The organism is Rhizobium sp. 10PS4, assembly GCF_032464805.1.
In the GTDB taxonomy this organism is placed as follows: domain Bacteria; phylum Pseudomonadota; class Alphaproteobacteria; order Rhizobiales; family Rhizobiaceae; genus Rhizobium; species Rhizobium laguerreae.
This window is the reverse complement of record NZ_JAWDIW010000010.1, coordinates 228,544-285,244: the sequence shown is the minus strand read 5'-3', so window position 1 is coordinate 285,244 and position 56,701 is coordinate 228,544. Positions and strand designations below refer to the sequence as shown.

Genomic DNA, 56,701 nt, shown 5'->3' with positions numbered 1-56,701 from the left:
AAGACGAAACCGTCGTCGTCGAATCCCTTCAGGAGAACCATGCGGACATTGGGAAGACCATCCTCATCGACCGTTGCCAGCGCCACCGCATTGGGGTCATTGGGCTCGGAAGCCTCGGCTTCTTTCAGCCATTCGGCAAAGAGCTTGAAGGGCTCGCCACTTTCGGTAAAGTCACCGCTTGTTAACTCGTTTGCCGACATATTGGTTCAAATGCCCCGGATTATTCAAAACTCGCCCAGCTTTTGATAACTGGACAGGATGCAGGGTGGAAGTCATAGCAAAGTCATCTCGCCATACAAAGGGCCTGCGGCGACGCAGCAGTGTGTTCTTCGTCACCGGCGTCGCGATATTGTCGCTGTCCGGCTGCGTCGGCGGCGGCATGGATTTCCTGAGTGAAGCCAAGGTCGACCGGTCGGTGGCAACCGGCACCGTGTCGCAGACGCCGCCGAGCACCGATACGCTTTCCGACGAAATGACCGTGCGCAACGCCGTAACCTCGGCCGATGTGCAAAGGCTCGAGGGCCAGCCGCTTCCCTGGGCGAACGCATCGACCGGCAGTGCCGGCGTCATCGATACGATCGTCGAGAACAATGAGTCCGGCCAGGTCTGCCGCCAGTTCCGCACCACCCGCCATTCCTATGTCGGCATTGCCAAATTCTACGGCAAGACCTGCCTCGTCGGCGGCGGCAACTGGCAGCTTCTGAGCTTTCAGCCGGAAAGCTGATCTTCCTAAGGTCGTTCAAATATTACAGCGTCCTTTGCGCGTCGAAAAGACGCGGGGGCGCCCTCCCCAACAGGTTAACGCGTGACCGCTTTCTGCCGAATGCTTAGCAAAGAGCTAACCATTTACCGCGAAACACCGCACATCTCTTCACAGAAATAACAGGTGATTAGCAACTCGGCCCGCAGGATCGGCGTTGAGAGTGGCTGTTCCTGCCTTTGCGGCGGGTGACGCCACACACGTTTTATTGGACGGGGATGCCGGGCAAGGACGAGGCTTGCCGCATCGCAACACCGGCGGTTTTGACATGCGCGATCCTTACAAAATTCTGGGCGTCAAGCGCGACGCGGCAGCAGACGAGATCAAGGCGGCCTGGCGCAACATGGCCAAATCAGCCCATCCCGACCACAATCAGGACGACCCGACGGCGACGGCCCGGTTCGCCGAGATCGGCCGCGCCTATGAAACCCTGAAGGACCCGCGCAAACGCAGCCTATTCGACAATGCGGTGCGGATGGCTGAAGCCAAGAAGCACGAACAGACGATCATGCAGCAGCGCCAGGCCGCCCGCGAGGCGGCCGTGCGCGCCAAGGCGGCGCAGGCCAATGCCGAGCGCGTGATGGAAGAGCTGGCGCGCGCCGCCCAGAAGGCGGCGGCCGACGGCAACAGGCAACAGGCAGGCGCTACCGAGGCCGCCGACGAGATGGTGGATCGCATTTTTGGCGCCCAGGCCCGCGCGGCCGGCGGCGGCCAGGCGCAGGGTCGCGCTCAGCAGACGCAATATCAGCAGGCCCAAAATCAGCAGACACAAAACGCTCAGGGCGATGCCGGCAGGCGCGTGGATGGCGATGCCGCCGAGGCCGACACCAAGGGCGACGAGGAAGCGAGCGACGCTGGGGCCAATGCCGCCGCCAACCTGTCGCTGCCGCTCAGCATCCTGACGAACCTGGTGCGCCGTTTCACCGGTGCCAAGGATACCGGCCTCGAGAAAGCACCGGACGAGGTGACGACGGCGACGGTCACGATCGACGACGTGTTGAAGAGCAGCTGGATCACCGCATCGTTGCCGGAGGGCCGCGAAATCGGCTTCGCATTGCCGGCAGGCACGACCGACGGTCACGAGATCAGGCTCAAGGGACAGGGCTTCAAGCTGCCTGGCATGCAGCGCGGCGACGCCGTCATCAACATTCGCATCGCACCCGATCCGCGCTTTACGGTCGACGGTTTCGATCTGCACGCCGTGCTGCCGCTCAGCATCGAAAATGCCGTGCTCGGCACTGAGGCGCGTATCGAAGGACCGAGCGGGCCGCTGAACGTGACGATCCCCGCATGGTCCGGCTCGGACAAGACGATTAGAATTCCCGGCCAGGGATTGCCTCGCGAAGAGGGCGGCAGAGGCGATCTGGTCGTCGAGTTGCGCATTATCTTGTGGGAAAAACCCGACGACAAAATCACCGATCTCATGCGGAGCATGCGCGAAGGCCTGTTCCTATGAAATTTTTATGACATTCGCACCCTTTATTACGATCCCTAACAGTTGATGATCCAGGCCAAGCTTGAACCGATTAACGGCCTATGCCATAGGCAGGATCGATCAGAATCCTAGGGAGCGAAATATGGCTCAAGCATCCGGCCTCATGGCAGGCAAACGCGGCGTCATCATGGGTGTCGCCAACAATCGTTCGATTGCGTGGGGTATTGCCAAGGCCATTCATGCGCAGGGCGGAGAAGTCGCGTTCACCTATCAGGGCGATGCGCTGAAGAAGCGCGTCGAGCCGCTCGCTGCCGAAATCGGCGCGACGCTCGTCGGCCACTGTGACGTCGCCGATGAAGCCACCATCGATGAGGTTTTCGAGAACGTCGAAAAGCTGTGGGGCAAGATCGATTTCCTCGTGCATGCGATCGGCTTTTCCGACAAGGACGAGCTGACCGGCCGCTACGTCGATACCTCGGCCGACAATTTCGCCAAGACGATGCAGATCTCCGTCTATTCCTTCACCTCGGTCGCACGCCGCGCCGAGAAGCTGATGACGGATGGCGGCGCCATGCTGACGCTGACCTATTACGGCGCCGAAAAAGTGATGCCGAACTATAACGTCATGGGTGTCGCCAAGGCCGCGCTCGAAGCGAGCGTCAAATATCTCGCAGTCGACCTCGGGCCGCAGAACATCCGCGTCAACGCGGTTTCGGCCGGACCGATCAAGACGCTTGCCGCCTCGGGCATCGGCGATTTCCGCTACATTCTGAAGTGGAACGAATATAACGCGCCGCTGCGCCGCACCGTCACCATCGAGGAAGTCGGCGATGTCGGCCTCTACCTCCTGTCGGACCTGTCGCGCTCCGTCACCGGCGAAGTGCACCATGCCGACAGCGGCTATCATGTCATCGGCATGAAGGCGGTCGACGCGCCCGACATTTCCGTCGTCAAGGACTGATTTCTCCATATGGATGCGAGACCGTGCTTATCTACGTGATCAGACACGGCCAGACCGCCTGGAATGCCGAGCGCCGCCTGCAGGGTCAGAAGGATATCCCGATGAATGCCACGGGCCTGGAACAGGCCCGGCAGAACGGCATCGCGCTTGCAGGGATTCTCGGCGACACGATCGACCAGTTCGATTTCGTCGCAAGCCCGCTCCAGCGCACACGCGCCACGATGGAAATCATGCGCACCGCCATGGGCCTGCCGCCGCTGGCCTATCGCACCGATCCGAGGCTGGTGGAAATTTCCTTTGGCGACTGGGAGGGCTCGACGATCAAGGAGCTGAAGGCGACGCAGCGCGAGCGGGTGGCGGAACGCAACGCCTCGAAATGGGATTTCATCCCGCCTGGCGATGACGCGGAAAGCTATGAAATCCTCTCCTGGCGCACAGGCTCTTGGCTAAACTCCGTCGATCGTCCGACGGTCTGCGTCACCCATGGTGGCGTCATCCGCACGCTGTTCCAGACGATCGCCGACCTGCCGAAAAGCAGCGCTGCGGAAGGTGCGATCCCGCAGGACCGGATCGCCAGGATCGAAACCAATGAGCGGACGATCGTCTGGCTGTAGGCATTGCCAGCCTGCCATGCGCTCAGTAGGTCGGATTGGGGATGCGAACGAGCTGTTCCGCCATGATGTGGACGGGGATTTCCGGCAGGCTCGAGGTGAAGCCGTTCAGCTCGAAAAGGTCGGTTATAACAGCGACGACTTTGGGCTCGAGGGTTTCGAAAGTATCGGCCTCGACGGCCAGCCCTTCGATATCGTCGTTACTGGCAACCCAAACACCAGCCTCTTCATCCCAATCCGCGCGCACTATGATCGAGGCGTGCTTCATCCGGTCATTCTCCAGAGAACTGCCTATTTAACGATATCGAGATCGTTGATGACGCGCTTGCCGTCGACCTCGGTATAGAAGACGATCACCTTCACGCCGGCTTCGAGGCCGTCGAAATTGAATTCCTCGGGCGCCTGATAGGTTTTGCCGTCATCGAGCGTCAGCACGAGGTTGGCCGTGTCGACCTTCTTGATCGTCGCTTCGACATCGGCGCTCTCGGCAAAACCGCTCATCGGTGACAGGAAGCTTGCTGTTGCCAAAAGCGTGGCGACGACGAAACGCATGGCGACAATCCTTTTAAGACGCTGCACGAGAACATGACTGGTCACAGATAAGCTCCTGAATATGGCGAAAATTGCCCTTAAGAATGGCTTTTCCCGCCCAATTGATGAATAGGATTTTAAATGTAATCAAGATGGTGCGTTAATCCGCGGTTTTCCCTTCCCGCGATCTCTCGGCATCGCCGGCGGGCAATCGTAAATTAACCCGCGCGCCCTACAGTTGCTCGTCAACATGGGGGTTTCATTTTGTTATCCAGGCTCAGCGACAGCAAGCAGTTGCGGCGCGTGTTGAAGAATAGCCGCGTCTCGTTTCTGGTTTCGTCGCTTGTCGCCCTGGTCGTCATCGTGGTCGGCTTCGGGCTCGACCAGGCCAATACTGCGTCTCATGTTCGCGAACTTCATATCCGCACCGAAAACGAGACGAACCTAATCCGCGCCCGCGTCATGGCCGAGATCAATATGGACCTCAGCGTCGTGCGCGACCTGACGAACCTGATCTCCGTCAGCACGGCAAACGGAGAGGAGATGGAACGCCAGATCAACTGGCTGCTGATCCAGAACCCGTCTTTCATTCATATCGCCATCGCACCTGATTTCATCATCCGTGACATTCACCCCGCGCAATCCGGCAACGAGCGGATCGGCCGCGACGTGCGCGAGGCTCTCTTCTTTCGTCAGGCGATGACCGGTGCGGCCGGCGACCAGTCGGCGCGCTTCTACGGCCCGATCAGCATTGACAGCCGCGACGCCTTTGCCATCTTCTTTCCGGTTTTCGTCAGGGAGAACGGCGAACGGCGGCTCTGGGGGGCGGTCGAAGTCGCCATCGACCAGACGATGTTCTACCAGGCGACCGGGCTGATGCCGGCGCGCGACCGCGAGAACCGGGAACGCTATCCGCATCTCGGCCATCTTTCGATCGCTATCCGCGATATCGGCGCGGCGGCCGCGACCAATGCTGCTCTGCCGGCGCCGTTCTTCGGTTCGTCCGATATCGATGACAAGCATCCGATGCGTCAGAAGATCGGCTTTGCCGGCGGCAAGTGGGAGCTTTCCGCGGTCCCGAACAGCGGCTGGAACGCGATACCCGAAAACCGCACCGAGCTGCGCCTGATCATCCTTGCCGCGGGCTTCATCATCATCGTGCCGATCTTCTTCGCGACCCTTCTGCTCGGCGAGCGCAATCGCAATATTACCGCGCTGGAAACGCGCGAGGCAAAACTGCTGGAATTGTCGCAGCGGCTCAATCTGGCGCTGGAATCCTCGAATATCGGCATTTGGGAGCTGCAGGATGATTCGAGCAGCCTGCTCTGGGACACGCGCGCCGCGGCCCTGCACGGCAAGCCGGCTGAGGAAGGAAGCTGGGCGCTCGACGAGTGGCTGGCGGCGGTCCTGCCCGAGGACCGCGACGTCGCCGAAGTGCATTTCTTCAGCTGCAGCATTGCCGGTGCTGCCTGCACGGCGCAATACCGCATCGTGCTCGCCGACGGCCGGATCCGCCACCTGCGCTCGGTCGGCGCCTTCTATACGGATGCCGGCGGCGTCAGCAAGACGATCGGCATCGTCTGGGACGTGACCGCCGATGCGGAGATCACCGACACGCTGCGCAAGGCCAAGGATACGAGCGAGGTCAAGAATGCCGAGCTGGAGCTGGCGCTTGAAGAGCTGTCGAGCCGCGAGGGGCAGCTCGCCGAGCTTTCCAGCCGGCTCGACCTGGCGCTCAATTCCTATCAGTGCGGCATATGGGAAGCCCGGCCCGGCCTCGGCGGCTCGATCTGGAACGAGCGGATGCACGAACTCTACGGCCTCACCCCGCGCAACGGCTTCATGACCGAGGAGACCTGGCTTGGCTGCATCCACCCCGAGGACCGGGCTCTCGCGCTCGAAAGCGCGCGTCACTTCAAGCAAAACGGCGATACACACACACTCGTCTGCCGCGTGCTCGTCGACGACGGCTCGGTGCGCTATGTACGCTCGGTCGGCAAGGTCCACCAGACGGGGACCGGCGAGATGAAGATCATGGGCATCGCCTTCGACGCCACCGAAGACGTGCTGATGACGATCCGGCTGAAAGCGGCCAAGGACGAGGCAGTCGCCAAGAATATCGAGCTCGAGCTTGTCAAGAACAGGATCGAGCACAATTCGCTGCACGACCCGCTGACCGCCCTCGCCAACCGCCGCAAGCTCGACATCGCGCTCGAAAATCTCACCCAGGACGGCCGCCGGGAGCGGCAGAAATTCTCGATCCTGCATATCGATCTCGACCGCTTCAAGGACATTAACGACACGCTCGGCCATGCCGCCGGCGATGCGATGCTGGTGCACGCCTCGAAGGTGCTCGCCAAGAATGTCCGCGGCAGCGACATCGTCGCGCGCATCGGCGGCGACGAATTCGTCATCCTTGCCCTCGATGTCGACGACAAGGAGATGGCGCAGCTTTCGACGCGGATCATCGAGGAAATGCGCCTGCCGATCGATTTCCAGGGTTTTTCCTGCCGCTGCGGCGTGTCGATCGGTATTGCGCTCGCCAACGGCATCCATGTCGATGCGCGCAAGGTGCTGATTAATGCCGATATCGCGCTCTACCGCGCCAAGAGCACGGGCCGCAACCGCTTCGAATTCTTCAATCACAATCTCCAGGCCGATATCATCAACACCAAGCGCACGGCCGACGAGATTCTCGCCGGCATCGAGAATGGCGAATTCACCGCCTGGTATCAGCCGCAATTCTGCGCACGGACAATGGAGCTGACCGGCGTCGAGGCGCTGGTGCGCTGGAAGCACCCCTCCAAGGGGTGGCTCGCCCCCGACAAATTCCTTCGCATCGCCGACGAGATCAATGTCGTACAGATGCTCGACCGGATCGTGCTGGAAACGGCGCTGCGCGACAAGGTGCGCTGGACGGCGCGCGGCATTGTGGTGCCCAAAGTCTCGGTCAATGTTTCGGCGCGGCGGCTGCATGACGGCAGCCTGTTGGAATCGCTCGCCGACCTGAATATCCGTCCGGGTGAGATCTCCTTCGAACTGGTGGAATCGATCTTCCTCGACGAGAGCGAGGACGTCGTCTCGCAGAATCTCGAGCGCATCAAGGCGCTCGGCATCGATATCGAGATCGACGATTTCGGCACCGGCCATACCTCGATCGTCAGCCTGTTGAAGCTGAAGCCGAAGCGGCTGAAAATCGACCGCCAGCTGGTGCAGCCGATCGTCAATGCCTCGCAGGAGCGGGCGCTGGTCAGCTCGATCATCGAGATCGCCCGCTCGCTCGGCGTCGAGACCGTGGCCGAAGGGGTGGAGACGGCAGCCCATGCCGCACTGCTGCGCGATCTCGGCTGCGATATCCTGCAGGGTTATGCCTTCTCGCGGCCGCTCTCCTTCGACGATTTCACCAACGAAGCCACAGGAGCGGGGTGGCGGCTGGCGTCCTGATCGCTGCCTGCCGATGCCCTCGCCCTGCCCCTCCCCGCCTGTGCGAAGAGAGTGGCGGCAATATGGGCCGCCCGTCCCCGGCAGCGAACGGAAACAGCATTTCCTGAGCTGCCGGTTTGGCGCAAAGAAAGGCTTTTGCCTCGGCGGCTTTTTGGCCTATGAGTGTCGCGCCTTTTCAAGCAATGGCGCGGCCGGCTTTGGCGCGCCACCGTGGGAACACATGTCGCACAATACATTCGGTCACCTCTTCCGCGTAACCACCTGGGGCGAAAGCCATGGTCCGGCGCTCGGCTGCGTCGTCGACGGCTGCCCTCCGGGGCTCAGCTTCAAGCTCGAGGACCTGCAGGTCTGGCTCGACAAGCGCAAGCCCGGCCAATCCCGCTTCGTGACGCAGCGGCGCGAGGACGACCTGGTGAAGGTACTATCAGGCGTCATGCTCGACGCCGACGGCGAGACGATGACGACCACCGGCACGCCGATCTCGATGCTGATCGAAAACACAGACCAGCGCTCCAAGGATTACGGCGAGATCGCCCGGCAATATCGCCCCGGCCACGCCGATTATACCTATGACCTCAAATACGGCATTCGCGACTATCGCGGCGGCGGCCGCTCCTCGGCGCGCGAGACTGCCGCCCGGGTTGCCGCCGGCGGCATCGCCCGCCTTGTCGTGCCTGGCGTCACCGTGCGCGGCGCGCTGGTGCAGATCGGCAAACACAAGATCGACCGCCGCAACTGGGACTGGGACCAGGTCGGGCAGAACCCGTTCTTCTCGCCCGATGCCGCGATCGTCCCGGTCTGGGAGGAATATCTCGACGGCATCCGCAAGAACGGCTCCTCGATCGGCGCGGTCATCGAAGTGATCGCCGAAGGTGTGCCGGCCGGCCTCGGCGCGCCGATCTATGCCAAGCTCGACCAGGATATCGCCTCGCTGCTGATGTCGATCAACGCCGTCAAGGGCGTCGAGATCGGCAATGGTTTTGCCGCCGCCGAAACCTCAGGCGAAGACAATGCCGACGAGATGCGCATGGGGAATGACGGTACGCCGATCTTCCTTTCCAACAATGCCGGCGGTATTCTCGGCGGCATCTCCACCGGGCAGCCGGTGGTGGCGCGTTTTGCCGTCAAGCCTACCTCCTCGATCCTGACCGAGCGCCAGTCGATCGATGCGGAGGGCAAGAACGTCGATATCCGTACCAAGGGCCGGCACGACCCCTGCGTCGGCATCCGCGCCGTGCCGATCGGCGAGGCGATGGTCGCCTGCGCGATCGCCGACCATTATCTTCGCGACCGCGGCCAGACCGGCCGTCTGAAATAGGAGCCCTCGCCCCATGTCTTATGACCAGAAGCGCGTCGTCGACGCCATCCGGGCCTTCGAGGCCGGCGAGATCGTCGTCGTCATGGACGACAATGACCGCGAGAACGAAGGCGACCTGATCGTTGCCGCCGTGCATTGCACGCCGGAGAAGATGGCCTTCATCGTGCGCCACACCTCCGGCATCGTCTGTGCGCCGATGCCGAAGGAAGAGGCCAAGCGCCTCAACCTCAACGCCATGGTGGCGGAAAACGATTCGGCGCATACGACGGCCTTCACCGTATCGGTCGATTTCAAGCACGGCACGACGACCGGTATCTCCGCCGACGACCGGACGCTGACGGTGCGCAACCTCGCCAATCCGAATGTCGGCGCTTCCGATTTCGTCCGTCCGGGCCATATCTTCCCGCTGGTTTCCCGCGAAGGCGGCGTGCTGATGCGCTCCGGCCATACGGAAGCGGCCGTCGACCTCTGCAAGCTCGCCGGCCTGCCGCTGATCGGCGTCATCTCCGAGCTCGTCAACGACGACGGCACGGTGACGCGCGGGCCGCAAGTGGTCGACTTTGCCGAACAACACGGGCTGAAGCTCGTCTCCGTCGCCGATCTCATCGCCTACCGCCAGCGCAAGGAAACGCTGATCGAACTCGGCACCAGTTTCGACATCGAGACGCCGTTCGGCAAGGCCAAGGCCCATACCTATTCCCTGCCCTGGGATCCGATGCAGCATCTCGCCGTCGTCTTCGGCGACATCCGCGACGGCGTCGACATTCCGGTGCGCCTGCATCCGGAGAATGTCGCCGAGGATCTGTTCGGCAAGAACAGCCCGGTCGATTTTTACATGCAGAAGATTGCCGAGCAGGGCCGCGGCGTCATCGTCTATCTGCGCGAAGGCTCCGTCGGCGTCGGCCATACCGACAATGGCCGCAAGGCTCGCAACCAGGGCCGCGAAGCCCATGTGGAAGCCCAGACCCGCGACAGCGAATGGCTGGAAATCGGCCTCGGCGCCCAGATCCTCAAGGACCTTGGGGTGAGCTCGATCAAGCTGCTGACCAGCCGCGAGCGCCACTATGTCGGCCTCGAAGGTTTCGGCATCAAGATCAGCACGACAGAGATCTGCTGAGGGGAGCCCGCGGTCGGCAAGGCAGAGACAAAGACCCCTCCCCAACCCCTCCCCACAAGGGGGAGGGACTAACCCGTGGCCCGGCCCTGCCGCCAAAATACATCACCACATACTGTATCGTCGGGAATGAAATGCGACGGGCGCCACACTGCCGCCCCTCCCCCTTGTGGGGAGGGGTTGGGGAGGGGTTTTCGCGCAGGATGCTGCTGCTCCGGCGAAGGCTTTAACCCCTCCACCCGTCCAAAAATACGACCTTCTCCACACCGGCAAACCGCGCTACCCGCTCCAGCTCGGCTTCCAACCTCTCCAGCCGCCCGGCTGACGGTTTCACACCCGGCTCCAGCCAGAGCCGCTTGACATCGAGCGTCGATTTCTTGCGATCTGCCTTCATGTCGATGCGGCCGATCAGACGGTCGCCTTCGAGCAGCGGGAAGACGTAATAGCCATATTCGCGCTTCGGCTCGGGCACGAAGACTTCAATGCGGTAGAAGAAGCCGAACAGGCGTTCGGTGCGATTGCGGTCGCGGATCATCGGGTCGAAGGGGCTGAGCACGCGGATGCGGGGCGGAGCATCGGGATAGCTGTCGAGCGTCGACGGGAAATCGGCAAAGGCCCAGGAGGGTCGCGCCTTGCCGTCGAGCGCTGGTTCGATCAGCACTTCGGTCAGCTCGTCGCGATGGGCTGATACCCAGGTCTTGGCCTCATCGGGCGAGACGAGGTTCCAAAAAGCTGCGATCTCGCCATGGGTAGCAAAGCCGAGGCGGGCAAGCGCGCTGCGGCAGGCCCAGTCGACAAACTCCTCGCGGCTCACCTCTGGCTCGCGGAATTCGGCCGGAATGACCCGCTCGGTTAGATCATAGATCTTCTGGAAGTTCGAGCGGCCGGCGATGGCGAGCTTGCCGGTGTGCCAGAAATATTCGAGCGCCGTCTTGTTCGGGTGCCAGTTCCACCAGCCGCCGGAAATGTGTCCATCGGCCTTGATGTCGCGCGACAGGATCGCGCCGTCGCGTCGCACGCGCTCATAAGTCTCCTCGAAAGCCGCCTCGAAGCCCTCGCCGCGCCATTTGCGCCAGCGTTCGATGATCACCCTTTCCTGATGAAGGAACTTGTGCTTCCAATAAACGAAGAAGGCGCTCGGCAGGATGGAAGCATCATGTGTCCAGTGCTCGAACAGCGCGCCGTCCTTTTCGAGCAGCGCCTTCAGATGTTCGCGCCGGTAGGTCTGGTTGCGGGAAAACAGGATCTGATGATGGGCCCGCTCCACCGTCTGGATGCTGTCCACCTGGACGAAACCCAGTTCATGGATGAGCTGCAGCAGACCGGCCTTGGTCAAGGCGCGGTTCGGCGGAGCGCTGAGTCCCTGCTTGGCAAGAAAGACCCGGCGGGCATCGGAATTGGAAAGCAGATTCGTCATGCCCCCATCATAATCCGGAAAATCTTCCTAGCCACCCGATATCGACCCAATATCGACAGCAAGATTTGCTCTTTCATCAACCCGATGTCCCCGTATAGAACCACTCCGGTTGGCGCCAGTGGCTGCCCCTCACCCTAACCCTCTCCCCGCTCGCGGGGAGAGGGGACGTGCCCTGCGAGAGGTTGGTAGGGAATGGAGAGGTCGCGGCATGGTCCCTTCGCCCCGCTTACGGGGGTCCGAAGGAGGGGTCGAGACACGTGGCTCGACCCAGGCAGAGGTGCCGGCAGGCGGATGAGGGGCCACATCGGCAATCTCCTCCGGTGAAAATGCGAGGGATTGGTTTGGATATTCGTTTCGAAGGTGCCGGGGTCAGTTTCGGGGCACGGGTGGCGCTGCAGCCGCTGACGCTTGGCATCAGTGGAAAACGCATCGGCGTCATCGGGCTGAACGGCTCGGGCAAGACGACGTTCGCGCGGCTGATCAATGGATTGGCCAAACCGTCGGTCGGCCGTGTCACCGTCAACGGCCGCGACACGAGTGACGAAAAGACTGCGGTGGCCGATGTCGGCTTCATCTTTCAGTCGCCGCAGAACCAGATCATCCTGCCGATCGTCAAGGACGACATCGCCTTCGGGCTGAAGCGGCGCGGCTTCACCAAGGCGGAGATCGAGGCGAAGGTCGAGGGCGTGCTGGCCCGCTTCGGCGCCGAGGCGCTGGCCGATCGGCGCGCGCATGAGCTTTCCGGCGGCGAGTTGCAGGTGGCGGCCCTTTGCTCGGTGCTGGCAACGGGGCCAGGCATTCTGATCCTCGACGAACCGACCAACCAGCTCGACCTCAAGAACCGGGCGTTGGTCGAAGGGATTATCGCCGGACTGCCGGAAAGTGTCATCATCATCACCCATGATCTGGACCTGATCGCCGATTTCGAGCGGGTGCTGCTGTTTCATGAAGGGCAGCTTGCCGCCGATGCGCCGGCTACTGAGGCGATCGCCCGCTACAAGGAGATCGCCGCCTGATGCAGTCGCTCTATGTCGAAGGCAACAGCGTGATGCACCGGCTCTCGCCGCGGCTAAAACTGTTGTCGCTGACGATCTTCGGCGTGGTGCTGTTCATCAGCGGGAACCTCGTCCTGCTGTCGATCGCCGTGCTGCTGACGGCGGTTCTCTACCGGATGGTCGGTCTGCCGTTTGCCGATGGGCTCAGGCGGCTGCGGCCAATCTTCCTGACGATCGCGGTCGTCGCACTCTTCAACCTGATCTTCAATCCCTGGCAGGAGGCGCTCGTGCCCCTGCTGCGGCTGACGGCGCTGATGCTGCTGGCCGCCACCGTGACGGCGACGACGTCGATCGCTGAGTTCATCGACGAGGTCACGGCGCTTGCCCGCCCGCTCGAACGCACCGGCTGGGTGCAGGCCGACGATATCGGCCTGGCGCTCGGGCTGGTGCTGCGTTTCGTGCCGGAGATCGTCGGCCGTTATCAGGCGATCCGCGAGGCGCATAGGGCACGCGGGCTGAAGGTCCGGCCGACGACGCTGCTGGCGCCGCTGATCATCCTGACGCTCAGGGATGCGGATAATATCGCCGCGGCGATTGACGCGCGCGGCATTCGGCGGCATGTGAGTTAACGATTGATAAACACGGAATTCATGATGAGCACTCGCGACCTCGTTCTTACCGCCCTCTTTGCCGCAATCATCGTGGCGCTTGGCCTGCTGCCGCCGATCTCGCTCGGCTTCATTCCGGTGCCGATCACTGCGCAATCCCTCGGCGTCATGATGGCCGGCGTCGTGCTCGGCGCCCGGCGCGGCGCGATTGCCGTGCTGATCGTGCTGGTGTTGGTGGCGATCGGCCTGCCGGTGCTTTCCGGCGGCCGCGGCGGGCTTGCGATCTTCGCGTCGCCAACGGCCGGCTTCCTGATCGGCTGGATCTTTGCCGCCTTCGTAACCGGCTATCTCAGCGAGCGGCTGGTCAACGATCAGCAAGCCGCCCTGGTGCAGACGGTGAGCTTCTTCCTCACCGCCATGGTCGGCGGCATCGTCGTGCTCTACGCCTTCGGCATCACCTATCTGGCGACCGTCGCCGGCCTCGGCTTCACGAAAGCTTTCGTCGGCTCGATGGCCTTCATTCCCGGCGATGTGATCAAGGCTTTCGTCGCAGCCCTGCTCGGCCGCGCCGTCATGGTCGGCTATCCCCTGCTGCCGTCACGCGCCTGACGCAGAGGTCGATCTTGTCTGGCCAATGCCCAACGGCTCCTTCGAGGGCCGTTGGGCTTAAAGACATAGAACCTATGCGAAAGCCTCACCAGGCGTTCCGCCGCATGAACGGGAACTTCCAAACCTTTTTTTCATTTTTCTGCAATGAACATCCCTGAAGAAGAACCTATGCGAGGCGACCAGCAGGAGGAGATGGCTGCCTGGTTCCGGTCGCTAGGCCCCGTCCAGCCAAAGGACATGGTCGGCCTTTGGACCGGCGTTGGTATTCCGTCGGGTCATCCACTGGACGGCGTGCTCGAGAATCTCAACTGGTTTGGCAAGCGCTTCCATTCCGACATGCGGGCGGACGCCCTGCTCTTCAAGTGGAGACCGGGCCGGCTTGTTCCGCTCGAGCCAAGTTTCTTACCCATTGGTCTGGCGATCAAGATGGCGCCCTTTGGCCGGACGTTCGTCGCCCGCCACTGGTTCTCATACCTGCAGAAAGTGCTTCGAGCGAGAGGCACGACAGCTTCATTGAAGCTTCAGGCTCTCGACGGCATCGAAACGGCCGCGATGATCTACGACAAACAGCCGATCGTGGACTACTTCCACAGGATTGACGATGACGGGATTGCCGGGATGATGTGCGTGCACGACGACCCGCGGCGGTTCTTCTTCAAGCTCCGGAAAGTGACGGGCTGAGCAGGGAAGAGGGCGAGATGACCGTCATCGATCGAAATCATGCTCAAGTCCGGGCGATGGCCAGCGTGCGATGATCTTTTCGCATGGATTCGGGTGCGACCAGAATATGAGGCACCGAACCGTCCTTCGTCCGATGGATGAGAACATAGAGAATGCCGTTCGATCTCCATTTCAATGACCCTGGATCATCGCCGGGATGGACCGGGCATTGAGCCGATGGGAAGGGCGATCACGATGGCTGTAAGCAGCGCTGCGACGAGCACGCCGACACAGGTCGGCCAGCCCACCTGATCATAGATCTGGCCGAGTACGAGGCTGCCTGCGAGACCCCCGGTGTAATAGGAGGCGAGGTAAATTCCGCTGGCGCCTGCCTTGTCCGTGACCGCGCGTCGGCCAACCAGTCCGGTGGCGATTGCTTGGGCGAGAAATGTCCCTATTGCCACGAGCGCCAGTCCGGCCAACACCAGCGGCAAGCTGACACTCAGAAGCGCCGCAAGGCCGACAATGGCGAGCCCAAGCGTCGAGATGATCCCGAGTTTCGCTCCGATCCTGACCGCGAGCTTGCCTGCCATCGGCGTGGTCAGCATCGACGGCAGAAATACCAGATAAACGAGGCCGAGCGTCATCGGCGACAGGCCGAGAGCCACGAGTTGGAAGTTCACATAGGTGAAGGTTCCGATAAAGACGAAAAGGATGAGGAAGCCGATCGCGAAGACGCGGCGCAGCTCACCATCGGCGAAATGATAAGTCCAGCCGCGCATGTTGAATGATCCGTCATCGCTGGTCTGCATCATGGCCGACGTCTTTTTGAGGGTGAGCCAGACAAGCAGCGCTCCCGCGATGTTGAGGGCCGCGAAGGTGAGGAAATTGATTTCGAGCCCACCGAACCCGGCCACCATTGCGGACAGGATGCGACCAAAAAAGTTGCTCGCGACATTGCCGGTGACATAGGCCGCCAACGCGCCTGTCGCCTGGGTTGGCGAGAAGTGTTCCGAGAGATAGGCAATGGTCAGCGTGAAGGCTGCCGACATGCAGAGGCCCTGGACGATACGGAGGATGGCAAAAACCGTCAGATCGTGGGTAAAGGCGAGAGCTGTCGTGGGAAGGGAAAGCAGCGCAAGGCTGATCCAAATACCGCTGCGGCGATCGATCCTGCGACCGAAGAAGGCTATGCCAAGGCCGGCGACGGCCATGCCGAAAGTGCTGGCATTGACGGCAAAGCCCATCGCGGCGCGGCTGACCTGGAATTTCTCGACAAGCGCGGGCAGGATCGCCTGAGCCGCGAAGAGATCGACCAGTGTCAGGAAGGAAACCAGCGCGATGACGGCAAAGCGCCGGCCATCGGCGGCGGTAGCGCCGAGGGTCGTTCTCGGCGGATTGAGGACATGCTCGATGCCGGTCATGGCGATCGCTCCAACGGTTGGATGAAGTGGTGCGGCATCTCCGATCTGGCGGGACCGGAGACGCCTTTCAGCGAGCCTGGGAGCAGCTCACATGGATTCGTGCTTTTGCGCTTCCGAGGTCAGGATGTCGGCGGAGTAGAGGACAGCCGGCTCGCTGCCATTGTTCTTCCACCAATGCGACAGCATGCCGAATTCGGCAGTCACGTCGCCGGCCTTGTGCTCGATCGGCACCTTGCAAGTGCTGCGGTATTCGGTGATCAAGCCCGAAACGATCAGGATGTTGGCCGGGCGAGCCTCATGCGAATGCCACGGCACGACGCCGCCGGGCTGCACGACGAGCTTGCGCATGCGTAGGGCACTGTTCTTCCAGGCATCGCCCTTGGAGGCGAGATCAATCGAGGAAATGACCTCGTCGGTCACGTTCTTCGGCATCATTTCGCCGGGCTGCATGCCGTTTTCGGCGACCTGATCGGCCGGGCATTCGCCGGCATAGGCATAGCCGATCGGGATGGCGGTGAAGGATGCGAGAGTGAGGACGGTGGCGAGTGTCATGCGCTTGGCATTGAGGTCGAATTTCATCAGAGTTCTCCTTGTTGAGCCCGGATGAAGCGTTCGCGCCGGGCATGACAAGGAGCATGGAGAGTTCGATGGCGAATGAGAAATGCCGCCTTATTCTGAATTCCATAGCTTGAAGCTATCGTGAAACGCAGGACGTGCAGACGCCTCCGCATCGCCAGGACACGGAGCACAGTTCATTGCATTCGTTATGCTTTCAGTGCGAACGGCTTGGCAACGTGGCCCAACCGTAAGATTTGACAGCGCCGACGAAAGTCGAGACGGCCGGGGAGAAGCGGCGGCCAGCTACGGTTACAAGGCAGACTTCGCGGGTTACCTCCGGTTCGGCGACCGGCCGGACTTGCAGGCCAGGCACGACGGCGCTGTATTCAGGAATGAAACAGATACCGAGACCACCAGCGACAAGATTCTGAATCCAGTCCTCCCGTTCGCTCGAATAGGAGACGATAGTGCTCACACCCTGAGCATCACAGAGATCCGTCAGGTAGTCCCAGTACTCGCAATTGACACGGCGAAGATAGATCTCGCCATCGATCGCGGCGATCGGAATGGCATCGTATTGGCTGAGCCGGTGCCCCGCCGGAAAGGCCAGCATGAACCGTTCCCGAAACAGCGGCGTCACATCGAAGCGTTCGGGAAAATTATCGGCGCTCGACATGATCGCGATATCGAGTTCGCCCTGCTCCAGCAATCCCGCCAACTTGGCCGGAATGCCCTCGACGAGTTGGAGCTGGATACCCTTGTGGCGCATGTTGAAATCGGTGAGCAGGCCGGTAAAACGCCGCGGTCCGATCGTGCACATGATGCCGACCTTGAGATGCGCATCGTTGAGGCAGAGAAATTTCGATGCTTCGGTTTTGACGCCCAGGAGTTCGTCCTGCACTTGCTGGAAACGCGGACGCAAGAGATTGCCGAGATCGGTGATGTGGGTGAGGTTCCGTTCGCGACGGAAAAGCAGCCCGCCCACCTCGTCCTCGAGCTGCTGAACGGCGCGGCTCAGCGCGGGCTGGGTGACGTGACAGTTCTGCGCGGCGCGCGTGAAATTGCGCGTTTCGCAAACAGCCAGAAAATACCGGATGTGATGGATATCCATATCCGCCCCCAACAATTCAAATGTATGCCCATGTATCTATTCTGGTCCCGCGCGCTATCTTCCGCCAATGCCCCTGAATTATCAATTCCATTAGTGAGCGGCATTTCTCTTATAACTGCGACCGCGCCATTTTGAACGGGAAGCTACACGTCGTAGCGCCTTAAAATGGAGAATGCGATGCTCAGTCTACTTGCTACCGAAACCGAATCCCTGGCTGGCCGGAAGATGCTCGAGGGTCGTACGGCGATCGTGACGGGCTCGACCAGCGGCATCGGCCTTGGCATTGCCCATGCGCTGGCAAGGGCGGGCGCCTCGATCATGCTCAATGGTTTCGGCGATCCGGCCGGGATTGAAACGTTGCGAGCCGAGATGGCCGAGGGCAACGATGTCGATGTCGCCTATGACAGCGCCGATATGTCGAAGCGCGACGCTGTCCTGATGATGGTGGAGCGCGCACAGGCTCGTTTCGGCCAGGTCGATATCATCGTCAACAATGCCGGCATCCAGCATGTTTCGCCCATTGGCGAATTTCCGCCTGAGAAGTGGGATGCGATTATGGCCATCAACCTGTCGGCCGCCTTTCATCTTGTCCAGGCCACTTTCGACGGTATGTGCGAGCGCGGTTATGGCCGCATCATCAATGTCGCCTCAGCTCACGGCCTTGTCGCCTCGCCCTTCAAGTCGGCCTATGTCGCAGCAAAGCACGGCATGGTGGGGTTCACCAAGTCGATTGCACTTGAGGGTGCCGAGTTCGGCGTGACGTCGAATGCAATCTGCCCCGGCTATGTCTGGACGCCGCTTGTCGAGCAGCAGATCGACGCGCAAGCGAAGTCGCATAACATCGCACGTGACGCAGTGATCCGCGACGTTTTTCTCAAGAACCAGCCGACCAAGCGTTTCGCAACCGTCGAGGAAATGGGCGCCCTCAGCGTCTTTCTCTGCTGCGATCTGGCGAGCTCCATCACCGGCACGGCCATTCCGGTCGATGGCGGGTGGACGGCGCATTGATCTCAACAAACAAATCGGGAGTGAGGACCATGAACAAACACGCAGGTGTGAAGAAAATAATCGCCGACAGCGCGGTTGTCGCCTCCTCTGAGCGAGAGCCGCGGACGCTCAATCTGGCGCTCCAGGGCGGAGGCGCGCATGGCGCCTTCACCTGGGGTGTGCTCGATCGGCTGCTCGACGAGCCGAAGCTGTCGTTGGAAGGTGTCGTCGCAACCAGCGCCGGCGCAATGAATGCCGCGGTATTGGCCTATGGCCTGGCCGAAGGCGGGCGGAGCGGGGCGCAGACCGCGCTCGCCAATTTCTGGCGGCGCGTCAGCCATGCGTCGGCATCCGGGCCTCTGCAGCCGACGATCTTCGACAAGATAACCGGATCTCGGGCGCTGGAATTCTCGCCGGCCTTCATGATGTTCGACATGGTGACGCGGCTGATGTCGCCCTACCAGTTCAACCCTTTCAATTACAATCCGCTCCGGCAGATCTTGGAGCAATCGGTCGACATGGATGCGATCCGGATGGCGCGCTGCCCGGTGAAGCTCAGCATCTGCGCCACCAATGTCCGAACCGGCAAGGTCAAGGTGTTCGGCAATGACGAACTGTCGATCGATGCCATCATGGCTTCGGCCTGTCTGCCTTTCCTGTTTCAGGCGGTCGAGATCGACGGCGAGTCCTACTGGGATGGCGGCTATATGGGCAATCCGGCGATCTTTCCGCTGATCTATGGCTGCGACACGCCGGATGTGCTGGTCGTCCATATCAATCCGATCGAGCGTGCCGAAGTGCCGCACACCGCCTCCGAGATACTCAATCGCATTAACGAGATCAGCTTCAATTCGTCGCTGCTGCGGGAAATGCGGGCGGTGGCTTTCGTCACCGATTTGATTGATGCATCTCCTGAAAGTACCGGCAATCTCAAGCGCATCTTCGTGCACGGCATCTCCGATGACGAGACGATGAAGAGCCTCTCCGTGTCGAGCAAGCTCAATGCCGATTGGGGGGCGTTGGTCGATCTGCGCGATCGCGGCCGGGAATGCGCCGACATGTGGCTGCTGGCCAACTACCAGGACATCGGCAAGCGATCGACAGTCGACATTCGCGAACGATATCTCTGATTTTCCAAGGATTTCCTTCCGCGTCGCCGGTTCCGTCCCGCGCCCTCCCTCGCTGCATGCCACTTCCTCCCCCCCGGTCGCCGCCGGGGGTATTTTTTGCCTTCTCGCCAGCCGCTGCCGCGCATAGCGCCAACCTATGAAAACCATGCCGCAACAGCATTTCAAACATCACCGGCAATGCGGGAAAGTAATTCCAGTCAAGCCGGAAACCGGTTTGATCCAACCTCAACCAGGAGACATTTCCATGAACTCGACCCGCATCCTCATCGGCTCCGCCCTTGCTGCCATCACCTCCATGGCTGCCTCCAGCGCCATTGCCGGCCCGGCTGCACAGCCCGAATTCTCGTTCGAGAAGTGCTACGGCGTCGTCAAGGCCGGCCTCAACGATTGCCAGACGGCCACCCATTCCTGCGCCGGCACATCGACGGCCGACAATCAGGGTGATGCCTGGGTCTACGTGCCGGCCGGCACCTGCGCCAAGATTTCCGGCGGCGCGATCGAACCCAAGGCCTGAGGCCTCCCAAGCTTCATTCAACCCATATGAAGGAGTGACCAATGTCCAAGATATTTCCCAATCTTCCAGTACCGGATGCCGCGGGCATTGGTCTGCGCTCCCTGCATATTTCCGATATGATCTCCCGCCGGCCTTCGGCGGGATGGCTGGAGGTCCATGCTGAAAACTACATGGGCGATTCCGCCGCCATCGATGCTTTGGAAAATTTGCGCGAGACCTATCCGCTGTCGGTGCATGGCGTCGGTCTCTCGCTCGGCAGCGCTTCGGGCCTTGATCGGGACCATCTGGACCGGTTGCGGAGCGTGTGCATCCGGTTTCAGCCAGCATTGGTCTCGGAACATCTCGCCTGGAGCGTTGCCGACGGCGCCTATCTCAACGATCTCCTGCCGCTCCGCTACGACGAAGATGCGCTCGATATCGTTGCGGTCAATGTCGGCCAGTTGCAGGACAGACTGCAGCGCCGCGTCTTCATCGAGAACCTGTCGGCCTATATCGCCTTCGCCAATTCCACCATGACCGAGGCGCAATTCCTCGCCGAGCTCGTCAAGCGCACCGGTTGCGGCCTCCTGCTCGACGTCAACAATGTCTATGTCTCGGCCTGCAATCTCGATTTCGACGCCAAGGCCTTCATCGACGACCTGCCCGCCGATGCCATCGGCGAAATCCATCTCGCCGGCCATGCGGTCAACGAGGTCGAGGGCGACATCGTGCTGATCGACGATCATGGCTCGCGCGTGCCGCCGGCCGTCTGGTCGCTCTATGCGCATGTGCTGCGCAAGATCGGCCCACGCCCGACGCTGATCGAATGGGACACCGAGGTTCCCGCGCTCGATGTGCTGCTCGGCGAAGCAATGTGGGCCGACATGATGGCCGCCTCGATCGGTTTCGAGAAGCGTGGTGCGCCGCAAATCGCCCAGCAGCCGGACCGCAGGTTCCACGGCATCGAGCTGCCTTCCACGAGCAATCTCGCACGCGGCGCCATGCCTGCGATCTCGGCCTTGACGACGATCACACCGTCGGTTTTCGCGAGCAACTCCGTCACACGGAGGGCGCGTCATGCTGTCTGAACTCGAACTGCAGCACGCCGTCGCGGATGCTATTCTTAACCGTCGAGGGCCGGATCTCGGTCCCTCGTTCGATACGGGCGGCCGCTTCGATCCGATGCGCCGCTTCAACATCTACCGCAACAACACATTCGCATCGCTGAGTGCCACGCTCGTGTCGGTCTTCCCTGTTGGCGTCAGCCTGATTGGAGAGCGGTATTTCCGCCATATTGCCGCAAGCTTCATTCGCGTGAGCCCGCCGTCCGAAGCGCGGCTGGTACGCTATGGCAGCGACTTCGCCGATTTCCTCGGCCGCCTCGAAGACCTCAAGCCTATGCCCTTCATCGCCGATACGGCGCGGCTTGAATGGTTGATCGCCGAGGCGCTCGACGCGCCGGCGCTGCAGCCTGCGAATATGGCGGAACTCTCGCGAGGTGGCGAAGGCACCATGCCCGACCTGATCCTCCAGCCGTCTTTGCGACTGCTCTTTTGCCGCTGGCCGGCGCTCGACATCTGGTCGGCGCACCAGGCAAGCGGCGATCTCGAACAGCTTGGCGGCATCAGAAGGCAACCGCAGCGGATCGCCTTGTGGCGGAACCGGGACAGCGTTCGCTTTCTCCGCCTCAACGGTACCCATTACGCGTTTCTGCAGGCGCTGAAGAGCGGCCGCGGACTTGAACATGCCGTCAAGAAAGCCGCCGCGCGCGATCCGAATTTCGACCTCGTCGCCTCGCTCGGCGGTCTCTTTGCCGACGGACTCGTCACGCGCGTCCGCCACCAACCTGCAAACATCAACTGACAAGGAATGGATCGATGACCATGATGACCCCGACATCCATGCCCGAACGAGGCGGTTTCGCCGGCCTTTATTCGCAGGCACTCCGACTGGCCTCATCCGTGCCGCTTTCGGCCGTGCAGCTCGTCGCGCGGCTCACCGTTGCGAACGTGTTCTGGCAATCATCGCAGAGCAAGCTCGCCTCCTGGCCCGTCACGGTCCAGCTCTTCGCTTTCGAATACCGCCTGCCGGTGCTCGATCCCGGTGTCGCGGCCCTGCTCGCCACGGCCGCCGAACTGTCGGGTGCAATCCTGATCTTCTTCGGCCTCTTCTCGCGTCTCGCGGCACTGATGCTGCTTGGGGTCGTGGCGACGATCCAGATCTTCGTCTATCCCACCCATTGGGGCGAACATCTGACCTGGGCGGCTCCGCTGCTGCTGATTTTCGCGCGAGGCGCGGGCGTCATTTCGCTCGACCATCTCGCCGGCCGCTTTTTCTCGCGGGAGCGCTGAGCCATGCGGATCGAAGCCGAGGGCGCGATGACGGGCGGTGCGCCGAACATGATCCGCCCAATGCCCGGGAATGGCCGCCCACGCGTGGTCATTCTCGGTGCCGGCTTCGGCGGGCTTGCCGCAGCCGTGGCGCTCAAGAGCATCCCGGTCGATATCACCGTTATCGACCGTCGCAACTATCACCTCTTCCAGCCGCTGCTCTACCAGGTGGCGACTGCAGGCCTATCCCCCGCTCAAGTCGCGATGCCGATCCGCCGCATCCTGTCGCGCCAGAAGAATGTGACTGTATTGATGCAAAGGGTCGAGCGGATCGAGAAAGCCATGCAGGTTGTTCACACCGCCGAGCGCTCTATCCCCTACGACTATCTTGTTGTCGCGACCGGCGCCCGTCATGCCTATTTCGGCCATGAGGAGTGGGCCGAAAGCGCGCCGGGCCTGAAGACGATCGGCGACGCGACGGAGATCCGTGCCCGGATTCTCTCCGCTTTCGAACGCGCCGAAGTCACTGAGGATGATCAGCGGCGCGAGGCGTTACTGACCTTCGTTGTGGTCGGCGGCGGTCCGACAGGCGTCGAAATGGCCGGTGCAATTGCCGAACTTGCCCGCAAGGTCGTGGTTCGCGACTTCCGTCACTTCAATGCCGCTTCGGCACGCGTCGTCCTGGTCGAAGCTGGCAACCGTATCCTGCCCACCATGCCGGCCTGCCTTTCGGCAAAGGCGCAGCGTCAGCTTGAAGGCCTGGGCGTCGAAGTGTTGGCCACGGCTGCCGTCACCCATTGCGATGGCGAAGGCGTCATGCTCGCCGACGGCCGCCACATCGGCTCGGCATGCGTGCTTTGGGCCGCAGGTGTCATGGCATCCAAAGCCGCCAAATGGCTCGGCGCCGCGGCCGACCGCGCCGGCCGCACCGTGGTCGACGAACGGCTGAATGTCCCCGGCCACGACAACATCTTCGTCATCGGCGATACCGCCGCGGTGAAGAACGAGGATGGCCGCCCTGTGCCAGGCATAGCCCCGGCCGCCAAGCAGATGGGCGAGCATGCCGCGCATGCCATCCGGGCGCTCATCGCGGACAATCCGGTCGAGCCATTCCGCTATCGGCATTTCGGCAATCTCGCCACGATCGGCCGCAAGGCGGCGGTCGCCGATTTCGGACGGATCAGGCTGTCCGGGTTTTCGGCCTGGCTGGTCTGGAACCTCGCCCATCTCTGGTTCCTCGTCGGTTTCCGCAATCGCCTCGTGGTTTTCATGGATTGGGGCCTGGCCTATCTTCGCTATGAGCGCAGCGCCCGCCTCATCACCGACCGCCATGAGCGCTGATTTCCTTCCCCGCGTGAAGATGGGCCGCGCAGTCACCATGCTGCTGCTGCTTGCCGTCATCTCGACCGCGGTCCTGGTACATCTGATCTGGCAACGCACCGCGAGTGCCAATGTCGATAAAGTCGTGGCGGCCCTGGATGCGCAGAGCACTGGGGCCGTCCGCAACGAACTCGCCTCGCAACTCGCACTCGTATCGAGCACGGCGGAAATAATCCGCTCCGTCTTCTTCCAGGGCGCCATCAAGCCCGACGACGAGGTCAAGCGCGAGTTCTTATTTCTCTCGCTGCTGCGTGAGCAGCCGGCGATCGCCTGGATTGGGTTCGGTTTCACCGATGGGCGCTTCTTCGGCTCACATGCCGCCCCCGATGGCCGGATCGAGATGGTCGAAATCGGCAAGGCCGCACCCGGCAAACCTCGAACATTGCGCCGTGACCGATACAAGCCGATCCCCGGCGACATATTCTTCGAAGAACGCGTCAAGACCGAGAGCGCCTATGTGACGGAGGGCGCGTCCTGGTATCGCAAGGGCAAAGACAGCACCGGTCCGGCATGGACCGTCGTGGACATATTGCCAAGCGGTTTCGAGCCTTCGATCGTTCTTTCCAAACGGGTCGAAGCCTTCGGGCGGCTCGAAGGTGTCGTCATGGTAGCGGTCAGCCTGCGACAGCTGTCGCTGACATTGCAGGGCCTCAACATTCCTTCCGAGAGCAAAGTCTATGTGCTCGCGAAGGACGATGTGGTCCTCGCTACATCCGAACCGTCGGACGGCGTCATGGCCGCCCATCTCGCGGATTTTCCGAAGACCGACGTGCTTTCTGCTGCCGTCGCATCCGCGCGCCGAACCCATCCTCAAAGCGTCTTCCGCACGCTGCAACGGAGTGACGCTCTCGGGCCGGTCTTCATCTCGTCCAGTGCGCTGCCATTTGAAGACTGGCGGCTGCTGACGGCGATTCCGCGCTCCACCTTCGCCGGCGATATCGATCAGAACACCAAGCGCGTGCTCTTCATCGTCGCTGGCATCGCGCTGCTTGCCGCTGTCACCGCGATTATTTTCGCCCGCCTGCTTTTCGCCCGGCCGCTTGCCCGCCTTGCCCGACAGCTGCATGCGGTCGAACGCTTCGAACTCGATGCCGTCAGCCACACGCCCACCGTGCTGGTTGAACTTAATGACTTCTCCGTCGCGCTGAAACGGATGTCTTCGGGGTTATCGGCCTTCGCCCGCTTCATGCCGCTCGATGTCGTCAGGCCGCTTGTCAACGGCGGCATCGAGCCCAGGCCCGGCGGCAAGCTTACCGACATCACGGTTCTCTTCGCCGACCTGCCGGGCTTTACGGAGATGACCGAGGAACTCGGCGCCGGTGTCGAACCGCATCTCACCCGCTTCCTCACGCTTTCCATCGCCGCGATCCACGCCGAGGGCGGCACGGTCGACAAATTCATCGGCGACGCTGTGATGGCGATCTGGAATGCCCCGAACGACGAGCCCGATCACGCGTCGCGTGCCTGCCGTGCCGCGGCCGCGATCCGTGACGAGATGCATGCCATCCCGCCGCTCGCGCCCCAGCATGACGCAGTGCGGGTCAGGATCGGCATCAACAGCGGGACGGCACTCGTCGGCAATATCGGCTCGGCGGAACGCCTGAGCTACACGGCGATTGGCGATGCCGTAAACCTCGCAAGCCGCCTGGTCGGCGTCGCCAAAGACAAAGGCGTTGAAATCGTGTTGAGTGGCGAGACGTGGGAACGAGCAGACCGGCGGCTCGATGCCCGCTCGCTGGGAGAGACGGTGGTGCGCGGCAAATCGCAACCGGTGCCGATCTTTACCCTGGACCGGAAATCGCCCCCGATTTGAGGGAGGAAGGATCATGGAAAGTGCATCTTTCCTTATTGGCCTACTCGCCTGGCTGCAGGTCAAACATTTCGCCGCCGACTATCTCTTGCAGCCGGCCTGGATTCTGCAGGGCAAGGGCGACATCCGTCATCCAGGTGGCTATATCCATGCAGCGATCCACGTAGCAGGCAGCCTTCCGGGATTGTTTTTGTTCGGGCTGGATGGCGTGATGGTCGCGGTCTTGGCGCTAGCCGAATTTCTAATTCACTTCACCGTTGATCACTTAAAGGCCGTTCACTCGCGCCGCCATCCGGCTGCCGTGACAAGCCGTCCTTACTGGGCCGCGCACGGAGCCGACCAGCTGTTGCATCATTTGACCTACACTGGGATTTTAGCTGTTGCGATGTGACAGAAGACAGACGTTTAGTCGATCCTACAGATCATGCGAATGTCCGCTGTCAGCGCAGACTGCCCTCTCCTACCGCCGCCAACCAGGCTCGAATTCTGCGCTGCCTTGGTTACAGCGCAGGGTCGCTGGTTTCTGCTGCCTCCCTTCACGTTGCCGCTCTCTGTGGAAAGAGGACAGCTTGCGGAGCGGCTTTGACCCCGCCCACGATCAAGGGGTCGCGATAGAGGCGAGGAGACGGTATTCCAAGCCTCGAATGCAGCTTTGCGGCCGAACTTGGCAGGAACGGCAGGAGGCAGCGGGCAATGATCGCAAGGCCATAGACCTGCTCGGCCAGGGAGGCGCCGAGACGAGCTGCGGTTGCCTTCCGGTCTTCCGGCGTGAGATCGGCAAGCAAGGCTTTCGCATCCGCCCACGGCGCGCATCGTGTAAACCGCCTGTTCGCCTCGCCGATAAACGCAAAAATTTCGGCGAGGCCGACATGGAGTTCGTAGGCATCGAAAGCCTGGGCCATCTTCCCCGGAAGGCGGGCAGCCTCGTCCACGAACGCGCTGTCCGGCACGGGCGGAACGATTCCGTCGAATGACGTGGACAGAAGCGCAAGCACCCGGTTGGCGAGATTTCCGAGCTGCCCGGCGAGCTCGCCCGACCACGCGGCTTCGAGACGTTCGGCGGAGAAATCGCCATCGTCTGCCGAGCGTATATGCCGGAGCAGGTAATAGCGCAGTGCATCCGGCGTTGCGTAGGATTGGATGATGCGTTCCGGATCGATGCCGTTGCCGGCCGACTTGCCGATCTTCCTGCCGTCCACCGTGACGTAACCATGCACGAGGATCGAGGATGGTGGCGGCAGGCCTGCCGACAGCAGGATGGCCGGCCAGTAGATGGCGTGGAACTTGGAGATGCCCTTGCCGACGACGTGGATGCGTTCGCCGCCGTTCCAATAGCGCTGCAAGAGGGTTTCATCGGCCCCGTGGCTGAGACCTGTGAGATAGTTTGCCAAAGCATCGAACCAGACATAGACGACCTCATCTCCATCGGGGACGGGAACGCCCCAGCCTCGCGCCCGCTCCGCACTGCGCGACACGCTGATGTCGGTTAGGCCACGCCGCAGCAAGGCCAGGATTTCGTTGCGCCGATGAGACGGGACGATCCGAAGCTCACCGGTCTCGACCAGCTCGATGAGCCGGTCGCCATAACGGGAGAGACGGAAGAACCAGTTCTCCTCGCGGATGGTCTCAAGGGCAATGCCATGTTCCGGGCAGCGCCCGTCATCGAGTTCCGACGGCTCGTAGAATTGCTCGCAGCCGACGCAATAGAGACCCTCATAGGCCTTGCGATAAAGGTCACCCTTTTCAGCGCATGCCTTCCACAAGGCGTGGACGCAGGCGATATGCCTTGGATCGCGGGAAGTGCGGACGAATTGCTCGTTGGAGATATCGAGCAGGCCGCCAAGGCGCTCGAACCTGTCTGCATTCGCATTCACGAAGTCCTTGACCTGCACTCCCGCAGCTTCCGCCGACCGGACATTCTTCAGGCTGTTGTCATCGGTTCCGCACTGGAACCTGATGTCGTGGCCGAGAAGCCGGAAATGGCGGGCATAGGCATCGGCCTGGACGAGTTCGAGGGCAAAGCCCACATGCGGCGCGGCATTCACATAGGGGATCGAGGTGGTGATGTAGATCGTGTTCATCGGTGTTTCCTTTCGAAGGCTGTTTGCCCCGCGAGACGGATCGACCCATGAAAAGACCGCCTCGAGGGCGGTCGCTGGTGCATTCTGGACGCACGAAACCCGCCACGCTATGAGCGCGGCATCATCATCACGAAAGTGCTGATCAGGGTGTTGTCCATGCGATTTTCTAGCATCGCGGGCCATTTCGAACAAGCGTGCTCTTCGATCCGGATGCGTTGGCCGCCGCGGGCCGTGACCTGCGGCGGAAGGCGATAATTCCAGGGCAGCCCGCCGTCACACCAGCCCGGGCACGACGAACACCAACCAGGCGACGACCGGGCCGATGATCGCGATCAGCGCGCTGTAGATCAGCAACTGTCGCAGCACCTGCTCTCGCCAGTCGTCCGGCGCATTGGCGACGACAAGCGCGCCATTGGTGGAAAACGGGCTGGTATCGACGATCGTCGTCGAGATCGCGATTGCCGCGACAACGCCGATGGCGCTGACATGTCCTTGCAGGAGGAATGGCACCGCAAGCGGGATGATCGCGCCGAGCAGCGCGGTCGAGGAGGCAAAGGCCGAGACGATGGCGCCGGTAAAACAAAGCAGGAGCGCCACCAGCAGCGGCATGCCGAGACTGGATATGCCGTTCGCCACGTAGTCGACAGTCCCGGCCTTCTCCATGACGCCGACATAGGTGATAATGCCTGATATCAGCAGCACGGTCGACCAGCTGACCTTGTCGATTGCTGCCTTCTGGGTTTTCGGTGACAAGAGCGCCAGCGCGACGGCGACGGTCATCGCGACGAGGCCGACGTTGAACTTGAAGACCAGTGCGCCGATGCCGAGCGCCGTCAGGCCGACCAAGGTGGCAATTCTCTCATTGTTCAGGCGCAATGTCGCGACGGTATCAGCCGCCGTGCCATAGGCATGCTCCCTGATCGGCTTAGCCGGCGTGCCGCCGTGACCTCTGATCGTCTCCGATACACCTTCTGGATGCAGTTCGGGCAAGGGGCCAAGTGACGCGGGATCTTGCTTCATCACTTTTGCGCCGCCGAAAACGAAGAAGACCAGCACCGCGATCGCCAGGTTGAAGAAGAAGCTGGAGAGAAACAGCGAGGTCGGCGCGAAAGGCAGGCCGGCCTTCGCAACGATCTGGTTGGTGATTCCGCCATAGACGCTGATCGGCGAAAACCCACCCGCCTGCGCGCCGTGGATCACCATCAGGCCCATCATGACCGGGTGGATGCGGTACTGCACGGCAAAGCTCAAGGCGACGGGTGCGAGAATGGCGACGGCGGCAGGCCCAAGAGCACCGAAACCGGTAATGACGGCGGCGACCAGGAACATCACCCAGGGAATCAAGCCGATCCGCCCGCGCACCAGGCGGACGGCACATTCGACGAGCCAGTCGATCGTGCCGTTGATCTGCGCTATGGCGAAGAGGTAGGTGACGGCGACGAGCGTCAGGAACAGATCACTCGGAAAGCCGGCAAAAATATCGCTGGTTTTCATCCCGATAATCATCGAGCCGAGCACGAAGGCGCCGGCAAAGGCGAGCGCGCCCATGTTGATCGGCTGGATCGTCGCAATGATGAACATGGCGACCAGCAGGCCTATGGCCAGTAATTCAATACCCATGATTCCCCTCCCTCCGACGCCTCCAGCGCCGTAGTTGTTGTGTTCAAGATTGATGCGGGATGTCGACGCACCCTCCTCCCAGAGGGCGCGGTCGCCTTACCTCCTGGTATAAAGATCGGCGTATTGCTGCCGCAGGATGTTTTTCTGAACCTTACCCATGGTGTTGCGCGGCAAGTCCTCGGCGAAGATGATGCGCTTGGGTTGTTTGTAGCGTGCAAGACGGTCCTGGAGGGCGCTGACGATGGTCTTCTCATCCAGGGCGGCGCCGCGCTTGCACACGACGACGGCCGTTACGCCTTCTCCGAAATCGGGATGCGGCACACCGATCACAGCGCTCTCAACCACACCCTCGATCTGGTCGATCTCGCCTTCGACCTCTTTCGGATAGATGTTGTATCCACCCGAAATCACCAGATCCTTGCCGCGGCCGACGATGTGGACATAGCCTTCCCGGTCGATCTTGCCGAGATCGCCGCTGATGAAGAAACCATCGGCGGTGAATTCGGCCGCCGTCTTTTCCGGCATGCGCCAATAGCCCTTGAAGACGTTCGGTCCCTTGACCTCGATCATGCCCGTCTCTTCAGGCGGCAGCACAAGCCCGGTGGCGGGATCGGTGACGCGCACGGTCACATCAGGCAGCGGGAAGCCGACCGTTCCGGCAATCCGTTTCCCCTCATAGGGGTTCGACGTATTCATGTTGGTTTCCGTCATCCCGTAGCGCTCGAGAATGGCGTGACCGGTGCGGGCCTGGAACTCGGTATGGGTTTCGGCCAGCAGGGGAGCCGAACCGGAAATGAAGAGGCGGATGTTGGCGACCGCCTTTCTGTCGAGGCGCGGGCTTTGCAGGAGGCGCACATAGAAGGTCGGCACGCCCATCATCATCGTTGCCTGCGGCATCAGCGACAGGATCTCCTCCGGATCGAACTTCGACAGCAGGAACATCGAGGCGCCGGCGAGCAGTGTGACGTTCGTGGCGACGAACAGCCCATGCGTGTGGAAGATCGGCAAGGCATGGATCAGCCGATCGTCGGCGGTGACGCGCCAATAGTCTCGCAAGGTCAGGGCGTTCGAGAGCAGATTCCCATGTGTGAGCATCGCCCCCTTGGAGCGTCCGGTCGTTCCAGACGTGTAGAGGATCGCAGCCAGATCATCCGCGGTACGCGAGGCATCGACAAAGTCGGCCGGCTCATCGCGTGCGAGATCCAGCAACGAGCCGCTGCCGTCGGCATCGAGCGTTTCGACGATCGCGCCGTGAAGCTTGGCGATTTTCTCCACGCCCCCTCTCGCAGCCGACGCGACAACCACCAAACGCGGCTCGGCATCGCCGATAAAATAATCGAGCTCTGCCAGCGTATAGGCGGTGTTGAGCGGCAGGTAGACGGCGCCGGTTCGAAGGCAGGCGAGATAGAGGATAAGTGCCTCGGCACTTTTCTCGACTTGTGCCGCCACCCGGTCGCCGGGGCGAATGCCGAGCGTGTCCATCGCGCCGGCAACGCGGCCGGAAAGAGCGAAAGCGTCATCATAGGTCCATGTGCGCTTGCTATCGATCCGGATGAACGGTGCGTCACCGGGCGCAGCCGTCCGCATGGCGTCGAAAAGATGGTTGCTCACTTTCGCCCTCCTCCAAGCGTCGAGTTCATTATCTGTGCGAATGGCCGGGAGCCTTGCTGGCCATTGCCGCCGCGGCGGCTTTCGTCGTTCTGGTTGAGCAAGCTCTTGACGGCAGGCGAGGCAATCACCTCGCCGCGCTGCGCTAAGGCCTCGTGGTTGGCCACGATATCGTCGAGCTTGTAGAGATAGTTGACCATCAGGCCGTGGGCCTGCTGCATCGCCTTGGCCGAGCGGTCGCCAAGAAAATTCAATCTTTCCAGTCGAGCGCCGTTGCCGAGATGGAAGCGGGCGACAGGATCGATGGGGCGGCCCTCCGGCGTCCGTTCGATGAGGAAATAGCGCGCTGCAAGAGGCAGCAGCACGCGCTCCACTTCGCTCGCTGTATTCTCGTCGTCAGGCCAGCTCGGATCGTCCAGCAGCATCAGTGTTTCGCGGGCCGCTTCCGGCAGCAACCGGTCGGCGGCCGAGGCGCGCGCCTTGGCAAGCCAACGGGCAAAGCCCGGAACGGGCGATAGCGTGACGAAATTCTTGAGGCCGGGCAGGTCTCTGCGTAGGTCTTCCACGACTTGCTTGATCAGGAAGTTACCGAACGAGATGCCGCGCAGGCCATCCTGGCAGTTGGAGATGGAATAGAAGACAGCCGTCGTCGCCTCGTCGGCATTGATCTGCTCCCTGCCCTCGACCAGCACATCTCCGATCGCGCTGGGCACGGATCGTGTCAGCGCCACCTCGACGAACACGAGCGGATCGTCGGCCAGTCGGGGGTGGAAGAAGGCAAAGCATCGACGGTCGGCCGGCGCCAAACGACTGCGCAATTCCTCCCAGCCGGCGATCTCGTGCACGGCCTCGTATTTGATGATCTTTTCAAGGATGTAGGCCGGCGTCGACCAGTCGATGGGTCGCAGCGTCAGGAAGCCGCGATTGAACCAGGAGCCGAACAGATGCGTGAAGTCGGCGTCAAGCGCGTGATATCCTGTGGATTGGTCTTTGGAAGCAAGCAGATGCTCACGCATCCGGACAAGCCTGGCGGTGCCGTTCGGCGCGTGATTCAATCGGCGCAGAAGCTCCTGTCGCCGCGGCTCGGCTGCCTGGTGGAGCGCGATGATCGCGGCAGAGCTTTTGTCGGTGCGGTAATTTTCAATCGCCTGGTCGAGCTTGTTCGTGTCGGGCCCGAACTTTTCATGCAGCATATCGAGGAATGCCTGCGCGCCCTCGCTCTCGAGCGCGCCCCAGCGATCGAGTATCTCGGCCGCAAGCGCCATGCCCGAGGCTTCGCCTCGGCTCGACAGCAGCATTTCACAGAGTGTCTGGAGATCGGCCTTGGCTGCGACCTGCGTGGCGCGGGAGCCGGAAAACAGAAGCTGGCGTCCGCGATCCGTGATGCTCTGCAGCATGTCGGTGAAGAAGGAAGCCTCAGACATGCCATTCTCCTTTCTTCTACCGGCCGGCTCGGTGCGGACCGTTTTTGACGGCTGCTTCCCATCGTCGGGTTTCACCGGTAGTATGTAGAATGCCACTCTTCGTACACGAGGTCAATGATCGTGTATACAAGAAGTGCCTTTATGTATGAGGGAATTGAAACGAATGTCCGAGAATGTCGGCCGATGGCTTCGCGATGAGATTGAAAATTCAATTCTTTCCAATGAGTTCTCCCCCGGTGAGCGACTCGACGAAATGGTGCTTGCGACGCGTTTCGGGGTCTCCCGCACGCCGGTGCGCGAGGCGCTGATGCAGCTTGATGCGATCGGCCTCATCGAAATTCGACCGCGCAGAGGCGCAATCGTCATCGATCCGGGGCCGCACCGCGTCTACGAGATGTTCGAGGTGATGGCCGAATTGGAGGGCCTGGCCGGGTCGCTCGCCGCACGACGGCTGGACAACGCCTCCCGGGAAGCGATCACGGCCACCCACAGCCGCTGCGAGCAATCAGCCGCGGCCGGTGACAGCGATGCCTATTATTACGACAATGAGGAATTCCATAAGGCCATCTACGCAGCCGGCCGAAGCGAATTCCTCGAGGAGCAATGCGTGCAATTGCACCGCCGCCTACGGCCTTATCGCCGCCTCCAGCTGCGCGTGCGCAACCGTCTGTCGACATCCTTCTCAGAACATTGCGCCATCGTCGACGCGATCTTTGCCGGAGACGGAGATAAGGCCCGCCGCCTGCTGCGGGGGCATGTCGGCATTCAGGGAGAGAGGTTCAGCGATCTGGTCGCAAGCATGGCGGCCAGATGACATGACAGCGTGACCTCAGGCGGCAGGAAAGCCCCACACCCGCGCGATGGAAGCCGTCATCCGATATGCGCGGGTCTCCATCAGGAAAAATTCTCCAGCACCGCCAGGAATGTGTGCCGGTCGCCCTGCCCTTCGGTCAGGCGCACGCGACCCTCGATGTCGGCGAGGTGGTGGTCCATCAGCTGTTGCGCCTTGGCGAGGTTTTTCTCCTTCAGGGCGGCAACGATCATGCGATGGTGGTCCGCGCCGCAGTCGTCCTTGCGGTCCTCTTCGTACAAAGACATGACCAGCGAAAGCCGAGCAACGATCTTGGCGAGCACTTCGGTCAGCACCGGGTTGCCGGCGATTTCGGCAAGCACGATGTGGAACTTGCCGGACAGAACCGACTTCGACTTTTCGTCGCCATGGTGGTGGATGTGCTCTTCTTCGTCGGTCAGCTTTTGCAGCGCATCCAGCTGCTCGGGCGTGACCCGGGCGATCACCAGTTCTAGCAGCAGGCCCTCGATCTTCCGGCGCGCCTCGAAAAGGCTCCTGGCCTGCTCGACGCTCGGCTCGGCAACGAAAGTGCCGCGGTTTCTCTTCCGCTCCAGCAGGTGGTCGCTTTCAAGCACGCCGAGCGCGCCGCGCACGACCGTTCGGCTGACACCAAAATGCTCGGCGATCGCTTCCTCCAGGATCTTGGTGCCGGGCTTGAGCGCCCCTTCGCCGATGGCGGCGGCAAGCGTGGCGCGAATGCGTTCCGAGACATCGTCATTGGTGTCGGTGCTTTCCACCGGCCCATTGGCTGCTGCCATCGCTTTGGGACTCTGGCGGCGCATCTTTCTCATTGCAGTCTCCAAATTGCCTCTGGCGGCCCGGCGTGGATTCGATCGAACATCAAATATCCAAGCGCCATAATTTTTTCCATAAGAATGTTTTTGCGTAAATAGTTCCGGCGCCAGCGTTTCGATAGGCGGTGGCGACGGAAAAATGCCGGCACCGTCTCGGGACTCAAGCCGCTTTCTGCTTCTTTTCCGGCACCGACAGGGCAATGCCCTTTTCGGCGCAAACCGTCTCGACGTGACGAGCCGATTGCTGGATGAAAGCGATTGCCTCGTCGAAACCGTAGGATTGCACCTCATAGGTCGGATAGCCGTAGCGGCTGCTCTCATAGGCCTCCCAGTCGAGAACAGCCCCGGAGGCGACCCGTTTCTCATAGGCATCCACCATCGCCATATAGGCCGCAAGCTCATCCGCCGTCAGGTCGGGGTGGCCGGCGCGCCAGATAGGATCGTCGATCTCGATGCACTGGCGCGGATTAGCCTTGCGCGGCCTGTCGGCGACAGACTGGGCAACCTCCAGCGACAGGTTCAGAACCGGGTTGGCGTCCGCAAGAATGGGAAGGATCGTGGCGAAATCGACGATGCCGCCGCCAACAGGTCTGGCCTGGAAATCGAGTCCACCTGGAGCGCGCCCGACATAGGCATCCTTGATATGGGTCTGGCGGATATGGGGAGCCAGGCGCTTGGCGGCGAAGACCGGATGCTCGCCCCGCTGCAGTCCGTTGGCCGTGTCGAAGACAACGCCGACACAATCGTCACCGACCTTCTCGATCAATCGCAGGATCTCGAAGGAGGTGATCTCGTCATGGGTTTCAATGTTCATGTGTGCGCCATTGGCGCGGGCGACGGGCGCGAGCTTGCGGAGGACCTTTTCGATCCCGAGCAACTGCTCTTCCCAGGTCACGTCGGTGCGGAAGCGGTCATTGGCCAGCCGGCCGCGATATTCGCTCTTGAAATTGCCCGGAGCGACCCAGAGCTCATAGCAGCCGATTGCGGCACTTGCCTCGATCATGCGCGTGAAACCGGCGATGATATCGCCGCCGCCGGCGGCCCGGAGCGCCGGTTCCTCGGCGCTGCAATAGGGATTGATCTTGCCGATGCCGCTTTCGAGATAGAGGCCAAGGTCGTCGGCCTTCGCCCTGATCTCGCGCAGCAGGCCGGTGTCGAGATCGGGGCTCATGTCCAGCGCCGTACTGAAGAAAATGCCTGCGAGCCCAAGCTCCTTGACGTGATCAAGGCTTGCCAGAGGCCCCCGCTTTTTTGCCTCGGGCAGCTTTATGCTGTCGATACCCAATTTCATGTCATGCTCCTCTGCTGTTTCCTGATGGGGCGCGCTGCACTGGCGACCCCTTCGTTGTTGATCTCAATTCACGTCGATGGATCCGCGATCACGCCCGTCCGGGAGCGCGAGGCTTCTCTGCTGTCCGGCCTTTCGGAACGAGGCTCTTTTCGAGATAGTGCTGGCCTATGGATGCGACGCTCGTGATGGCGAGGTACCAGATCGAGGCGACGAACAGCAGTTCGATGACGAGGAAGTTCCGGGCGTAGATCGCCTGGGCCTGCGTCAGCAGATCCTGCATGCCGATGACCGAGACGATGGCACTGGCCTTCAGCATGCCGATGGCCTGGTTCCCCGTCGGCGGCACGATGATACGCGTGGCCTGGGGCATGATGACGGTGAGAAAAGTCTGTGTCTTTTTCAGCCCGAGCGCCGTTGCCGCTTCGCGCTGGCCGCGATCGACCGCGACCAGGCCGCCGCGGATGATCTCCGACATGTTCGCGGCTTCGTGCAGTCCGAGTGCGAGGAAGCCGGCCAGGGCCGGCGTCACCAGATCGTTGATCGAAATGGTGAAGCTTCCCATCCCGACCTGCGGGATGAAGAGGGCGATATTGAACCAGAAAAAGATCTGGACAATCAGCGGCACGCCGCGAAACCACCAGACGAAGCCGGCGGCGATCACCTTGAGAACCAGGTTCTGGCTCGTCGCCATCAGCGCCAGCAGGCATCCGAGCACGATGCCGAACACCATGGCGCCTGCCGTCAGTTCAAGCGTCAGCAGCACGCCGCGCAGGATCGAAGGATCCACCAGATAGCGGGGGATCTCCGACCACTGGATGCTCTGGCTCTGCCCGACGATGAGCGCGAAGAAGGCCAGCGCTGAAATCGCGATGGCACCGGTTGCGATCTGGCCCCAACGCATCGGTCTTCCGACCGATGGCGCAAGCGAGAGCGATATGGGTGACGCTTGAAACAGGGCCATCGGCGTCAATCCGCAGGCATGCTGGCAGCATCGTTGACCTTGACGGTCTTCACGGCCAGCGGTCCGAGGCTCCACTTCTTCATGATGGTCTCATAGGCGCCGGAGTCCACCATCTGCTGCAAGGCGGCAACGACGCTGTCGCGCAGCTGCGGATTGTCCTTGGCGGTCAGCATGCCGAGATACCCGACGGCAAGGCGGATATCCGGCAGCGCCTGCAGGCCCTTGCCGTTTCCGGTCTGGTGCTCGGTCGTGTAGACGCTGGTGGCGTAACCGTTGACCGTGGCGTCAGCTCTCCCCGTGCGGACGGCCTGCAGCACATCCGGCATTTTCGGGATCGACATGATTTTGACCGGCGTCGCGCATTTGGCCGATGCCGCCTCGACCATTTTCGCCTGGAAGGTGCCGACGGGAACGGCGACCTTCTTGCCGCACAGATCCTCCAGGCCCTTGATGGCGAGAGGATTGCCCTTGATCGTCATGATCGTCGTCGCGTCATACATATAGTCGATGACGTCGACCTGCTTTTCCAGCTCCGGATCGTCGTTGATGCCCGAGATCGAGATGTCGAAGCGCTTCGCCAATATGGAGGGCACGATTGCGGCACCCGCGCCGACATCGGTCATCTCAACATCGACACCCAGGATGACGCCGAGTGCGGCAGCGATATCGGCATCGATGCCGATCAGCTTGCCGTCTTCGCCATGAAAGCTGATCGGCGGCGTCAGGTCGGTCGCGACCTTCAGCACGCCCGATGACTTGATGGAGGGTGGCAGCCCGTCGGCCAGTTTCTGCGTGAGGACGACACCGGAGAGCTTGGCGACATCGGCATCGGCCGTCATCTTCTCGGCGGCACCTCCGGCAGCGTAAGCAGAGGCCGCGATCAAAGTGACCATCGCTCCGGCAACTCCGGCCTTCAAGATTTTCTGGATGCGCATCATGTGATCCCCTGTCATTTTTGTATCGGTGAATTCTCGGGATCATCCATGCAATCGCCGTGCCACTTGCAGCTATTTGTCAATAAATACTTGATATTAATATGATTTTTGTTTATGACGATATTTCGGATAGAGTTTCGCAATAGAATTCGCATAAAGTTTCGAACGCACAATGCACAATTTTTACTCTCCCAGGCCCCGCCGCATCGTTTTTGACCGCCTCATTCGCCCCCAAGACCCAAAATCACCGATTCAGAGGCCAAAACCCGCACTTTTCGGCGCTTGATCCCGGCTCAGGGGCCGTTGCTACTTCTATCCGATGCCCATTTAATATACGACGCTGGCGAAAATTTATACAAAAGCAAATGCGAATTTAAAATTTCATGATTATTATTACAAAGTTTCGAAACTTTATAAGTCAGAAATATCGATTTATTTTCATAGACTTGTCACTTTCATCAACGACGCGCGGCAAAACTGGCACGCCGCTTGCAATTCGTTTCTCATGAACAAGCTCGACGCAAAATTTCTCGCCGGACCGCATCTCCGACTTGTGCCGGAGACCGCGCAGCAATCCGTGACCTCGACCCAGAACCAGGGAGGCCCTATGCCAGGCATACCGAATACGGCTGAACGCAAACGGCTCAGCGTTCAGGGCCTCACACACAGCTATGGTGGCCAGAATGCGATCAGCGACGTGGCCTTCGATATCGAGGCCGGCGAGATCGTTGCCCTGCTCGGGCCGAGCGGCTGCGGCAAGTCGACCGTGCTGCGCGCCATTGCCGGGCTGATCCAGCCGAAGACCGGCAGGATTGTGCTCGGGGAGAAAGACTTGGCCGATGTCTCGGCCCGCTCACGCGGCGTCGGCATGGTCTTCCAGAACTATGCTTTGTTTCCGCATCTGACGGTCGCAGAAAACATCGCCTATCCGCTCGCCTGCCAGAAGCTTCCTCGCACTCAGCGCAAGGCGCGCGTCGAGGAGATGCTGTCGCTCGTCAGGCTCAAGGATTATGGCAACCGCCTGCCGCGGGAACTCTCCGGCGGCCAGCAGCAGCGCGTCGCCGTCGCCCGCGCCATCGCCGGGCGCCCCTCCCTTCTGCTTCTAGACGAACCCTTCGGCGCGCTCGACCGTGCCCTGCGTTTCGATCTGCAGGTGGAGCTGCTTCACCTGCAGAAGACGCTCGGCATCACGACGCTGATCGTCACGCATGATCAGGAGGAAGCTCAGAGCCTGGCGAACCGCCTGGTGCTGATGAACAAGGGCAATGTCGAACAGATCGACACGCCGATGACCGTCTACGATCGCCCGAAGACGCTTTTCGTCAACACTTTCATCGGCCAGGCGAACCTGCTCAACGGAACGGTGCTGCGGCTCGATGCCGAGAGCACGCTGATCGGCCTTGCCAATGACCGGACCCTGCTCCTGCCGCGCCGGTTGAATTTCACCCTCGGCTCGAAGGTGACGATCACCTTCCGGCCGGAAGAGGTTCGCCTGTCGACGCAGCCGGGCGAGAGCACCCTGCCGGTTCGCATGACGGTTTCCGTGCCGCTCGGCCCGTCGCTCGTCCATGACCTTGTTCTGGAAGACGGCACAGGCCTGCGCGCCTCTGAGGTCAGAGGCCCCACCACATTCATTCCCGAACCGGGAACGCAGCTATTTGCCGAGATCGACACTGCAAGGTGTCACGCCTTTCCGGGCGAACCGGAAATCATGAGTGAAGAAACAATTCAACAGAGGTGAACGAGATGAAGGACTTTCAGATTACCCGTCGTGGGTTCGGTTTCCTGGCGGCTGGTGTTGCCGCATCGGCCATGCTTCCATTCGCCGCCCGCGCTGCCGGTGGCGGAGCCGTTGCCGCCACTTTCCCGGGCAGCTGGGAAGACGCCTACCGCGCAGTGCTGACGCCGATGGTCAAGGATGCGGGCTATGACCTGACAATTGCCCCGGCGATGGCGCAGGACCAGCTTGCCAAGATCATGGCGAGCCCCGGCAACCCGCCCTATGACACGCTGCTGATGTCGCCTGGCCAGATGGCCGTCGCCATCGAGAAGGATCTCATCCAGAAGATCGATCCGAGCAAGCTCAAGAACTGGGGCATGCTCGATCCGTCCTTCCAGGGCGAATACGGCCCGACCGTGACCATCGAGGTCAACGGCATTGCCTACAATCCCGATCTCGTTCCGAAGCCGAAGGGCTATCGCGATCTCTTCGAAAACCCGGCCTATAGCGGCAAGGTTTCCTGGACCGGCTTTGCCTCGAACACCGCCGTCATGGCCTATACCGAGATCGCCAAGATCTTCGGTTCCGGCCCCAACGACATGGACGCCGTCTTCAAGCTGTTCAAGGATCATCCGGAGCATCTGAAGGGCGTGGTCGACAGCACCAACCATCAGATGACGCTGTTCCAGCAGGGTGAAATCACCGTTTTCATGTGCTCGACCGGCAATGTCGCCCGCCTGAAGAGCCTCGGCCTCAACGCCGAGTTCGTCCAACCCGAAACCGGCTCGCCGGCAGCCCCCGTCAATATCCACCTGACCAAGGGCACGGCCAATCTCGACGCGGCCTATGCCTATATGGATGCCGCCATCTCCAAGGCCGCCCAGGACCAGCTCAAGGAGCCGCCGACCGAGATGTTCCCGACCAACAAGGACGTGGCGCTGACGCCGGGCATCGAAGCCTATGTCACCCGCGATCAGATCAAGACCATGGTCTATCCGGACTGGGTCGCGATCAACAAGAACCGCGACGGCTGGATCCGCCAGTTCGACGCGCTCGTTGCCGGTTGAGGTGATGTGATGAAGGCGAGCGGCTTCCCATACGTCCTGCCGATGCTGTTGCTTTCCGTGGCGTTCTTTGCGACGCCGCTCGCCGTCCTCGTCGGTTTCAGCTTCGCCGGCCCTGGCGGAGCGACCCTCGAACATTATGTCCGCTTCTTCGGCGACGCGTTCAATTTCCGCGTCCTCGTCAATACCGCAAGGCTCGGGCTCGAAACCGTCATCGGCACGACCTTGCTCGGCGTGCCAATCGCACTCCTCTACTGGCACGGCGGCCGAAACCTTCGGCAGGTGCTGATTTTCCTGACGCTCATTCCGATGCTGACCAGCAATGTCGTGCGCACCTTCGCCTGGATCGTCATCCTCGGACGCCAGGGGCCGATCAGCGAAGCGCTGGTCGGGCTCGGCCTGACGGGAATGCCGACCAGCCTGCTGTTTACCGAACTCGGCCTGGTCATGGCCATGTGCCAGATCGACCTGCCGTTGATCATCCTGCCGCTGATCGCGATCCTGTCGCGCACGCCGGTGCAACTGACGGAAGCGGCCCAGGTTTCCGGCGCCGGCCCCTGGCGCATCTTTGTCACCGTGCTTCTGCCGCTGATGCTGCCGGGCCTGCTGGCGGGCTGGATCCTGGTCTTTGCCAGCACCAGCAGCTCCTTCGTCACCCAGGCCGTCATCGGCGGCGCGCGCAACGTCTATGTTCCGCAGCTGATCTACCGCGAAGTCGGCACGTTGTTCGACTGGCCGCTGGCCTCGGCCATCGCCGTCGTCCTGCTGCTCTCCACCGGCTGCCTGCTGGTCGCCCTTACCATGATGTCCCGTCACAGGAGGTTGGTCGGTCATGCCTGATCGTCGCGAAAATCCCATTCCCGTCATGCTCTACAAGGCATTCGTCTACGGTTTCGGCGGGCTCTGCGTCATCTATCTGGTCGCACCCATCGTGATTGCGCTGACGATGTCGTTCACCTCGGGGCAGACATTGAAATATCCGCCGCAGGGCTTTTCGCTCAGGTGGTATGCGGCGCTGCTCGATCCCGTTCGCTCGGCAACCGAACATATCGCCGCCTGGAATTCGCTGAAGATTGCCGGCCTTGCCGTCCTCGGATCGCTGATCTTTGCGGTTCCGGCAACCATCGGCATGACGCGCATGAGGCGCAGCACCGCCGGCACCATCGAGCCCTTGCTGCTCGCCCCGCTCGTCCTGCCGAGCCTGGTCTACGGCCTTGCCGCCCTGATCGTCGCCAATTTCATCGGCTTCAAGCCGTCGCTCTGGCTGACCGTATCAGGCCATGTCGTCGTCTTCGGGCCGCTGATGTACCGCGCCGCCTCCGTCGTCGCCCAGGGTCTCAATCCCTCGCTTGCCGAGGCATCGACGACGATGGGCGCGAGCTGGTTCATGACGCTGCGGCGCGTCACCCTGCCGCTGCTGATGCCCGGCATCCTGGCCGGCGCATTCCTCGTCTTCATCCAGTCGCTCGATAACGTGTCGGTATCGCTTTTCCTCGCCGATGCCCGAACGACCGTCTTGCCGCTGCGCATGTTCGCGCTGATCGAGGAATCGCTCGATGTGCGCGTCGCGGCAATCTCCGGAATTCTGATCGCCGTGACGCTGCTGGGACTGCTGGTTGCCCGGCGCGTTCTTGCGCCGCCGCGGCAGGCCTGAACGATCCGCCATTTGACCTATGCCTGAATTAGAAGGAACAAACTCATGAACATGCGCGCGACAAACGCAGGCGGCTACCGGATGGGATCGCTGCTGGCCGATTTCCAGCCGGATTTCGATTTCTCCGCCCCGCTGCCGCTTCCTGTCGAAGAGTTCGAGGATCGCCTTCGCAGAATTCGCCGTCAGGCGGTTGAAGCCGGTCATGACGCGCTGATCGTTCATGCCGGCAGCGTCGGCTGGTTCCACGCCTCGAATGCCTATCTGCGCTACATCTGCGACTGGATGCGCGAAGGCGTGCTGATCATTCCGACTGATGCCGACAAGGCGATGGTGCTTCTCTCCTTCTTCACCCAATCCGTCCTGCTGCCGCCGGGCGGCGAGCCAGTGCTCGTCGACGAAATCTGGCAGATCGGCCCGATCGGCCGCGAATATGCCGACCGCCCCGGCGATTCCGTTATCAAGACCGCCGAGAAATGCGCCGAGGTTCTCGCCAGCCTAGGCCTCGCCAAGGCCCAGATCGGCAGGATCGGCGACCGCACGTCGCTGACCTTCTGGTCAGCGCTCGACGAACTGCTGCCGAAGAGCAAGTTCGTGGCTGACAACGCCATTCTCGACCGCATGCAGAAGGTCCGCTCACTGCCCGAGATCGAGATGTTTCGCGCCGCCGCCCAACTGATCAGCATCGGCACGCAGGCCGCCTATCATGTGGCGAAGTCAGGCGTCACCGACCATGAAATCCTGGCTGCCTTCACCTATGCGCAGATGGCGCTCGGCGGCGAGACGGGCGACGGTTACCAGATCGGCATCAACGAATTCGGCACCCATTGCGGCAAACCCTATGGCCACATCGTCCGGCCCGGCGACCTCATCAACCTCTATATTTCCAACGTCACCTGTCGCGGCTACACGGCCCAGACCGCCCGCATGATCGCTGTCGGCGATATCACCAGCCGTCAGGAGGAGGTGCTTGCCGCCTGCACCGAAGGCGTCAAGCGGGCCGAAAAGCTGATCAAGCCCGGCGCATTGATGCGCGACGTCAACAATGCCGCCTTCGAACCTATGATCGAGCGCGGCATGCTGACCTCACCCGAGGCGCGCACCATGCCCTACAACTGGTCGCCAATGGAAGACGGCGGCGCACGCCTGATCCCCCATCAGTATGTCAAGGACATCGACTGGGAGGCGCAGGGCCGCAAGCTCATGCATGTCTATCCGGCAACGCACGGACCGCACAATCCGAACCTCGGCCATTCGGTCGGCATGGCTGGTGGCCAGAACAGCTTCAACATCTCCTCGCATAATTACGACAGGATGGAGGAGGGCATGGTCTTCGTGCTGCACACGCAGTGGCTGGAGCCGCTGTCGGCCGGCTGCAATATCGGCGACATGTATGTCGTGACTAAGGACGGTTTCGAGAACCTCAGCCGCCATACCCCGCTTGAAACCCACCGCGTCGCTGCCGAGGCCTGACATGACCAACAATAAACAACACACGCATTTCGATTTCGCCAAGCTGACCGAGCGCGAGCGTTACAAGATCCTCATCGGCACGGTCATCCCGCGCCCGATTGCGCTGGTCACCACCCTGAGCAAGGAGGGCCTGCCGAATGCCGGCCCGTTCAGCTTCTTCAACGTCCTCACCCACGACCCGGCGATCGTCGCCATCGGCGTCGAGAATTATGCCGACATGCGCTTCAAGGATACCGCCCGCAACATCCGCGAAACCGGCGAGTTCACGGTCCATATCTGCGATGACGCCCTCGTCGACCAGATGGAGGTCTGCGCCATCAAGTTCGGACCCGAGGTCGACGAACTCTCCGAAGCCGGACTGGCAACGGCGCCGGGACAGATGGTCAGAAGCCCGCGCATCCTGGCAGCACCCGCAGCACTCGAATGCCGCCGCCACACGACCCTGCAGGTTGGCCCGGCCCGCGAAATCATCCTTGGCGAAGTCCTCGGCGTCTATGTCAGAAGTGATGCGGTCAATCCGACGAACCTGCATATCGACCAGCAACTGATGGACGCCGTCGGACGAATGGGCGGCCATACCTACGCAAGGACGCGCGACCAGTTCGACATCAAGACGCAGACCAAGGAGGAGTGGCGTTCGCGAAAGAGCGTTTCGGAGCCGGTCAGCGCATAGCCGGGCTTGAGCTCAGGCCGATCACGCGCCGTGGTCCTAATTCAAAAACCGATAAAGCCAATCGCGCGTCTCCTCCGGCAACGGAGCCGGCGATTCGTCTTCGGGGGCGTGGGCCTGCCAGATGATTTCCACCTCGGCGGCGCGCTCCTCGCCCGTCTCGATCGAGATGAGGAAGCCGATAGAGCGCACGCCGATCTTGTCGACGGTGGCGGTGAAGGTTGCCGGCTCGTCGTAGTGGAGCGGGCGGTGGAGAAAGCAGGAAACCTTGCTGGGGCTATAGACGGGTTCGTCGTCGACATCGGGCCGTGAGGACCAGAAGCTCGCAAGCACGGACTCGGCATAGGAAATATAGGATGCCAGAAACATCCGGCCGGTCATATCGACATCGCGAAACGGCACGCGTATTTCCGCCACATCAGGACGTTTCGACTGACTCATCAACAAATCTGCCCTACAGAGTTCCCATGGCAACACTACTTCATAATTGCTTATACCGGAACCGGCTTAAGGATAAAATTACGCAATAGTTCAAAGTGTTACAGTGTCCTCCACGTACCGGAAAGGTGCGGGCCGTTGCAATTGGACCTGATCGACGGGAACGGCGCAAACGAGACAGTGTGATAGGCGAACGGTCGGAAGGCGCGGCAAGAGCGCTTGTTGAAATCCCCAGGCAACGCCCCATCTGCTGTGGCACATGACATAAGCGACCGATAGAGTGTCTTCATGAGCACCCGTCTTTATGAACACCCGATCTTCCTGGAACATGTCACGCCCGCCGGCCATCCGGAGCGATCGGACAGGATCCGCGCCATTAATGTTGCGCTGGAACATCCGAATTTCGAGCGGCTGGAGCGCCGGCAGGCGCCGCAGGCGAATGAGGATGCGGTGCTGCTTGCGCATCCGGAGGAGCATCTGACCGCCGTCATGCGGGAGATTCCCGAGGAAGAGGGTGAGATCAACCAGATCGAAGCCGATACCTATGCCAGCAGCAAGAGCCTGCAGGCGGCGCTGACCGGCATTGGCGGGGCGATGGCGGCGGTGGACGATGTCTTTACCGGCCGGGCCGACAATGTCTTCGTCGCCGCCCGCCCGCCGGGGCACCATGCCGAAAAGATGACGGCGATGGGCTTCTGCTTCTTCAACAATGCGGCGATCGCCGCCCGGCATGCGCAAAAGACGCATGGCGCCGAGCGCATCGCCATCGTCGACTGGGACGTGCACCACGGCAACGGCACGCAGGATATCTTCTGGGACGATCCTTCGGTGCTGTTCTGCTCGACGCATCAGATGCCGCTCTATCCCGGCACCGGCGCCAAGGACGAGAAGGGCAAGCACAACACCATCGTCAATGCGCCGCTGTCGCCGAATGTCGGCAGCGACCACTTTCGCGAGGCGTTCAAATCGCGCGTGCTGCCCGCCCTTGACGATTTCCGGCCGGATCTCATCATCATCTCCGCCGGCTTCGACGCGCATCACCGCGATCCCTTAGCGCAGATCAATCTGACCGGCGAGGATTTCGACTGGGCGACCGGGCGCGTGCTGGAACTGGCGGACCGGCACGCGAAGAACCGGGTCGTCAGCCTGCTCGAAGGCGGTTATGATCTCGAGGGACTCGCCGAATCGGCGGGCATGCATATTCTGAGAATGATGAAGGGTTGAGAATGACTGACAGCGCCAAGCCGGAGGTATCCGGCCTTTCCTTCGAAAAGGCGGTCGCCGAACTCGAAAGCATCGTCGCCCGGCTGGAACGCGGCGATGTGGCGCTGGATGAGTCGATCGAGATCTACGAGCGCGGCGAAGCGCTGAAGAAACATTGCGAAACGCTGCTTTCGGCCGCCGAGAACCGCATCGAGAAGATCCGGCTCGATCGCGCCGGCAAGCCGCAGGGCGTCGAGCCGCTGGACGGCGCCTGAGACAGCAAACCTCCCTTTTGAATGCGCTTGGCTATCGGCTTCGGGCCGATCTATCATCCCCTTGCAAAACAGTGAGTGGACATCGGAATGACGGACAGGTTGAAGGGCAAGGTCGCCATTATCTCGGGCGGCGCGACCGGCATGGGCGGCGCCGCCTCGAAGCTTTTTGCGGCGGAAGGCGCGCGTGTTGCGATCATCGACCGCAATGGCGATGCAGCCGCAGAGACCGTGAAGCAAATCCGTGATGCCGGCGGCGAGGCCGATTGCTGGACGGCCGATGTCTCGGAGGAAGCAGCCGTCAATGCCGCCGTCGCCGGCGTCGAGAAACGCTACGGCCCGGTGACCGTGCTCTTCAACCATGCCGGCACGATCGTCATCAAACCTTTTCTCGAAACGACCGTCGAGGAATGGGACTGGCTGCACGCGGTCAATGTGCGCTCGATGTTCCTGATGACCAAGGCCGTGCTGCCGAAGATGATTGAAAGCGGCGGCGGGTCGATCGTCTGCACCTCGTCGATCTCGGCGGTCGCCGCCACGCCGATGGAAGTGCTTTACGACACGACCAAAGGGGCGGTGCATATGTTTGCCCGCGCCATCGCGGTGGAGTTCCGTGACCGCAACATCCGTTGCAACGCCGTCTGCCCCGGCTTCATTCGCACGCCGCATGGCCTGCGCGAGGTTGCCGACCTGCAGGCTCTCAGTGTCGATGTTTCGGATGCCGCCATTGCCGCCCAGCAGGGGCGGATCGGCGAGCCCGAAGACGTGGCGCGGGCCGCGCTTTATCTTGCCAGCGACGAATCGAGCTTCGTCAATGGCGCCCATCTCTTCGTCGACAATGGTTTTACCGCGATCTGAGCCCGACGCACGCCTGATTGGACGCGCGGCACGCTTTCAAGTGTTGGAGCGTCTAAGCGCGTCCGATTGGACGCGCGGCGCTCCAGGCGCTATCTGTGGGCGATGACGCTCGGCACTGTAGCGATCGGAGATTCCAATGTCCTTCTTTCCCGGTAAAGATCCCCTGCCCGGCGATGCCTTCGCCTGCGACGCGATCGAGAGCCTGATCATCCCGCGCACCAGCGATATCGGCGGTTTTCAGGTGCGCCGCGCGCTGCCCAGCCGGCAGCGGCGGCTCGTCGGGCCGTTCATCTTCTTCGACCGCATGGGGCCGGCGATCCTGAAGCCGGATGAGGCGCTCGACGTCAAGCCGCATCCGCATATCGGGCTGTCGACGGTCACTTATCTGTTCGACGGCGAGATCCGCCATCGCGACAGCCTCGGCACCGAAAAGGTCATCCGTCCCGGCGATATCAACCTGATGACGGCCGGCCGCGGCATCGTCCATTCCGAGCGCACGCCCGACAATCTGCGCGGCCATCCGCTGCTGATGTCGGGGCTGCAGACCTGGCTGGCGCTGCCCGACGACAAGGAAGAGATCGATCCTGCCTTCGCCCATACGGAAAAATCCGCCATGCCGCTGATCGAGATGGCAGGCGTACGCGGGCGTGTGGTGATCGGCTCATTCGAAGGCATGACATCGCCGGTCGGTGTTTTCTCCGACACGCTCTATGTCGATCTCGACCTGCAGGCGGGCGCCAAATTTCCCTTCGGCTCGGCTCATGAAGAGCGCGCCGTCTATGTGCTCTCGGGCGAGGTCGTCATATCAGGCGACCGTTTTGCCGCCGACCAGTTGCTGGTCTTTCGGCCGGGCGATGCGATCACGCTGGAAGCCGGTCGCGATGGCTGTCATCTGATGCTCTTCGGCGGTGCGGCGCTCAATTCGAAACGTTATATCTGGTGGAATTTCGTCTCCTCCTCGAAGGAGCGGATCGAACAGGCCAAGGAAGAATGGCGCAGCGGCCGCTTCGATATCGTGCCCGGTGACGAAGAGGAATTCGTGCCGTTGCCGGAGGGCTGAGCGCCACGAAATGAGAGAAATAGACCAGGGTATACTCCGAAAACCGTTCACACTTTTCGACACCATGCTCTAAGGTGAAAAGCTTCGGTTCCTGAAATGCACTTGTTTTGCCGCAATCTAATCGAATAAAGCGGAACAAGGAAAAGCAAGAAAGAGCGCCCGCCCGTGACACAACTGCCGAAGACCCCCCTGCTCGACCAGGTCAACTATCCCGCCGACCTGCGCAAGCTCGAGGATCGCGACCTGCCGCAACTCGCCCGCGAAGTCCGGGACGAAATGATCGATGCGGTGTCGCGCACCGGCGGCCATCTTGGCGCCGGTCTCGGCGTCGTCGAATTGACGATCGCCATTCATAGCGTCTTCGATACGCCTGATGATCGGCTGATTTTCGACGTCGGCCATCAATGTTATCCGCACAAGATCCTCACCGGCCGGCGCGACCGCATCCGGACGCTGCGCCAGGAAAACGGGCTGTCCGGCTTCACCCGCCGGGCCGAAAGCGAATATGATCCCTTCGGTGCGGCGCATTCCTCGACTTCGATCTCGGCCGGCCTCGGCATGGCGATTGCCGCCGACCTCGACAAATCAGACCGCCGCGTCATCGCCGTCATCGGCGACGGGGCGATGTCGGCCGGCATGGCCTATGAGGCGCTGAACAATGCCGGCGCGCTCGATGCGCGCCTCATCGTCATCCTCAACGACAACGACATGTCGATCGCGCCGCCGACGGGCGCCATGAGCGCCTATCTCGCGCGCCTCGCCTCGGGACGCACCTATATGGGCTTTCGTGACTTCGGCAAGAAGCTGACGGCCTATCTCGGCAAGAACATCGACCGGGCGATCACCCGCGCCGTCGAACATGCGCGCGGCTACGTCACCGGCGGCACGATGTTCGAGGAAATGGGCTTTTATCATATCGGGCCGATCGACGGGCATTCCTTCGACCACCTGCTGCCCGTGTTGCGCAACGTGCGCGACAATGGGCGCGGGCCGGTGCTGATCCATGTCGTCACCCAGAAGGGCAAGGGCTATCCGCCGGCGGAAGCCGCGGCCGACAAATATCACGGCGTCAACAAGTTCGACGTCATCACCGGCGCCCAGGCAAGGGTCAAGCCGAATGCGCCGAGCTATACCAGCGTCTTTGCCGAAGCGCTGGTGCAGGAAGCCGCCCTCGACGACAAGATTGTCGGCATTACCGCCGCCATGCCGAATGGTACCGGCCTCGACAAGCTCGCCGAGGCCTTTCCGTCGCGCTGTTTCGATGTCGGCATTGCCGAACAGCACGCCGTGACCTTCGCCGCCGGCCTCGCGGCGGAAGGCTACAAGCCGTTTGCGGCGCTCTATTCCACCTTCATGCAGCGCGCCTATGACCAGGTCGTGCATGACGTGGCGATCCAGGGATTGCCGGTGCGTTTTCCGATCGACCGTGCCGGTTTCGTCGGCGCCGACGGGCCGACCCATGCCGGCTCCTTCGACACCGCCTTCCTCACCACCCTGCCCGGCTTCGTGGTGATGGCGGCGGCCGACGAGGCCGAACTCAAGCATATGGTGCGCACGGCCGTCGCTTATGACGGCGGGCCGATTTCGTTCCGCTATCCGCGCGGCGAAGGTGTCGGCGTCGACATGCCGGCGCGCGGCGAAATCCTGCAGATCGGCAAGGGCCGCATCGTCAAGGAAGGCACCAAGGTGGCGCTGCTCTCCTTCGGCACGCGGCTTGCCGATTGTCTGCTGGCCGCCGAGGATCTCGATGCCGCGGGGCTTTCGACGACGGTCGCCGATGCGCGTTTCGCCAAGCCGCTCGACCGCGACCTGATCCGCCAGCTTGCCCGCCACCACGAAATGGTGATCACCGTCGAGGAAGGTTCGATCGGCGGCTTCGGCAGCCATGTGATGCAGTACCTTTCGAGCGAAGGCCTGCTTGATAACGGGCTGAAGATCCGCTCGCTCGTCATGCCCGACATCTGGATGGAACAGGCCAAGCCCGAAGCCATGAACGCCCACGCCGGCCTCGACCGCGCCGGCATCGTCTCGACGGTGTTCAGGGCGCTGGGGCGCGGTGTTGCGGTTGGGGTGGCGGGATAGGATTTTGGTGAGGGCAGATCCATCCAATAAAAAAGGGCGGCGCATCTCTGCACCGCCCTCTTCATTTAACGTCCCTGAGAACGGCGCCTCTCAGAACTCCGTCCACTCTTCCTGAACGGTCGCCGCGGCACTCGCCTGTCTTCCACCGAAGGCCTTGGCGACGGTGCGGGTCAAAGCGTGGGCCGGCGAGGCGACCGGGCGGGCATTAGTGCCGGCACCGCTTGCGCGCGGCGCAGGGGCCACCTGGCCGAGCTTGAACTGACGCAGCAATTCTTCGAGGGCGTTTGCCTCCTGGGCGAGCGCATGGCTTGCTGCGGTCTGCTCCTCGACCATGGCGGCGTTCTGCTGTGTGCCCTGGTCCATGTTGTTGACGGCGGTGTTGATCTCCTGCAGGCCGATCGACTGTTCGCGCGTGGCGGTGACGATGGCGCTGACGTGGTGGTTGATCTCCTGCACCTCGGAGACGATGACCTCAAGCGCCTTGCCGGTTTCGCCGACCAAGCCGACGCCGGCGACGACTTGTTCGCCCGAGGTGGTGATCAGCGCCTTGATCTCTTTGGCGGCCTTGGCCGAGCGCTGGGCGAGCTCGCGCACTTCCTGGGCGACGACCGCAAAGCCCTTGCCGGCATCGCCGGCGCGGGCGGCTTCAACGCCTGCGTTCAGAGCCAAAAGATTGGTCTGGAAGGCGATGTCGTCGATGACGCCGATGATGTTGGAGATTTCGCCCGAGGATTTCTCGATCTGCTGCATGGCGGAGACGGCCTTGCGGACGACCTCGCCGGATTTTTCGGCGCCGAGACGGGCGCGCTCGACGAGATTGCCGACATCCTCGGCGCGCTTGGCGCTGTCGCGGACGGTCGTCGTCACTTCCTCGAGCGCTGCGGCCGTCTGTTCGACGGCGGCAGCCTGCTGCTCGGTGCGGTGGGCAAGATCGTCGGCGGCGGAGCGGATTTCGCCGGCGCCGGCATTGATCGCCGAGGCATTGCGGCCGACCGATTGCAGCGCCGCCTGCAGCTTTTCGACGGCATGGTTGAAGTCGTTGCGCAGGCTGTCATATTGCGAGGCGAACGGCGTCTGGAGACGACCGGCCATATCGCCATTGGCAAGTTCGGCAAGGCCGCCCGCCAAAGCGTCGATGGCGTAGCGGATCTCGCCTTCCTCGCGCGCCTTCTGCTCGTCGCCTGCCCGGCGCTGGCGCTCGGCGTCATCGCGCATGCGGTCGGTCTCGCCGGCAAGGCGCAGCTTCTCGATCGCCGCCTGCTTGAAGACCAGGACGGACTGGGCCATGCGGCCGATTTCGTCGCCGCGCTCGACTGCCGGAACCTCGATGTCGTTCTGACCGCCGGCGAGGCGGTCCATGGCGCTCGTCATGCCGACGACCGGACGGACGATAATGCGCGACATCAGCCAGGCGAGCATGGCGGCGGCGAGCGAGGCGACGATGCCGCCGGCAATGAGCGTCGTCTTCAGATGGCTGTTGGCATCGGCCCGGATGGCGGCGAGCGCATTCGACTTTTCACGCGCGGTGGCCTTGATCTTGGCGGAGGCCTGGCGGAAGCCGTCGAGCTGGCCCTTGGTGGCGTTGACACCGATCTTGACGACCTCTGCGATCGGCATGTCGGTTTCCTTGCGCGCCTTGGTCTGTGGCTCGGCAAGTTCATGGAAGTAGAGATCGGCGGCCTTCTGCATGCCGTCGATCATCTCGACAAGCTGCGGCTCGCCGGCGGCCGTCTGTTTGGCGGCGGCAATCGCCTTCAGCATGCGCTCGCGGTTGGCGAAGACATCGCCATAGGTGCTGTCGCTGCGGAAGAGGATGAAGCCGCGCAGGTTGACGGCCTGTTCGAGCATCGCCTGCAACGCATCGTCGATCTGGTTGACGAGCAGCTCGGATTTTTCCTGCTCGGCAGACGCTGCCGCGGACGCCGTCGCCTTGGAATAGACGAAAGCGGAAACGGCGACGAAAATGAGAATGAGGGCTGCGAACGTGGCCGCAAGCTTACCGTTCAAGGATATGTTTTTGGCGGACATCGGTGATTTCTCCTGACGACAGTCGACGCGGCGAGAGGCAGGTTGCGCAAGACGCAACCGCCGGGATGTTTGAAGCTGAGAACATGATCGGCGTGGAAACGCGTGCGCCGTCATGGCGCCGAGCGGCTCGAATGAACCGCTGCAATCACGCCGACCCTACCCGGGCAGGCTTTAAATTTGTTTAAATTTGTGCAGCGCAGCAGCGGCCAAACCTGCGGATTATTGTGCCGTTTCCGGAGGATTGAGGATCAGGATGTCTAAATCCTTTGAGGGATCGAAATCCTCGGCCGTCATCCGAAAGGTCGTCGGGCCGATCTTCTGAACATTGCTGCCGCAAAAGCTGATGAGGCTGCCGGGCTTGCCCTTGTCGATCGTCAGCTGGAAGCGCTTGATCGGCCCCACCCAGTTGGCGCCGGTCGACAGCACATAGGAGATCCAGCTTTCGGTATAGTTGGCGCCGCCGGTCTCGGCTTCCCGGGCACGCTGCTGGGCAACCCTGACGAAGTCGCCGTCGAGGCAGTATTTGCGGGAATATTCCTCGAAGCGCTCCCCCTTCGGCTCGCCACCTTCGAGAAAGCTGATGGCGACGCTGCCGCCGACGGCCGGCTTGTAACGGTGCGCTACGCTGACCTTCTTCTTTGCCGGAAAGGTGGTGCGCCACCAATAGGTCGAGCGCAGCGTCCAGAGCGGCACGAGATCAATCTCGGCATCGCCGGCGCCCATGGGATAGACGAGGCCGCGGGCGATCCAGTCCTTGCGGACGGTTTCGGGAAGTTTGGCCAGCGCCTCGGTGGTCTTCTGGCTATAGGGCAGAACGGGAATGCCCTGTTCGGCGAACTCGTCGGTGACGTCGATGCCGAGCGAGACGACGCGCTGCTGCAGCTTGGCGGTGATCTGCCTGCCATCCTGCTGGGTGGAAAAATGCAGGAAATTGTCGCTGTCATAATCGGAAATGGCGGAATTATTGTCCACCTGACCTGATATGTCGGGCATCGGGAAGGCGACCAGGCTCTCGACATCCTTGTCGGAGCTGTTTTCGAAGACGTAGTCGACGCGCACTTCCGAAGCGGAGATGAAAAGATCCTCCTCTGCCATGCTGACATCGTCGGATTGGGCAAAGATCAGCCCGCCGGTCTTGATTTCGGCCAGAGTGTCGTTCGCGAGCGCAGGCGATGCGATCCCCGCGGCGACAAGAAGAGTTAAGAGCTTCGGCATAGAGCACCCCCATGCGGCCCGCCCCGCGATCGCCGCGGCAGGATTATCGCCGAAAGCTTTCGAGGGTCAATGACGGTCTTGGGAACAAAATGCTTGCAACCGGCGGCTTTGCCGGTCATGCACAGCCGATGTCAGATCAAAACACCCAACGTCTCGACCAACTTCTCGTCTCCCTCGGCCTGTTTGCCAGCCGCTCACGCGCCCGCGACGCCGTGCAGCGCGGCACCGTCAGGATCGGCGGCCAGGTGGTCACGAAGGCCGGCGCGCTGTTTAGCGCGGACGCGGCAATCGAGATCGACGATCCGGCACAGGACTATGTCTCGCGCGCCGCGCTGAAGCTTGCCGCAGCACTCGACCATTTCCGGCTCGATCCCGCCGGCCACCACTGTCTGGATGTCGGCGCTTCCACCGGCGGCTTTACCGAGGTGCTGCTGCAGCGCGGCGCCGCGCATGTCACCGCGATCGATGTCGGCCATGGGCAGATGCATCCGCGCATATCAGGCGATCCGCGGGTGACCAACAGGGAGGGCCTCAACGCCCGCAACCTGACGGCAGAGGATATCGGCCATCCCGCCACCTTCATCGTTTCCGACGTCTCCTTCATCACGCTGAAGCTGGCGCTCGCGCCGGCCCTTGAGATCGCCGAACCCGGCGCTGTCGCCGTGCTGCTGGTCAAGCCGCAGTTCGAGGCCGGGCGCGAGGCGATCGGCAAGGGCGGGATGCTGAAGGACCCCTCGTCCGCTCCCACCGTTGCTGCGGAACTGGAGCGCTGGTTCATCGAGGATATGGGCTGGAAAAGCCTCGGCCTCATCCCCTCCCCGATTTCCGGCGGCGATGGCAATCAGGAATTTCTTCTGGCAGGATTGAAACCGTGAGCACCGAAACCGTCAAGATCGAGAAGCTCGGCGCCCAGGGCGACGGCATCGCCAGCAGCGCCAGCGGACCTGTTTATGTACCCTTTTCCCTGCCTGGGGAAACGGTGGCGATTGCCCGCGTCAAGAGCCAGGGCACGATCATGTCGATCACGACGCCCTCGCCCGACCGGCAGGAGCCGCCCTGCCGGCATTTCGGCCCGGATGGTCTCAACGGCACCTGCGGCGGTTGCACGCTGCAGCATATGGCAGACGCGCCCTACCGCGCCTTCAAGCGCCAGCTGGTCATCGACGCGCTGAAATCCAAGGGGCTGACATCAGAGGTCGGCGAGATCGTTCCGGCCCGGCCGGGCGAACGGCGGCGTGTCGTCTTTGCGGCGCGCAAGACCGAGAAGGACATGCTAATCGGCTTCAACCAGGCCGAAAGCCACCATATCGTCGCGATCGAAGAATGTCCGATCTCGTCGGCAGGGATCATCGCCCGGCTGCCGGCGATCAGGGCAATGGCCGCATCGCTCGCGACCAGCGCCGAACCCTTCCGCGTCGCGGTGCTCGAAACGCTTTCCGGCCTCGACATCTCAGTCGACGACGTGAAGAAACTCTCCGACCCGCAGCGGCGCAAGGCGATCGAGACCGCGCTCAGCTTGCGCGGCATCGCCCGTGTTTCGCTGAACGGGGAAATCCTCGTCGAGCCGTCGAAGCCGATGGTCGAATTCGGCGGCGTCCAGGTTTCACCGCCGCCGGGCGGCTTCACCCAGGCAACCAAGCCCGCGGAAGAGGCGATGGCCGAACTGGTGCTTGCTCATGTCGGCAAGTCGAAGCGGATCGCCGATCTCTTTGCCGGCTCCGGCACGTTTTCGCTGCGCCTGGCGCGGATCGGCCGTGTGCACGCCGTCGAGGCCGAGGCAAAGGCGCTCGCAGCACTCGATCATGCCGCCCGCAACACGCAAGGGCTGAAACCGATCACCGTCGAAAAGCGCGATCTCTTTCGCCGTCCTTTGATGACGCAGGAATTCAAGCCCTTTGACGCCGTCGTCTTCGATCCGCCGCGCGCCGGAGCCGAGTTCCAGTGCCAGGAACTCGCCCGCTCAGGCGTGAAGAGGATCGTGGCCGTCAGCTGCAATCCGCTGACGCTGGCGCGGGATCTCGCGATCCTCGTCCAGGGCGGCTACCGCATTACCGGCGTGACGCCGATCGACCAGTTCCTCTGGACCTCGCATGTCGAGGTGGTGGCGACGCTGGAGAAATAGGCGTGTCTGTCGGAAAGAGCAAAAGACGCAACCCCTACTATCACGGCCCGGTGTCCGATCACTTCGACGGCACGCATTTCTTCAATCCCGAAGGTATTGAGCCTCTTGGTTTCCGCGATGTGTTGCGATGGCAATTCGGCGGTGGCCGCGAGCCTTGGCCGAGGTCGGTCCCAAGTCCGTACGCGGCGGCCAAGCCGGATCCATACGTCGACGGCGAGGACCTAAGGGTGACCATGGTCGGCCATGCAACAATGCTCGTGCAGGTCGCCGGACTGAATATCCTCACCGACCCGGTGTGGTCGGAGCGCGCGAGTCCCTTGGCTTTTGCCGGACCCAAGCGCGTCGTCCCACCGGGCATCGCGTTCGATGATTTGCCGCCAATCGATCTCGTGCTGGTATCGCACAATCATTATGATCATCTCGATATCGCAACGCTCAGGCGGTTATCTGCGAAGCATCGGCCGCGTGTCGTGACGCCACTCGGCAATGACACGATCATACGCCGTGCCGTGCCTGATATAGAGACGACATCGATGGACTGGGGCGAGCGCATTTCGCACGCCGGAATAAGCATTGATGCGGAGCCTGCACACCATTGGTCCGCCCGCGGAACCGCCGATCGCCGGATGGCACTCTGGGCGTCGTTCGTTTTGTCGACTCCAGCCGGAAAAATTTATCACGTCGGAGATACCGGCTTTCACCACGGCATCAATTACAAAGCGGCACAGCAGAAGCATGGCGGCTTTCGCTTGGCCATTTTACCCTTCGGCGCATATGAGCCGCGATGGTTCATGAAAGGGCAGCACCAGAATCCGCAAGAGGCGGTGAACGGGATGAAGTTGGCAAATGCGGCCTATGTGGCCGGGCATCACTTCGCCACGTTCCAACTGACGAATGAAGCGGTCGACGCGCCGGCAAGAGCCTTGCGAGACGCAATGAGCGAGCATGATATCCCCCCGGAACGGTTCCGGCCGCTCAGGGCCGGCGAGGTATTCGATGTGCCGGCCGCCTAATCGCTATCCGTTTGCTCCGGGTGTTGGTCGGCCTGCTGACCGAGATCGCCGCGAAGCGATGCTCAGCGGCGCATGAAGGCTTCGAAGGCCGCCCGGGCCTCGGCGCTTTTCAGCCGCGCGGAGAAATAGCGGGCCTCCTCGTCGATGCGGGCGATGATCTCGCCACGATCGCCGCGAGTGAGATCGCGGGCGATGCGCAGCGCCTCCGGCGGCTTGGCCGCGAGCTTTGCAGCGAGGCCAAGCGTCATGGCATCGACCTCGCCTGGCTCAACGACCTTCCAGACCAGGCCGGCTTCCTTCGCTTCCTCGGCGGAGAATGCTTCGCCGGCCGCCAGCAGGGCGAAGGCGCGCTGATGCCCCATCAGGCGCGGCGCGACGAGGCTGGAACCGGCCTCCGGCACCAGCGCCAGATCGACGAAGGGGGTGCGGAACTGGCTGCGGCTGGATGCGATGGTCAGGTCGCAATGGAGATGGATCGTCGTGCCGATGCCGATCGCCAGGCCGTCGACGCCCGAGACGACGGGTTTTTCGGCGTTCACCAGCGCATAGAGGAAATCAAGGATCTCCTGCTCCAAGCCGCGG

The 56,701-nt window shown here is 61.9% G+C and carries 54 protein-coding genes and 1 pseudogene (2 of these 55 running past the window's edge); 36 read left to right on the top strand and 19 right to left on the bottom strand.

Annotation, left to right across the window (positions count from 1 at the left end):
• Positions 1–200, bottom strand: partial view of a pyridoxamine 5'-phosphate oxidase gene (pdxH, locus tag RWJ89_RS20670; RefSeq protein WP_168284325.1) — the start only. The gene continues 421 nt to the left of window position 1, outside the view; only the first 200 of its 621 coding nucleotides appear in the window; its start codon is at positions 198–200; its stop codon lies off the left edge, out of view.
• Positions 201–265: 65 nt separating this feature from the next.
• Here pdxH and RWJ89_RS20665 point away from each other — a divergent pair, with 65 nt between their 5' ends.
• The 4 genes from RWJ89_RS20665 to RWJ89_RS20650 all read left to right on the top strand — a co-directional run bounded on the left by RWJ89_RS20665 (position 266) and on the right by RWJ89_RS20650 (position 3,770).
• On the top strand, positions 266–724 hold the full coding sequence (locus RWJ89_RS20665; RefSeq protein WP_131666135.1) for an RT0821/Lpp0805 family surface protein: 459 nt from the start codon (positions 266–268) through the stop codon (positions 722–724).
• A gap of 274 nt (positions 725–998) precedes the next feature.
• Positions 999–2,216 (top strand): J domain-containing protein, encoded by a 1,218-nt coding sequence (locus tag RWJ89_RS20660; protein ID WP_206105929.1) that lies wholly within the window; start codon positions 999–1,001, stop codon positions 2,214–2,216.
• A 121-nt stretch (positions 2,217–2,337) separates the two neighbouring features.
• Positions 2,338–3,156 (top strand): enoyl-ACP reductase FabI, encoded by an 819-nt coding sequence (gene fabI / locus RWJ89_RS20655; RefSeq protein WP_131666133.1) that lies wholly within the window; start codon positions 2,338–2,340, stop codon positions 3,154–3,156.
• Between the two features lie 23 nt (positions 3,157–3,179).
• The gene (locus RWJ89_RS20650) at positions 3,180–3,770 is read left to right on the top strand and encodes a histidine phosphatase family protein (protein ID WP_168271431.1); all 591 of its coding nucleotides are present in this window, start codon (positions 3,180–3,182) and stop codon (positions 3,768–3,770) included.
• A gap of 22 nt (positions 3,771–3,792) precedes the next feature.
• On the opposite strand, the gene RWJ89_RS20645 is transcribed toward RWJ89_RS20650, so the two are convergent.
• Positions 3,793–4,035: a DUF1902 domain-containing protein gene (locus RWJ89_RS20645; protein WP_316031356.1), complete on the bottom strand. Its 243-nt coding sequence runs from the start codon at positions 4,033–4,035 to the stop codon at positions 3,793–3,795.
• A gap of 23 nt (positions 4,036–4,058) precedes the next feature.
• Positions 4,059–4,319: a DUF1344 domain-containing protein gene (locus RWJ89_RS20640; RefSeq protein WP_003569889.1), complete on the bottom strand. Its 261-nt coding sequence runs from the start codon at positions 4,317–4,319 to the stop codon at positions 4,059–4,061.
• Positions 4,320–4,562: 243 nt separating this feature from the next.
• Between RWJ89_RS20640 and RWJ89_RS20635 the strand changes: the two genes are divergently transcribed.
• The 3 genes from RWJ89_RS20635 (at position 4,563) to ribB (ending at position 10,177) form a co-directional block, all read left to right on the top strand.
• Positions 4,563–7,742 carry a bifunctional diguanylate cyclase/phosphodiesterase gene (locus RWJ89_RS20635; protein ID WP_131666130.1) on the top strand — a complete coding sequence of 1,060 codons (3,180 nt, stop codon included), beginning with the start codon at positions 4,563–4,565 and terminating at the stop codon, positions 7,740–7,742.
• A gap of 220 nt (positions 7,743–7,962) precedes the next feature.
• Positions 7,963–9,060 carry a chorismate synthase gene (aroC, locus tag RWJ89_RS20630; RefSeq protein WP_029872693.1) on the top strand — a complete coding sequence of 366 codons (1,098 nt, stop codon included), beginning with the start codon at positions 7,963–7,965 and terminating at the stop codon, positions 9,058–9,060.
• A 13-nt stretch (positions 9,061–9,073) separates the two neighbouring features.
• On the top strand, positions 9,074–10,177 hold the full coding sequence (gene ribB, locus RWJ89_RS20625) for a 3,4-dihydroxy-2-butanone-4-phosphate synthase (protein ID WP_222011262.1): 1,104 nt from the start codon (positions 9,074–9,076) through the stop codon (positions 10,175–10,177).
• A gap of 223 nt (positions 10,178–10,400) precedes the next feature.
• Here ribB and RWJ89_RS20620 read toward each other — a convergent pair whose 3' ends face one another.
• Positions 10,401–11,591 carry a winged helix-turn-helix domain-containing protein gene (locus RWJ89_RS20620; RefSeq protein ID WP_131666128.1) on the bottom strand — a complete coding sequence of 397 codons (1,191 nt, stop codon included), beginning with the start codon at positions 11,589–11,591 and terminating at the stop codon, positions 10,401–10,403.
• 341 nt (positions 11,592–11,932) lie between these two features.
• Between RWJ89_RS20620 and RWJ89_RS20615 the strand changes: the two genes are divergently transcribed.
• From RWJ89_RS20615 to RWJ89_RS20595, 5 genes and pseudogenes are all read left to right on the top strand, one after another.
• Positions 11,933–12,607: an energy-coupling factor ABC transporter ATP-binding protein gene (locus tag RWJ89_RS20615; RefSeq protein WP_131666127.1), complete on the top strand. Its 675-nt coding sequence runs from the start codon at positions 11,933–11,935 to the stop codon at positions 12,605–12,607.
• Positions 12,607–13,215, top strand: coding sequence for an energy-coupling factor transporter transmembrane component T family protein (locus RWJ89_RS20610; protein ID WP_131666126.1), 609 nt, complete (start codon positions 12,607–12,609; stop codon positions 13,213–13,215). The genes RWJ89_RS20615 and RWJ89_RS20610 overlap by 1 nt, the downstream gene beginning before the upstream one ends.
• 24 nt (positions 13,216–13,239) lie before the next feature.
• On the top strand, positions 13,240–13,803 hold the full coding sequence (locus RWJ89_RS20605; protein ID WP_094087669.1) for a biotin transporter BioY: 564 nt from the start codon (positions 13,240–13,242) through the stop codon (positions 13,801–13,803).
• 144 nt (positions 13,804–13,947) lie between these two features.
• Positions 13,948–14,484, top strand: coding sequence for a GXWXG domain-containing protein (locus RWJ89_RS20600; protein ID WP_131666125.1), 537 nt, complete (start codon positions 13,948–13,950; stop codon positions 14,482–14,484).
• A 17-nt stretch (positions 14,485–14,501) separates the two neighbouring features.
• Positions 14,502–14,593 (top strand): annotated as a pseudogene (locus RWJ89_RS20595) (alpha/beta fold hydrolase); the annotation flags it as partial.
• 76 nt (positions 14,594–14,669) lie between these two features.
• On the opposite strand, the gene RWJ89_RS20590 reads toward RWJ89_RS20595, so the two are convergent.
• The 3 genes from RWJ89_RS20590 to RWJ89_RS20580 all read right to left on the bottom strand — a co-directional run bounded on the left by RWJ89_RS20590 (position 14,670) and on the right by RWJ89_RS20580 (position 17,556).
• Complete coding sequence (locus RWJ89_RS20590) at positions 14,670–15,887, bottom strand: MFS transporter (protein WP_131666124.1); 1,218 nt, start codon at positions 15,885–15,887, stop codon at positions 14,670–14,672.
• Between the two features lie 87 nt (positions 15,888–15,974).
• A complete protein-coding gene (locus RWJ89_RS20585) occupies positions 15,975–16,466 on the bottom strand; it encodes a cupin domain-containing protein (protein ID WP_316031355.1) in 492 nt (163 codons plus the stop codon).
• Between the two features lie 193 nt (positions 16,467–16,659).
• Positions 16,660–17,556: a LysR family transcriptional regulator gene (locus tag RWJ89_RS20580; protein WP_131666122.1), complete on the bottom strand. Its 897-nt coding sequence runs from the start codon at positions 17,554–17,556 to the stop codon at positions 16,660–16,662.
• Between the two features lie 177 nt (positions 17,557–17,733).
• Between RWJ89_RS20580 and RWJ89_RS20575 the strand changes: the two genes are divergently transcribed.
• The 9 genes from RWJ89_RS20575 to RWJ89_RS20535 all read left to right on the top strand — a co-directional run bounded on the left by RWJ89_RS20575 (position 17,734) and on the right by RWJ89_RS20535 (position 26,077).
• Positions 17,734–18,564, top strand: coding sequence for a 3-hydroxybutyrate dehydrogenase (locus RWJ89_RS20575; protein ID WP_131666121.1), 831 nt, complete (start codon positions 17,734–17,736; stop codon positions 18,562–18,564).
• 29 nt (positions 18,565–18,593) lie between these two features.
• The gene (locus RWJ89_RS20570; protein ID WP_131666120.1) at positions 18,594–19,673 is read left to right on the top strand and encodes a patatin-like phospholipase family protein; all 1,080 of its coding nucleotides are present in this window, start codon (positions 18,594–18,596) and stop codon (positions 19,671–19,673) included.
• Between the two features lie 244 nt (positions 19,674–19,917).
• Positions 19,918–20,187 (top strand): BufA1 family periplasmic bufferin-type metallophore, encoded by a 270-nt coding sequence (locus RWJ89_RS20565; protein ID WP_131666119.1) that lies wholly within the window; start codon positions 19,918–19,920, stop codon positions 20,185–20,187.
• 41 nt (positions 20,188–20,228) lie between these two features.
• On the top strand, positions 20,229–21,254 hold the full coding sequence (gene bufB / locus RWJ89_RS20560; RefSeq protein ID WP_316031354.1) for an MNIO family bufferin maturase: 1,026 nt from the start codon (positions 20,229–20,231) through the stop codon (positions 21,252–21,254).
• The gene (locus tag RWJ89_RS20555; protein WP_131666117.1) at positions 21,244–22,029 is read left to right on the top strand and encodes an HvfC/BufC family peptide modification chaperone; all 786 of its coding nucleotides are present in this window, start codon (positions 21,244–21,246) and stop codon (positions 22,027–22,029) included. Before bufB ends, RWJ89_RS20555 begins: the two co-directional genes overlap by 11 nt.
• A gap of 14 nt (positions 22,030–22,043) precedes the next feature.
• Positions 22,044–22,517 carry a DoxX family protein gene (locus RWJ89_RS20550; RefSeq protein ID WP_131666116.1) on the top strand — a complete coding sequence of 158 codons (474 nt, stop codon included), beginning with the start codon at positions 22,044–22,046 and terminating at the stop codon, positions 22,515–22,517.
• 3 nt (positions 22,518–22,520) lie between these two features.
• Positions 22,521–23,837: an NAD(P)/FAD-dependent oxidoreductase gene (locus RWJ89_RS20545; RefSeq protein ID WP_131666115.1), complete on the top strand. Its 1,317-nt coding sequence runs from the start codon at positions 22,521–22,523 to the stop codon at positions 23,835–23,837.
• Positions 23,827–25,689, top strand: a complete 1,863-nt coding sequence (locus tag RWJ89_RS20540; protein WP_316031353.1) for an adenylate/guanylate cyclase domain-containing protein — start codon at positions 23,827–23,829, stop codon at positions 25,687–25,689. The genes RWJ89_RS20545 and RWJ89_RS20540 overlap by 11 nt, the downstream gene beginning before the upstream one ends.
• A 13-nt stretch (positions 25,690–25,702) precedes the next feature.
• Complete coding sequence (locus RWJ89_RS20535; protein WP_316031352.1) at positions 25,703–26,077, top strand: DUF3307 domain-containing protein; 375 nt, start codon at positions 25,703–25,705, stop codon at positions 26,075–26,077.
• Between the two features lie 145 nt (positions 26,078–26,222).
• Here the strand turns inward: RWJ89_RS20535 and RWJ89_RS20530 are convergent, their stop codons facing one another.
• From RWJ89_RS20530 to RWJ89_RS20515, 4 genes are all read right to left on the bottom strand, one after another.
• Positions 26,223–27,767, bottom strand: a complete 1,545-nt coding sequence (locus RWJ89_RS20530; RefSeq protein WP_316031351.1) for a methionine--tRNA ligase — start codon at positions 27,765–27,767, stop codon at positions 26,223–26,225.
• A gap of 273 nt (positions 27,768–28,040) precedes the next feature.
• The gene (locus tag RWJ89_RS20525; RefSeq protein WP_316031350.1) at positions 28,041–29,387 is read right to left on the bottom strand and encodes an SLC13 family permease; all 1,347 of its coding nucleotides are present in this window, start codon (positions 29,385–29,387) and stop codon (positions 28,041–28,043) included.
• A gap of 96 nt (positions 29,388–29,483) precedes the next feature.
• Positions 29,484–30,998 carry a malonate--CoA ligase gene (locus tag RWJ89_RS20520; protein WP_316031349.1) on the bottom strand — a complete coding sequence of 505 codons (1,515 nt, stop codon included), beginning with the start codon at positions 30,996–30,998 and terminating at the stop codon, positions 29,484–29,486.
• A complete protein-coding gene (locus RWJ89_RS20515; RefSeq protein WP_316031348.1) occupies positions 30,995–32,419 on the bottom strand; it encodes a malonyl-CoA decarboxylase in 1,425 nt (474 codons plus the stop codon). The genes RWJ89_RS20520 and RWJ89_RS20515 overlap by 4 nt, the downstream gene beginning before the upstream one ends.
• Positions 32,420–32,582: 163 nt before the next feature.
• On the opposite strand from RWJ89_RS20515, the gene RWJ89_RS20510 reads away from it, so the two are divergent.
• A complete protein-coding gene (locus RWJ89_RS20510; RefSeq protein ID WP_131642458.1) occupies positions 32,583–33,233 on the top strand; it encodes a GntR family transcriptional regulator in 651 nt (216 codons plus the stop codon).
• 80 nt (positions 33,234–33,313) lie between these two features.
• On the opposite strand, the gene RWJ89_RS20505 is transcribed toward RWJ89_RS20510, so the two are convergent.
• The 4 genes from RWJ89_RS20505 to RWJ89_RS20490 form a co-directional block, all read right to left on the bottom strand.
• On the bottom strand, positions 33,314–34,060 hold the full coding sequence (locus RWJ89_RS20505; protein ID WP_316031347.1) for a GntR family transcriptional regulator: 747 nt from the start codon (positions 34,058–34,060) through the stop codon (positions 33,314–33,316).
• A gap of 163 nt (positions 34,061–34,223) precedes the next feature.
• Positions 34,224–35,354 (bottom strand): sugar phosphate isomerase/epimerase family protein, encoded by a 1,131-nt coding sequence (locus tag RWJ89_RS20500; RefSeq protein ID WP_131642456.1) that lies wholly within the window; start codon positions 35,352–35,354, stop codon positions 34,224–34,226.
• 88 nt (positions 35,355–35,442) lie between these two features.
• Positions 35,443–36,315 (bottom strand): amino acid ABC transporter permease, encoded by an 873-nt coding sequence (locus tag RWJ89_RS20495; protein ID WP_131642455.1) that lies wholly within the window; start codon positions 36,313–36,315, stop codon positions 35,443–35,445.
• Between the two features lie 5 nt (positions 36,316–36,320).
• Complete coding sequence (locus RWJ89_RS20490; RefSeq protein WP_131661480.1) at positions 36,321–37,253, bottom strand: ABC transporter substrate-binding protein; 933 nt, start codon at positions 37,251–37,253, stop codon at positions 36,321–36,323.
• A 502-nt stretch (positions 37,254–37,755) separates the two neighbouring features.
• Here RWJ89_RS20490 and RWJ89_RS20485 point away from each other — a divergent pair.
• Genes RWJ89_RS20485 through RWJ89_RS20460 form a run of 6 tightly spaced genes read left to right on the top strand, consistent with a single transcriptional unit; the run spans position 37,756 to position 43,831 of the window.
• Positions 37,756–38,991 (top strand): ABC transporter ATP-binding protein, encoded by a 1,236-nt coding sequence (locus RWJ89_RS20485; protein ID WP_222035219.1) that lies wholly within the window; start codon positions 37,756–37,758, stop codon positions 38,989–38,991.
• Positions 38,988–40,037, top strand: coding sequence for an extracellular solute-binding protein (locus RWJ89_RS20480; RefSeq protein WP_316031346.1), 1,050 nt, complete (start codon positions 38,988–38,990; stop codon positions 40,035–40,037). The genes RWJ89_RS20485 and RWJ89_RS20480 overlap by 4 nt, the downstream gene beginning before the upstream one ends.
• Positions 40,038–40,046: 9 nt before the next feature.
• The gene (locus tag RWJ89_RS20475) at positions 40,047–40,874 is read left to right on the top strand and encodes an ABC transporter permease (RefSeq protein WP_003545927.1); all 828 of its coding nucleotides are present in this window, start codon (positions 40,047–40,049) and stop codon (positions 40,872–40,874) included.
• Positions 40,867–41,688: an ABC transporter permease gene (locus RWJ89_RS20470; protein WP_131642451.1), complete on the top strand. Its 822-nt coding sequence runs from the start codon at positions 40,867–40,869 to the stop codon at positions 41,686–41,688. The genes RWJ89_RS20475 and RWJ89_RS20470 overlap by 8 nt, the downstream gene beginning before the upstream one ends.
• Before the next feature lie 45 nt (positions 41,689–41,733).
• Positions 41,734–43,158, top strand: coding sequence for a M24 family metallopeptidase (locus RWJ89_RS20465; RefSeq protein ID WP_131666107.1), 1,425 nt, complete (start codon positions 41,734–41,736; stop codon positions 43,156–43,158).
• 1 nt (position 43,159) lies between these two features.
• The gene (locus tag RWJ89_RS20460) at positions 43,160–43,831 is read left to right on the top strand and encodes a flavin reductase family protein (protein WP_131642449.1); all 672 of its coding nucleotides are present in this window, start codon (positions 43,160–43,162) and stop codon (positions 43,829–43,831) included.
• Between the two features lie 36 nt (positions 43,832–43,867).
• Here RWJ89_RS20460 and RWJ89_RS20455 read toward each other — a convergent pair whose 3' ends face one another.
• The gene (locus tag RWJ89_RS20455) at positions 43,868–44,269 is read right to left on the bottom strand and encodes an acyl-CoA thioesterase (protein WP_024321263.1); all 402 of its coding nucleotides are present in this window, start codon (positions 44,267–44,269) and stop codon (positions 43,868–43,870) included.
• Positions 44,270–44,554: 285 nt separating this feature from the next.
• Here RWJ89_RS20455 and RWJ89_RS20450 point away from each other — a divergent pair, with 285 nt between their 5' ends.
• From RWJ89_RS20450 to dxs, 5 genes are all read left to right on the top strand, one after another.
• Positions 44,555–45,490, top strand: coding sequence for a histone deacetylase family protein (locus RWJ89_RS20450; protein WP_017959231.1), 936 nt, complete (start codon positions 44,555–44,557; stop codon positions 45,488–45,490).
• 2 nt (positions 45,491–45,492) lie between these two features.
• Positions 45,493–45,744: an exodeoxyribonuclease VII small subunit gene (locus tag RWJ89_RS20445; protein ID WP_003545921.1), complete on the top strand. Its 252-nt coding sequence runs from the start codon at positions 45,493–45,495 to the stop codon at positions 45,742–45,744.
• Between the two features lie 87 nt (positions 45,745–45,831).
• Positions 45,832–46,599 (top strand): SDR family NAD(P)-dependent oxidoreductase, encoded by a 768-nt coding sequence (locus RWJ89_RS20440; protein ID WP_316031345.1) that lies wholly within the window; start codon positions 45,832–45,834, stop codon positions 46,597–46,599.
• A 136-nt stretch (positions 46,600–46,735) separates the two neighbouring features.
• Positions 46,736–47,659 carry a pirin family protein gene (locus tag RWJ89_RS20435; protein ID WP_077976561.1) on the top strand — a complete coding sequence of 308 codons (924 nt, stop codon included), beginning with the start codon at positions 46,736–46,738 and terminating at the stop codon, positions 47,657–47,659.
• Positions 47,660–47,824: 165 nt separating this feature from the next.
• Positions 47,825–49,741: a 1-deoxy-D-xylulose-5-phosphate synthase gene (gene dxs, locus RWJ89_RS20430; protein WP_077976562.1), complete on the top strand. Its 1,917-nt coding sequence runs from the start codon at positions 47,825–47,827 to the stop codon at positions 49,739–49,741.
• A gap of 90 nt (positions 49,742–49,831) precedes the next feature.
• Here dxs and RWJ89_RS20425 read toward each other — a convergent pair whose 3' ends face one another.
• Together RWJ89_RS20425 and RWJ89_RS20420 are read right to left on the bottom strand one after the other, a co-directional pair.
• A complete protein-coding gene (locus RWJ89_RS20425; protein ID WP_168257648.1) occupies positions 49,832–51,769 on the bottom strand; it encodes a methyl-accepting chemotaxis protein in 1,938 nt (645 codons plus the stop codon).
• 219 nt (positions 51,770–51,988) lie between these two features.
• Positions 51,989–52,984, bottom strand: a complete 996-nt coding sequence (locus tag RWJ89_RS20420) for a DUF4424 domain-containing protein (RefSeq protein WP_316031344.1) — start codon at positions 52,982–52,984, stop codon at positions 51,989–51,991.
• Between the two features lie 89 nt (positions 52,985–53,073).
• Between RWJ89_RS20420 and RWJ89_RS20415 the strand changes: the two genes are divergently transcribed.
• The 3 genes from RWJ89_RS20415 to RWJ89_RS20405 are packed head-to-tail and all read left to right on the top strand — an operon-like array spanning position 53,074 to position 56,119.
• On the top strand, positions 53,074–53,859 hold the full coding sequence (locus RWJ89_RS20415; protein ID WP_244735635.1) for a TlyA family RNA methyltransferase: 786 nt from the start codon (positions 53,074–53,076) through the stop codon (positions 53,857–53,859).
• The gene (locus RWJ89_RS20410; RefSeq protein WP_168259724.1) at positions 53,856–55,106 is read left to right on the top strand and encodes a class I SAM-dependent RNA methyltransferase; all 1,251 of its coding nucleotides are present in this window, start codon (positions 53,856–53,858) and stop codon (positions 55,104–55,106) included. The genes RWJ89_RS20415 and RWJ89_RS20410 overlap by 4 nt, the downstream gene beginning before the upstream one ends.
• A gap of 2 nt (positions 55,107–55,108) precedes the next feature.
• A complete protein-coding gene (locus RWJ89_RS20405; protein WP_316031343.1) occupies positions 55,109–56,119 on the top strand; it encodes an MBL fold metallo-hydrolase in 1,011 nt (336 codons plus the stop codon).
• 62 nt (positions 56,120–56,181) lie between these two features.
• Here the strand turns inward: RWJ89_RS20405 and RWJ89_RS20400 are convergent, their stop codons facing one another.
• Positions 56,182–56,701, bottom strand: the 3' portion of a protein-coding gene (locus RWJ89_RS20400; RefSeq protein ID WP_077976567.1) for a crotonase/enoyl-CoA hydratase family protein. Its footprint extends 236 nt past the window's final position; the window shows 520 of its 756 coding nt (coding positions 237–756); the start codon falls outside the window, past its right edge; it ends in the stop codon at positions 56,182–56,184.

Bases quoted from the DNA above. Each gene is read 5' to 3' on its own strand.
- fabI (WP_131666133.1), top strand. From the start codon at position 2,338: ATGGCTCAAGCATCCGGCCTCATGGCAGGCAAACGCGGCGTCATCATG.
- RWJ89_RS20645 (WP_316031356.1), bottom strand. From the start codon at position 4,035: ATGAAGCACGCCTCGATCATAGTGCGCGCGGATTGGGATGAAGAGGCT.
- RWJ89_RS20640 (WP_003569889.1), bottom strand. From the start codon at position 4,319: ATGCGTTTCGTCGTCGCCACGCTTTTGGCAACAGCAAGCTTCCTGTCA.
- aroC (WP_029872693.1), top strand. From the start codon at position 7,963: ATGTCGCACAATACATTCGGTCACCTCTTCCGCGTAACCACCTGGGGC.
- ribB (WP_222011262.1), top strand. From the start codon at position 9,074: ATGTCTTATGACCAGAAGCGCGTCGTCGACGCCATCCGGGCCTTCGAG.
- RWJ89_RS20620 (WP_131666128.1), bottom strand. From the start codon at position 11,591: ATGACGAATCTGCTTTCCAATTCCGATGCCCGCCGGGTCTTTCTTGCC.
- RWJ89_RS20610 (WP_131666126.1), top strand. From the start codon at position 12,607: ATGCAGTCGCTCTATGTCGAAGGCAACAGCGTGATGCACCGGCTCTCG.
- RWJ89_RS20605 (WP_094087669.1), top strand. From the start codon at position 13,240: ATGAGCACTCGCGACCTCGTTCTTACCGCCCTCTTTGCCGCAATCATC.
- RWJ89_RS20600 (WP_131666125.1), top strand. From the start codon at position 13,948: ATGAACATCCCTGAAGAAGAACCTATGCGAGGCGACCAGCAGGAGGAG.
- RWJ89_RS20590 (WP_131666124.1), bottom strand. From the start codon at position 15,887: ATGACCGGCATCGAGCATGTCCTCAATCCGCCGAGAACGACCCTCGGC.
- RWJ89_RS20585 (WP_316031355.1), bottom strand. From the start codon at position 16,466: ATGAAATTCGACCTCAATGCCAAGCGCATGACACTCGCCACCGTCCTC.
- RWJ89_RS20580 (WP_131666122.1), bottom strand. From the start codon at position 17,556: ATGGATATCCATCACATCCGGTATTTTCTGGCTGTTTGCGAAACGCGC.
- RWJ89_RS20575 (WP_131666121.1), top strand. From the start codon at position 17,734: ATGCTCAGTCTACTTGCTACCGAAACCGAATCCCTGGCTGGCCGGAAG.
- RWJ89_RS20570 (WP_131666120.1), top strand. From the start codon at position 18,594: ATGAACAAACACGCAGGTGTGAAGAAAATAATCGCCGACAGCGCGGTT.
- RWJ89_RS20565 (WP_131666119.1), top strand. From the start codon at position 19,918: ATGAACTCGACCCGCATCCTCATCGGCTCCGCCCTTGCTGCCATCACC.
- bufB (WP_316031354.1), top strand. From the start codon at position 20,229: ATGTCCAAGATATTTCCCAATCTTCCAGTACCGGATGCCGCGGGCATT.
- RWJ89_RS20555 (WP_131666117.1), top strand. From the start codon at position 21,244: ATGCTGTCTGAACTCGAACTGCAGCACGCCGTCGCGGATGCTATTCTT.
- RWJ89_RS20550 (WP_131666116.1), top strand. From the start codon at position 22,044: ATGACCATGATGACCCCGACATCCATGCCCGAACGAGGCGGTTTCGCC.
- RWJ89_RS20545 (WP_131666115.1), top strand. From the start codon at position 22,521: ATGCGGATCGAAGCCGAGGGCGCGATGACGGGCGGTGCGCCGAACATG.
- RWJ89_RS20540 (WP_316031353.1), top strand. From the start codon at position 23,827: ATGAGCGCTGATTTCCTTCCCCGCGTGAAGATGGGCCGCGCAGTCACC.
- RWJ89_RS20535 (WP_316031352.1), top strand. From the start codon at position 25,703: ATGGAAAGTGCATCTTTCCTTATTGGCCTACTCGCCTGGCTGCAGGTC.
- RWJ89_RS20530 (WP_316031351.1), bottom strand. From the start codon at position 27,767: ATGAACACGATCTACATCACCACCTCGATCCCCTATGTGAATGCCGCG.
- RWJ89_RS20525 (WP_316031350.1), bottom strand. From the start codon at position 29,387: ATGGGTATTGAATTACTGGCCATAGGCCTGCTGGTCGCCATGTTCATC.
- RWJ89_RS20515 (WP_316031348.1), bottom strand. From the start codon at position 32,419: ATGTCTGAGGCTTCCTTCTTCACCGACATGCTGCAGAGCATCACGGAT.
- RWJ89_RS20510 (WP_131642458.1), top strand. From the start codon at position 32,583: ATGTCCGAGAATGTCGGCCGATGGCTTCGCGATGAGATTGAAAATTCA.
- RWJ89_RS20505 (WP_316031347.1), bottom strand. From the start codon at position 34,060: ATGAGAAAGATGCGCCGCCAGAGTCCCAAAGCGATGGCAGCAGCCAAT.
- RWJ89_RS20500 (WP_131642456.1), bottom strand. From the start codon at position 35,354: ATGAAATTGGGTATCGACAGCATAAAGCTGCCCGAGGCAAAAAAGCGG.
- RWJ89_RS20495 (WP_131642455.1), bottom strand. From the start codon at position 36,315: ATGGCCCTGTTTCAAGCGTCACCCATATCGCTCTCGCTTGCGCCATCG.
- RWJ89_RS20490 (WP_131661480.1), bottom strand. From the start codon at position 37,253: ATGATGCGCATCCAGAAAATCTTGAAGGCCGGAGTTGCCGGAGCGATG.
- RWJ89_RS20485 (WP_222035219.1), top strand. From the start codon at position 37,756: ATGAACAAGCTCGACGCAAAATTTCTCGCCGGACCGCATCTCCGACTT.
- RWJ89_RS20475 (WP_003545927.1), top strand. From the start codon at position 40,047: ATGAAGGCGAGCGGCTTCCCATACGTCCTGCCGATGCTGTTGCTTTCC.
- RWJ89_RS20470 (WP_131642451.1), top strand. From the start codon at position 40,867: ATGCCTGATCGTCGCGAAAATCCCATTCCCGTCATGCTCTACAAGGCA.
- RWJ89_RS20465 (WP_131666107.1), top strand. From the start codon at position 41,734: ATGAACATGCGCGCGACAAACGCAGGCGGCTACCGGATGGGATCGCTG.
- RWJ89_RS20460 (WP_131642449.1), top strand. From the start codon at position 43,160: ATGACCAACAATAAACAACACACGCATTTCGATTTCGCCAAGCTGACC.
- RWJ89_RS20455 (WP_024321263.1), bottom strand. From the start codon at position 44,269: ATGAGTCAGTCGAAACGTCCTGATGTGGCGGAAATACGCGTGCCGTTT.
- RWJ89_RS20450 (WP_017959231.1), top strand. From the start codon at position 44,555: ATGAGCACCCGTCTTTATGAACACCCGATCTTCCTGGAACATGTCACG.
- RWJ89_RS20445 (WP_003545921.1), top strand. From the start codon at position 45,493: ATGACTGACAGCGCCAAGCCGGAGGTATCCGGCCTTTCCTTCGAAAAG.
- RWJ89_RS20440 (WP_316031345.1), top strand. From the start codon at position 45,832: ATGACGGACAGGTTGAAGGGCAAGGTCGCCATTATCTCGGGCGGCGCG.
- RWJ89_RS20435 (WP_077976561.1), top strand. From the start codon at position 46,736: ATGTCCTTCTTTCCCGGTAAAGATCCCCTGCCCGGCGATGCCTTCGCC.
- RWJ89_RS20425 (WP_168257648.1), bottom strand. From the start codon at position 51,769: ATGTCCGCCAAAAACATATCCTTGAACGGTAAGCTTGCGGCCACGTTC.
- RWJ89_RS20420 (WP_316031344.1), bottom strand. From the start codon at position 52,984: ATGCCGAAGCTCTTAACTCTTCTTGTCGCCGCGGGGATCGCATCGCCT.
- RWJ89_RS20415 (WP_244735635.1), top strand. From the start codon at position 53,074: ATGCTTGCAACCGGCGGCTTTGCCGGTCATGCACAGCCGATGTCAGAT.